This window comes from Falsiroseomonas stagni DSM 19981, assembly GCF_900114315.1.
GTDB lineage: Bacteria > Pseudomonadota > Alphaproteobacteria > Acetobacterales > Acetobacteraceae > Falsiroseomonas > Falsiroseomonas stagni.
This window is the reverse complement of sequence record NZ_FOSQ01000014.1, coordinates 107,959-156,668: the sequence shown is the minus strand read 5'-3', so window position 1 is coordinate 156,668 and position 48,710 is coordinate 107,959. Positions and strand designations below refer to the sequence as shown.

At 71.2% G+C, this 48,710-nt stretch carries 44 protein-coding genes and 1 pseudogene (1 of these 45 running past the window's edge); 28 read left to right on the top strand and 17 right to left on the bottom strand.

Annotation, left to right across the window (positions count from 1 at the left end):
- Positions 1 to 127 precede the first annotated feature (127 nt).
- The gene (locus BM041_RS25445; RefSeq protein ID WP_139226097.1) at positions 128 to 349 is read left to right on the top strand and encodes a hypothetical protein; all 222 of its coding nucleotides are present in this window, start codon (positions 128 to 130) and stop codon (positions 347 to 349) included.
- 55 nt (positions 350 to 404) lie between these two features.
- Here the strand turns inward: BM041_RS25445 and BM041_RS25440 are convergent, their stop codons facing one another.
- The 4 genes from BM041_RS25440 to arfB form a co-directional block, all read right to left on the bottom strand.
- Complete coding sequence (locus BM041_RS25440) at positions 405 to 1,370, bottom strand: Bug family tripartite tricarboxylate transporter substrate binding protein (RefSeq protein WP_092962722.1); 966 nt, start codon at positions 1,368 to 1,370, stop codon at positions 405 to 407.
- A gap of 35 nt (positions 1,371 to 1,405) precedes the next feature.
- A complete protein-coding gene (gene mdlC / locus BM041_RS25435) occupies positions 1,406 to 3,001 on the bottom strand; it encodes a benzoylformate decarboxylase (protein ID WP_092962721.1) in 1,596 nt (531 codons plus the stop codon).
- Positions 2,998 to 4,032: a phosphotriesterase family protein gene (locus BM041_RS25430; RefSeq protein ID WP_092962720.1), complete on the bottom strand. Its 1,035-nt coding sequence runs from the start codon at positions 4,030 to 4,032 to the stop codon at positions 2,998 to 3,000. Before BM041_RS25430 ends, mdlC begins: the two co-directional genes overlap by 4 nt.
- A 63-nt stretch (positions 4,033 to 4,095) precedes the next feature.
- Complete coding sequence (gene arfB / locus BM041_RS25425) at positions 4,096 to 4,488, bottom strand: alternative ribosome rescue aminoacyl-tRNA hydrolase ArfB (protein ID WP_092962719.1); 393 nt, start codon at positions 4,486 to 4,488, stop codon at positions 4,096 to 4,098.
- 267 nt (positions 4,489 to 4,755) lie between these two features.
- On the opposite strand from arfB, the gene BM041_RS25420 reads away from it, so the two are divergent.
- A complete protein-coding gene (locus BM041_RS25420) occupies positions 4,756 to 7,275 on the top strand; it encodes a vanadium-dependent haloperoxidase (protein ID WP_092962718.1) in 2,520 nt (839 codons plus the stop codon).
- 170 nt (positions 7,276 to 7,445) lie between these two features.
- Here BM041_RS25420 and BM041_RS25415 read toward each other — a convergent pair whose 3' ends face one another.
- Positions 7,446 to 8,414: a Bug family tripartite tricarboxylate transporter substrate binding protein gene (locus tag BM041_RS25415; protein ID WP_092962717.1), complete on the bottom strand. Its 969-nt coding sequence runs from the start codon at positions 8,412 to 8,414 to the stop codon at positions 7,446 to 7,448.
- Between the two features lie 98 nt (positions 8,415 to 8,512).
- Here BM041_RS25415 and BM041_RS25410 point away from each other — a divergent pair, with 98 nt between their 5' ends.
- From BM041_RS25410 to BM041_RS25400, 3 genes are read left to right on the top strand one after another with little or no spacing between them, the layout of a single operon-like run.
- On the top strand, positions 8,513 to 9,703 hold the full coding sequence (locus BM041_RS25410; RefSeq protein ID WP_092962716.1) for a sulfotransferase family protein: 1,191 nt from the start codon (positions 8,513 to 8,515) through the stop codon (positions 9,701 to 9,703).
- On the top strand, positions 9,700 to 11,223 hold the full coding sequence (locus BM041_RS25405; RefSeq protein WP_092962715.1) for a mandelate racemase/muconate lactonizing enzyme family protein: 1,524 nt from the start codon (positions 9,700 to 9,702) through the stop codon (positions 11,221 to 11,223). Before BM041_RS25410 ends, BM041_RS25405 begins: the two co-directional genes overlap by 4 nt.
- A 17-nt stretch (positions 11,224 to 11,240) precedes the next feature.
- Positions 11,241 to 12,860, top strand: coding sequence for a peptide chain release factor 3 (locus BM041_RS25400; RefSeq protein ID WP_092962714.1), 1,620 nt, complete (start codon positions 11,241 to 11,243; stop codon positions 12,858 to 12,860).
- An 80-nt stretch (positions 12,861 to 12,940) separates the two neighbouring features.
- Here the strand turns inward: BM041_RS25400 and BM041_RS25395 are convergent, their stop codons facing one another.
- The 7 genes from BM041_RS25395 to paaN are packed head-to-tail and all read right to left on the bottom strand — an operon-like array spanning position 12,941 to position 19,668.
- The gene (locus BM041_RS25395; protein ID WP_175534172.1) at positions 12,941 to 13,483 is read right to left on the bottom strand and encodes a putative glycolipid-binding domain-containing protein; all 543 of its coding nucleotides are present in this window, start codon (positions 13,481 to 13,483) and stop codon (positions 12,941 to 12,943) included.
- Between the two features lie 29 nt (positions 13,484 to 13,512).
- The gene (locus BM041_RS25390) at positions 13,513 to 14,214 is read right to left on the bottom strand and encodes an ABC transporter ATP-binding protein (protein ID WP_092962712.1); all 702 of its coding nucleotides are present in this window, start codon (positions 14,212 to 14,214) and stop codon (positions 13,513 to 13,515) included.
- Entirely contained in the window at positions 14,207 to 14,995 is a 789-nt protein-coding gene (locus BM041_RS25385; protein ID WP_092962711.1) for an ABC transporter ATP-binding protein, read from the bottom strand. Before BM041_RS25385 ends, BM041_RS25390 begins: the two co-directional genes overlap by 8 nt.
- Positions 14,992 to 15,924 carry a branched-chain amino acid ABC transporter permease gene (locus tag BM041_RS25380; protein ID WP_092962710.1) on the bottom strand — a complete coding sequence of 311 codons (933 nt, stop codon included), beginning with the start codon at positions 15,922 to 15,924 and terminating at the stop codon, positions 14,992 to 14,994. Before BM041_RS25380 ends, BM041_RS25385 begins: the two co-directional genes overlap by 4 nt.
- Positions 15,924 to 16,796, bottom strand: coding sequence for a branched-chain amino acid ABC transporter permease (locus tag BM041_RS25375; protein WP_092962709.1), 873 nt, complete (start codon positions 16,794 to 16,796; stop codon positions 15,924 to 15,926). Before BM041_RS25375 ends, BM041_RS25380 begins: the two co-directional genes overlap by 1 nt.
- 19 nt (positions 16,797 to 16,815) lie before the next feature.
- Positions 16,816 to 17,982 (bottom strand): ABC transporter substrate-binding protein, encoded by a 1,167-nt coding sequence (locus BM041_RS25370; protein ID WP_092962708.1) that lies wholly within the window; start codon positions 17,980 to 17,982, stop codon positions 16,816 to 16,818.
- Positions 17,983 to 18,027: 45 nt separating this feature from the next.
- Complete coding sequence (gene paaN, locus BM041_RS25365; RefSeq protein WP_092962707.1) at positions 18,028 to 19,668, bottom strand: phenylacetic acid degradation protein PaaN; 1,641 nt, start codon at positions 19,666 to 19,668, stop codon at positions 18,028 to 18,030.
- Between the two features lie 136 nt (positions 19,669 to 19,804).
- Between paaN and BM041_RS25360 the strand changes: the two genes are divergently transcribed.
- From BM041_RS25360 to gyrB, 8 genes are all read left to right on the top strand, one after another.
- Positions 19,805 to 20,602 carry an enoyl-CoA hydratase-related protein gene (locus BM041_RS25360; protein ID WP_092962706.1) on the top strand — a complete coding sequence of 266 codons (798 nt, stop codon included), beginning with the start codon at positions 19,805 to 19,807 and terminating at the stop codon, positions 20,600 to 20,602.
- Entirely contained in the window at positions 20,599 to 21,042 is a 444-nt protein-coding gene (gene paaI, locus BM041_RS25355) for a hydroxyphenylacetyl-CoA thioesterase PaaI (protein ID WP_092962705.1), read from the top strand. The genes BM041_RS25360 and paaI overlap by 4 nt, the downstream gene beginning before the upstream one ends.
- Positions 21,029 to 22,324, top strand: a complete 1,296-nt coding sequence (gene paaK, locus BM041_RS25350; protein WP_092962704.1) for a phenylacetate--CoA ligase PaaK — start codon at positions 21,029 to 21,031, stop codon at positions 22,322 to 22,324. The genes paaI and paaK overlap by 14 nt, the downstream gene beginning before the upstream one ends.
- Before the next feature lies 1 nt (position 22,325).
- Entirely contained in the window at positions 22,326 to 22,952 is a 627-nt protein-coding gene (locus BM041_RS25345; protein ID WP_092962703.1) for a TetR/AcrR family transcriptional regulator, read from the top strand.
- A 91-nt stretch (positions 22,953 to 23,043) separates the two neighbouring features.
- A complete protein-coding gene (locus BM041_RS25340) occupies positions 23,044 to 23,289 on the top strand; it encodes a hypothetical protein (protein WP_092962702.1) in 246 nt (81 codons plus the stop codon).
- 135 nt (positions 23,290 to 23,424) lie between these two features.
- Positions 23,425 to 25,476 carry a sensor histidine kinase gene (locus tag BM041_RS31970; protein ID WP_139226177.1) on the top strand — a complete coding sequence of 684 codons (2,052 nt, stop codon included), beginning with the start codon at positions 23,425 to 23,427 and terminating at the stop codon, positions 25,474 to 25,476.
- A gap of 115 nt (positions 25,477 to 25,591) precedes the next feature.
- Positions 25,592 to 26,764 (top strand): DNA replication/repair protein RecF, encoded by a 1,173-nt coding sequence (gene recF / locus BM041_RS25330; protein WP_245762268.1) that lies wholly within the window; start codon positions 25,592 to 25,594, stop codon positions 26,762 to 26,764.
- 89 nt (positions 26,765 to 26,853) lie between these two features.
- Entirely contained in the window at positions 26,854 to 29,343 is a 2,490-nt protein-coding gene (gene gyrB, locus BM041_RS25325; RefSeq protein ID WP_092962700.1) for a DNA topoisomerase (ATP-hydrolyzing) subunit B, read from the top strand.
- Positions 29,344 to 29,351: 8 nt separating this feature from the next.
- Here the strand turns inward: gyrB and BM041_RS25320 are convergent, their stop codons facing one another.
- Positions 29,352 to 29,777, bottom strand: coding sequence for a DUF2141 domain-containing protein (locus BM041_RS25320; RefSeq protein WP_092962699.1), 426 nt, complete (start codon positions 29,775 to 29,777; stop codon positions 29,352 to 29,354).
- A gap of 116 nt (positions 29,778 to 29,893) precedes the next feature.
- Between BM041_RS25320 and BM041_RS25315 the strand changes: the two genes are divergently transcribed.
- Positions 29,894 to 30,343 carry a GNAT family N-acetyltransferase gene (locus tag BM041_RS25315; protein ID WP_092962698.1) on the top strand — a complete coding sequence of 150 codons (450 nt, stop codon included), beginning with the start codon at positions 29,894 to 29,896 and terminating at the stop codon, positions 30,341 to 30,343.
- Here BM041_RS25315 and BM041_RS25310 read toward each other — a convergent pair.
- Positions 30,315 to 31,502 carry a LysR family transcriptional regulator gene (locus BM041_RS25310; RefSeq protein ID WP_092962697.1) on the bottom strand — a complete coding sequence of 396 codons (1,188 nt, stop codon included), beginning with the start codon at positions 31,500 to 31,502 and terminating at the stop codon, positions 30,315 to 30,317. The two genes, BM041_RS25315 and BM041_RS25310, sit on opposite strands and share 29 nt — an antisense overlap.
- 83 nt (positions 31,503 to 31,585) lie before the next feature.
- On the opposite strand from BM041_RS25310, the gene BM041_RS25305 reads away from it, so the two are divergent.
- From BM041_RS25305 to BM041_RS25285, 5 genes are all read left to right on the top strand, one after another.
- Positions 31,586 to 32,443, top strand: coding sequence for an amidohydrolase family protein (locus BM041_RS25305; RefSeq protein WP_092962696.1), 858 nt, complete (start codon positions 31,586 to 31,588; stop codon positions 32,441 to 32,443).
- A gap of 1 nt (position 32,444) precedes the next feature.
- A complete protein-coding gene (locus tag BM041_RS25300) occupies positions 32,445 to 33,308 on the top strand; it encodes a hypothetical protein (protein WP_092962695.1) in 864 nt (287 codons plus the stop codon).
- 23 nt (positions 33,309 to 33,331) lie between these two features.
- Positions 33,332 to 34,297, top strand: coding sequence for a Bug family tripartite tricarboxylate transporter substrate binding protein (locus tag BM041_RS25295; RefSeq protein ID WP_092962694.1), 966 nt, complete (start codon positions 33,332 to 33,334; stop codon positions 34,295 to 34,297).
- Positions 34,298 to 34,384: 87 nt separating this feature from the next.
- A complete protein-coding gene (locus BM041_RS25290; protein WP_175534171.1) occupies positions 34,385 to 35,965 on the top strand; it encodes an ABC transporter substrate-binding protein in 1,581 nt (526 codons plus the stop codon).
- Between the two features lie 18 nt (positions 35,966 to 35,983).
- Positions 35,984 to 37,228: an NAD(P)/FAD-dependent oxidoreductase gene (locus tag BM041_RS25285; RefSeq protein ID WP_092962692.1), complete on the top strand. Its 1,245-nt coding sequence runs from the start codon at positions 35,984 to 35,986 to the stop codon at positions 37,226 to 37,228.
- 1 nt (position 37,229) lies between these two features.
- Here the strand turns inward: BM041_RS25285 and BM041_RS25280 are convergent, their stop codons facing one another.
- A complete protein-coding gene (locus tag BM041_RS25280; RefSeq protein ID WP_092962691.1) occupies positions 37,230 to 38,444 on the bottom strand; it encodes a CaiB/BaiF CoA transferase family protein in 1,215 nt (404 codons plus the stop codon).
- 137 nt (positions 38,445 to 38,581) lie between these two features.
- Between BM041_RS25280 and abc-f the strand changes: the two genes are divergently transcribed.
- From abc-f to BM041_RS25235, 9 genes and pseudogenes are all read left to right on the top strand, one after another.
- Entirely contained in the window at positions 38,582 to 40,204 is a 1,623-nt protein-coding gene (gene abc-f / locus BM041_RS25275; protein ID WP_092962690.1) for a ribosomal protection-like ABC-F family protein, read from the top strand.
- A 112-nt stretch (positions 40,205 to 40,316) separates the two neighbouring features.
- Positions 40,317 to 41,333 (top strand): branched-chain amino acid ABC transporter permease, encoded by a 1,017-nt coding sequence (locus BM041_RS25270; RefSeq protein ID WP_245762267.1) that lies wholly within the window; start codon positions 40,317 to 40,319, stop codon positions 41,331 to 41,333.
- Position 41,334: 1 nt separating this feature from the next.
- Positions 41,335 to 42,180, top strand: coding sequence for a branched-chain amino acid ABC transporter permease (locus BM041_RS25265; protein WP_092962689.1), 846 nt, complete (start codon positions 41,335 to 41,337; stop codon positions 42,178 to 42,180).
- Positions 42,170 to 42,934 carry an ABC transporter ATP-binding protein gene (locus tag BM041_RS25260; RefSeq protein ID WP_217648842.1) on the top strand — a complete coding sequence of 255 codons (765 nt, stop codon included), beginning with the start codon at positions 42,170 to 42,172 and terminating at the stop codon, positions 42,932 to 42,934. Before BM041_RS25265 ends, BM041_RS25260 begins: the two co-directional genes overlap by 11 nt.
- Positions 42,861 to 43,397 (top strand): annotated as a pseudogene (locus BM041_RS25255) (ABC transporter ATP-binding protein); the annotation flags it as partial. The gene BM041_RS25260 and the pseudogene BM041_RS25255, both read left to right, overlap by 74 nt.
- Before the next feature lie 246 nt (positions 43,398 to 43,643).
- The gene (locus BM041_RS25250) at positions 43,644 to 44,840 is read left to right on the top strand and encodes an ABC transporter substrate-binding protein (RefSeq protein ID WP_175534169.1); all 1,197 of its coding nucleotides are present in this window, start codon (positions 43,644 to 43,646) and stop codon (positions 44,838 to 44,840) included.
- The gene (locus BM041_RS25245; RefSeq protein ID WP_092962686.1) at positions 44,837 to 45,568 is read left to right on the top strand and encodes an SDR family NAD(P)-dependent oxidoreductase; all 732 of its coding nucleotides are present in this window, start codon (positions 44,837 to 44,839) and stop codon (positions 45,566 to 45,568) included. Before BM041_RS25250 ends, BM041_RS25245 begins: the two co-directional genes overlap by 4 nt.
- On the top strand, positions 45,565 to 46,428 hold the full coding sequence (locus tag BM041_RS25240) for an MBL fold metallo-hydrolase (RefSeq protein ID WP_092962685.1): 864 nt from the start codon (positions 45,565 to 45,567) through the stop codon (positions 46,426 to 46,428). The genes BM041_RS25245 and BM041_RS25240 overlap by 4 nt, the downstream gene beginning before the upstream one ends.
- Positions 46,421 to 47,188 (top strand): SDR family NAD(P)-dependent oxidoreductase, encoded by a 768-nt coding sequence (locus tag BM041_RS25235; protein WP_175534168.1) that lies wholly within the window; start codon positions 46,421 to 46,423, stop codon positions 47,186 to 47,188. Before BM041_RS25240 ends, BM041_RS25235 begins: the two co-directional genes overlap by 8 nt.
- On the opposite strand, the gene BM041_RS25230 is transcribed toward BM041_RS25235, so the two are convergent.
- Complete coding sequence (locus BM041_RS25230; RefSeq protein WP_092962683.1) at positions 47,185 to 47,913, bottom strand: maleate cis-trans isomerase family protein; 729 nt, start codon at positions 47,911 to 47,913, stop codon at positions 47,185 to 47,187. The two genes, BM041_RS25235 and BM041_RS25230, sit on opposite strands and share 4 nt — an antisense overlap.
- An 11-nt stretch (positions 47,914 to 47,924) precedes the next feature.
- Positions 47,925 to 48,710: the 3' portion of a phosphoglycerate dehydrogenase gene (locus BM041_RS25225; RefSeq protein WP_245762266.1), read on the bottom strand. The gene runs 159 nt beyond the window's last position; 786 of the gene's 945 nt are visible here — the last part of the coding sequence; its start codon lies beyond the right edge, outside the window; its stop codon occupies positions 47,925 to 47,927.

The window sequence follows — 48,710 nt, the reverse complement described above, 5'->3', positions numbered from 1 at the left end:
CTCGCCTTCAAGCGATTGAAATCCCTGCTGCACATCGACCGATTGCCCACCCGCACCGAGCGTGGATCGCAGAGTTGGCTCTACGCCCACCTCGTCCTGGCCCTGCTCTGCGACGACCTCAGCCAGGATGTCCTGGAATCTTCCCCCTGAGGCGTTGCTCGACGACGCCTACACGCCCTCGCTCTGGGCCGTGCAGAAGATCGCGCTGATCGTCCTGCTCGGCACCGTCATCGGCACCGTCACCATCGCCGACATCCTGCATGCCAGCCCCAAGGCCCATCGCAGCCTCGCCAATGCGCCACGACGCCGAAAACCACACGTCAGCTACCCAGTCAGAAACCTATTTTAGCGCGTATGGGGGTCTCCCCCCTGGCATGGGGGTGTGGGGGAACAGCGTTCCCCCACTACTCCGCGCGTATGTTGGCCGCCCTGATCACCGGCTCCAGCACGGTTTTCTCCCGCGCAATCAGCGCCGCGAATTCCGCCGGCCCCCCGCCCCCCACGATCGCCCCCTGCTCGCTCAGCCTTCCCCCGATCATCGGGTCCCGCAGCGCGTCCCGCACCAGCGTGGCCACGCGGGTGATGATCGGCTCCGGCGTGCCGGCCGGTGCCACCAGCCCGAAGGCCGTGCCGAAGACGAAGTCGATCCCGCCTTCCGCCATGGTCGGCACGTTGGGCAGTTGCGGCAGGCGTTGCGGCGTCGCCACCGCCAGCGGCCGCACCTGGTTGCCGGTGATCTGGCCTAGGATGTTGGGGAGGTTGTCGATCACCAGGTCGATCTGCCCCGCGACCAGATCCGTCAATGCCGGTCCCGCGCCGCGATAGGGCACATGCTGGATATCCGTGCCCGTGGCGCGCTTGAAGAGTTCCAGCGCCAGGTGGAGGCTGGACCCCGCGCCGGCGGATCCCGCCGTCAGTCGCCCGGGCTCCGCCTTGGCCGCGGCCACCACATCCCCGACGCTGCGCCAGGGCCTGGCATTGGTCACGCACATCACCTTGGGCGTGCTGGCCAGAAGGGTGATGGGGGCGAAGGCGGTCTGCGTGTCGTAGGGCATGCTGCGGTAGATGAACTGGTTCACCGCGACCGGGCCCATGGAGGTCGCGAGCAGCACATGCCCGTCCGGCGCCGATTTCGCCGCCGCGTCGGCGCCGATGTTGCCGCCGGCGCCGACCCGGTTCTCCACCACCACGGGCTGGCCGAGCGCCGCCGACAGGGGCTGCGCGATGGATCGCGCCAGCACGTCCACCAGCCCGCCGGGGGGGAAGGGGACGATGATGCGGATGGGGCGCGACGGCCAGGTCTGCGCATAAGCCGGCAGGGCCAGCAGCGCGGGTGCCGCCAGCAAGGCACGGCGTGTCGTCTTCACCATGGCATTCCTCCCTGCGGGCTCTGATGGCCCCTCGTTCAGTGGCGATGATAGAGCGTCGGCACCGCCGCATCGACAACGACCTGCACCAGCATCGGCCCCGGATGCGCCATGGCCTGCGCCAGCGCGCCGTCCAGGTCATCCGGCTTCGTCACCAGCACCCCCGGGCAGCCCATGCCCCGCGCCAGAGACACGAAGTCGAGCCCCGGCAGGTCGATCCCCGGCACGTCGCGGACCTGCAGCACCTGGCTGAAGGACCGCATGGCGCCATAGCCGGCATTGTCGATGACGATGACGGCGAGCGGCAGCTTCTCCTGCACCGCGGTCCAGAGGGCCTGGGGCGAGTACATCATCGACCCGTCGCCGATCAGGCAGACCACGCGCGTGCCGGGCCGCGCGAGTGCGACGCCGACCGCGCCCGGCAGCCCGTAGCCGAGGCCGCCGCTCGCCATGGTGAAGAAGCCGCCCCAGTCGCGCATCGGCATCTGCGCGTGCATGGCGGGGCGGTGGGAGGGGGCTTCCTCCACCAGCACGGCATCGCGCGGCATGGCGGCGTGCAGGCGCGCCAGCAGCCAGGCCGCGGGGATGGGATCGGCGGGCGGCGGCGGCGCGGGGCGGATGCGCGGCGCGGGCGGCGCGCGGTCGCCCTTCGGCAGCAACGCATGCAGGGCGGGGATGGCGAGGCGGAGGCTGCCGAGGATCGAGAGGCCGGCGGGGGCGGAGGCCGCCGTTTCCGCATCGGTGGTGAGATGAATGATGGGCGGGCCGTCGCGGAAGATCGCGGCATCGCCCACGACATGGAAGGTGAAGACCGGCGCGCCCACCACCAGCACCAGATCATGCGGGGCCAGCGCCTCCGACACCGCCTGCGGCGCCGCGGCCAGGAAGCCGCCGAACAGGGGGTGGTCCTCCGGGAAGGCGATGCGGCTGGCGAAGGGGCTGGTCAGCACGCGGGCGCCGAGGTGTTCGGCCAGCGCCACCATCGCCGGCCCCGCGCCTTCCTGATCGACCTCCGGCCCCACCACCAGGACGGGGTTTTTCGACTCCGCCAGCTGCGCCGCGGCGCGGTCCAGCAGCGCGGGGTCGGGCGCGGAATCACCCGCCATCTCCCGCATCGGCACCGGCCAGCAGGGCGCGGCCCAGTCATCCGACGGGATGGAGACGAAGGTCGGGCCCCAGGGCTTGCGCATCGCGATGCGGTGCGCCTGCGCGATGGCGGCCGGCACATCCTCCGCTCGCGCGGGCTCGATCGCGAACTTCACATAGGGGCGCGGGAAGGCCGCGGCCTCCGTGGCGCCGAGGAAGGGCAGGTTCGGCAGCAGGGAGCGCGCCTGCTGCCCTGCCGTGATGACCATCGGCGCCTGGTTCTTGTAGGCGGTGAAGACATTGCCCAGCGCATGGCCCACGCCGGCCGCGGAATGCAAATTCACGAAGGCGCAGCGTCCGGCGGCGCGGGCATAGCCATCCGCCATGCCGATCACGCTGGCTTCCTGCAATCCGAGCACATACCGGAAGTCACTCGGCCAGCGGTCCAGGAAGGGCAGTTCCGTCGAACCGGGATTGCCGAAGACCGTGTCGATGCCCCGGTCCCGCAGCAGGTCGAAGACCGCCTGCCGCACCGTCGTCCTGCTCATCCCGCCTCTCCCCCGATCGTCAGCAGCCTGCGCGGCGTCTCCACCAGGATCGTGTCGATCTCGGCTTGCGAAAATCCCTTCTCCCGCATGAAGGGCACGACGTTGCGCAGGATGTGGCCATAGCCGTGCCCGCCATAGGCCAGCAGCCTGGTCAGCCGGCAGATGTCCTGGGAGATGGCGATCTGGCGGAGATGCCCGCGATCCACCAGCGCGCGGATCATGTCGATGCGCACGCCGTCATTCGGCATGGTGATGGGCGCGAAGGACCAATAGGCGTGTTCGTAGCCGAAGAGGTCGAATTCCATCACGCAGCCCGTATCGGCCAGGCGGAACAGGCGGTCATGGTCGAAGATGGTGCGGTCGATGTGGTCGATGATGGTGCGGGGGATGTCGCCGCCGCGCGCCTTCAGGAAATCGATGATCTCCATGGGCTGGTCGGGCACCGCGCCGGGATGGATGGTCAGCGCGGCCCCCGTCTCCTGCTGCGCGATGACGGCGCCGGCCATCACGCGCTGCTCCTGCGCGGTCCATTCCTCCGTGCAGCCGATCTCCCCGATGATGCCGGCGCGCACATCGGTGCCCCAGGCGCCGTGGCGAACGGCGTCGATCATCTCGGCCGCGAAGTCGTCCACGCCGCGCGTCGCGTTTTCCGGCGCGTGATAGGCCTGGACGTAGTGGCCGCAGCCCATCACCACCTGCACGCCCGTGCGGCGCGACACCTCGACCAGCCCCAGCGGATCGGGCGCCAGGCCCCCGATGGTGAGTTCCACGATCGCGTCGCCGCCATCCTCCCGGAAGGCCGCGACCTCCGCCACCGCCAGTTCGCGGTCCAGCAGCTTCGTCTTTTCCGTGTTGGGGCGGCGGCCGTAATCGATGTCGTAGCGGTTGCGGGGCGTGATCGGCACCGCCAGCTCCGGCCGCCCGCGCAGCGCGGGCGGCGTGATGTCGCAGAGCAGATGCTCATGCATCAGGGTGGTGCCGAGTGCCTCCGGCGCGATCGGCCCCAGGACCGTCGTGATGCTGCCCGCCATGCGCTGCCGTCCCCCTTGGAGACCGGAGCATCGCCCGCGTGGCGGGGCCGCGACAACCCGTCGCTATTCGTCGCGCGGCCGCCCGCGATCCTTCTTGATCTCGCCCCGGTGGCTCTTGCCCTCCAGCCGCCGCTTCTTGGAAGCGAGCGTCGGGCGCGTGGCGCGCCGTGGCGGGGGCGGGGGCTCGGCCGCCTTGGCCAGCAACTCGTCCAGCCTTTCGCGGGCATCGGTGCGGTTGCGGTCCTGGGTGCGGTGGCGCTGCGCCTGGATCACCAGCACGCCATCCCCCGTGATGCGGCGCCCCGCGAGGGTGCGCAGCCGCCGCGCCATCCCCTCCGGCAGGTCGATCCGCGAGAGGTCCAGCCGCAGCTCGACCGCCGTCTCCACCTTGTTGACGTTCTGGCCGCCGGGGCCGGAGGCGCGCAGGAACCGCTCCTCCAGCGCGTCATCGGGAATGGGGGGATGCGGGCCATGATGGGGCGCTTATAGCGCCGCGCGGGGCCGGACGGGAAAGAGGCCGCCCGGCCGGCCACGCCCGGGAAATGTTGCAAACAGGGGTTGAAACGAATGCGCAAAATGCGCTCAATTGCAACCATAAGGTGCCATTCCTGCCGGGCGGTAGCCAGCCGTGACGGGCTTCACCCGTCCTGGCGCGATCTGGTAACGTTTCGGGCTGCCGAAGATGGGTAGGATCGCGGCGCGACCCCTGGGAGGGACAAGGCCATGACGTCTGCGCTGGTTGTCGGGACTGCCAGGGGCGACCGGATCGTCGTGGATCAACGCCGAGGCCGATCGGCGGTGGAGGTCCTGGGCCTCGGGGGCGACGACACCATCATCGGCGGGCGGGAGAACGACACGCTGAATGGCGGCGGCGGCGATGACTGGATCATCGGCGTCCAGGGCCGGGACAGTCTGATCGGCGGCGGCGGGCATGACAGCCTGTTCGGCGGCGGCGGCGACGACATGCTGATGGGCGGCGGCGGGTTCGACCTGCTGCTGGGCGGCGGCGGGACCGACACGGCCCGCTACCTCGGCAATGCCGCGGACTACCAGGTCATCGACCTCGGCGGCGGCAGCTTCATCGTGAAGGGCATCGGCGGCGCCGGCCTGGCGGATGGCACGGACCTGCTGCTGGATGTGGAACGACTGGCCTTCGCGGATGGCACCGTCATCGCCGGCACCCCCGCCGCGCCCGTCATCACCGGCCTCGCGATCGATACCGGCCTGGCGGGGGATGGCATCACCGCCGATGCCACGCCGCTGGTCACCGGCACCGCCGCGGCGGGCCTGCGGGTGGAGGTGTTCCGCGACGGTGTCAGCATCGGCCGGACCCGCGCGGATGACGACGGGAATTGGAGCCTGGAGGACAAGCGCGGCGGCGGCCCCGGCGATGGGGAGTACAGCTACACCGCCGTCGCCATCGGCCGGTCGGGCCAGGAAAGCGCGGCTTCCGCTGCCTATGAGGTGACGGTGGATACCACCGCGCCGGGGCAGGCCAGCATCGGCCTGGCCAATTCATCCGATACCGGCGCGCTGGGCGATGGCGCGACGGGCCTTGCCTTCGTCACGCTGACCGGCACGGCGGAAGCCGGCGCCGTCATCCTGTTCGGCGATACGGCGGTGGATGTCGGCGCCGATGGCCGCTTCACCCTGGCGGACATCGCCCTCGATGCCGGGCTCAACAGCTTCACCTTCACCATCACCGATGCCGCCGGCAACAGCACGGCCCAGACCATTGACGTGGTGCGCGATGCCACGCCGATCGTGGACCCGGTGCTGTCCTGGAATTTCGCGACGCTGGAGGCCATCAAGGCGGCGGGGTCCATCACCGGCGTCGCGACGCGCGTGCTGGGCATGGAAAGTGCGGCGGTGCTGGACACGCTGGCGGGCATCGAGGGCACGCGCACCCTGATGGTGAACCTGGAGGCACCGGAGGATATCTCCGCCTACGCCGCCGTCGTTTCCGCCGCGCATCGCGTGCTCAGCACGCTCTACCCCGACCAGGCCGCGATCTTCGATGCGAAGCTGGCGGCGGATCTGGCCACGGTGCCGGACGGGCCGGCCAAGGAACAGGCCATCGACTACGGCCGCAGCGTCGCCGATGCCGTGCTGGCGATCCGCGCCGTCGATGGCGCGGACAAGGAATTCATCGAGCCCGGCGGCACCGGGATCGGGGAATGGCGCGTCCTGCCGCCCAATATCGGCGGCCTCAATCCGCAATGGGGCGATGTCACGCCCTGGGCGCTGGAACGGGGCGACCAGTTCCGGCCGGATGGCCCGCCCGACCTGACCAGCGCCGCATATGCCGCCGCCTTCAACGAGGTGAAGGAACTCGGCGCCATCAATTCCGCCACCCGCACGGCCGACCAGACGGAGATCGCCCGCTACTGGCGCGACCAGTCCGGCAGCTACACCCCCGCCGGCCGCTGGGCGCAGATCGCCGGGGAGGTCCTGGCCGATGGCGGCTACTCCACCTCCACCAATGCCTGGACGCTGGCGGTGCTGAACTTCGTGCAGGCCGATGGCGCGATCGCGGCGTGGGACGCGAAGTATCATTTCAATGCCTGGCGCCCGATCACGGCGATCCAGTTGGCGGACCAGGATGGCAACCCGCTGACGGAAGCGGACCCCAATTGGCGGCCGCTGCTGACCACGCCGAACCACCCGGACTACCTCTCCGGCCACGCCACCTGCTCCGCCGCCTCCGCCTATGCGCTGACGATGATGCTGGGGGAGATCGCCTTCTCCAACGAAAGCGTCGGCCTGCCGGGTGTAACGCGCAGCTTCGACAATTTCATCGATGCCGCGCTGGAAGCGGGCAAGAGCCGCATCTACGCCGGCATCCACTTCGAATTCGCCAATGTCGATGGCATCGAGACCGGGCGCCAGGTGGCGGAATTCGGCGTGGCGCGGCTGTCGGCGGAAGCCGATACCTTCGCCCCCGTGGTGCTGCTGGGCGCGCAGCCCGGCATGGCGGCCGCCGGCCCGCCGGTGCTGGAAGGCATGGCCTTCGACAACCGCGATGGGCTGGACTTCGTCATGGCCAGCCTCGATGGCGGCGCCACCCGCCAGGTCGCGATCGACGCCAAGGGCCGCTTCACCCTGGACCTCGAAGCGCTGTTCGGCCCGGTCGCCCCGGGCGCGCACAGCCTGGTGCTGACGGCGGAGGACGCGGCGGGGAATGATGCGACGCCGGTGGTGGTGGCCTTCAGCTATGTCGATGGGAACACGCTGATCGGATGAGCGGGCAGGCGGGAAAGGCTGGCAGGGGCGGCGCGTTCCTGGTATGTTCAATTTATCCCGGGGCCGCTGCCGCCTGCACCAGGGCCCGCGATTCAGCGACTAAAGGCCCATAATCGGCATAAACGGCTAAAGACACTAAAAACCAAGGAAAACAGCGGGATGGGCTGGCGCTACTGCGTCAGCGTCACCCCGCTTTCCCGCACCAGCGCGGCCCAGCGGCCGACCTCCGCCTGGTGGAAGCGGGCGAAGGCGGCGACGGGCATGGTCTCCACCCGGAAGCCCGCGGCCTCCAGCCGGCCGCGCACCACCGGGTCCGCCAGGGCGGCGACCGTCGCGGCGTTGATCGCCTCCAGCACCGGGGCGGGCGTGTTCAGGGGCGCGAAAAGGCCGAACCAGCTGTCGCCACTGAGGTAGTCATAGCCCTGTTCCCGCAGGGTCGGCACGGAAGGCAGGTCGGAGAAGCGTTCGTCCCCGCCCACGCCCAGCACCCGGATGCGCCCATCGGCCGCCAGGGCGGAGACGCTGGCCCAGGTGGCCATCATGAAGTCCACCACCCCCGCCACCAGATCCATCGCCGCCGGGGCGGCACCGCGGTAGGGCACATGCGTCGCGTTCATCCCGCTGCGCCGCGCGAAGGTCTCGCTCATGAGGTGGGAGGCAGAGCCGGCGGAGGAGGAGGCATAGGACAGCCCCCGCGGGGATTGCCGCCCCATGGCGACCAGGTCGGCCACGCTGCGGGCGGGGGAGGATGCCGGCACCACCAGCGCATGGGGCGCCTTCGCCACCAGCGTGATGGCCGCGAAGCCGGCGGGGTCATAGGGCAGGCCCGGGATCAGCGCGCCATTGGTGCCATGGGTCTGGTTGTTGCCCAGCACGAGGGTCAGGCCATCGGGCGCCGCACGGAACACGGCTTCGGTGCCGATCACCCCGCCGCCGCCGCCGCGATTGTCCACCACCACCTGCTGGCCCCAGCCCTCCTGCCACTTCGCCGCGATGGCGCGGGCCAGGACATCGGTGGTGCCGCCGGGGGGGAAGGGGACGATGAGGCGCACCGGCCGCTGCGGCCAGCCGCCCTGGGCCCGGGCGGCCCCGGCGGCCATGCAAAGGGGCAGGGCGAGCAGCGCGCGGCGGGACGTCATGCGTTCAGGGCCTCTCTCGGGTGCGGGTCGCAGTGTTGCCGCGCCGGGCCGATTGCGGCAGAGGGAATCTCGACGCCAGGGGCAGCCAGAAGCAGCCGATGCCGCACCATGTCTTCCTGCACGTGCCGAAGACCGCCGGTTCATCCCTGCGCACCGTGCTGTCGCGCCAATATGGCGCGCGCCACGTCCTCTACTTCGACCTCGGCATCGGGGACTCCCGCCCGATGCCGGAGATCGCGAAGGCCGTGCGGGCGGGGATGGCCGGGCGGGATATCCGCCTGGTGACGGGGCACCAGTTCCTCGGCCTGCACCAGGCGCTGCGGGAGCCCTGCCACTACTTCACCCTGCTGCGGGACCCCGTCGAACGGGCGCTGTCCGAGTATTTCTATGCCTTCACCTACCCCCACCACGCGCAGCGGGACGCCATCACCAGCGGCGCGCTGTCGCCGATCGACTACCTGACGGCGCAGGGCCGGGGCGATGCGCAGGCCCGGCAGATCGCGGGGCGCACCACGCGGCCGGTGCTGGAAGCGGCGCTGGCCAACCTGGACAGCGCCGTGCTGGTGGCGGGAATCGCGGAGGAGTTCGACCGGTCCCTGCTGCTGATGGCGCGGCGCCTCGGCTGGGCGCCGCCGCTCTACATCGCGCGCAACGTCACCCGCCTGTCGCCGGACCAGGCGGCGCTGCGCGACCGGGCGCGGGCGGCTGCGGCGGCGCATCGCGACCGCTTCGCCACCGACATCGCGCTGCATGAGGCCGCCCGCGCGCGGTTCGAGGCCGACCGGGCGGCGGAAGGCCCGGCCTTCGAGGCCGCCTTCGCCGCCTACGCCCGCTGCCAGGCGGCGCTGGCGGAAGGCGCGGGGGACCGGGTCTTCGACCGCTACGAGTTCCAGCAGGATGACGTGTTGCCGCCCTTCGCGGCCACCATCCGGGACAGCGCGGACTATGCGGTGGTGGCGGAATTCCTGGCCTCCCCGGCCGTGGCCGCCGCGACGCCCCGCAACATCATGGGCCGCCTCGACCGGGTGGAGGACGGGGTCCTGCATGGCTGGGCGCTGGACCTGCTGGCCGCCCAGCCCGTCACCGTGGCGCTGATGGCCGGCGCGGCGCCGCTGGCCGCCACCCGCGCGCAGATGCTCCGCCCCGACCTGGCCGCGGCGGGCCTCGCCGACGGCCATTGCGCCTTCCGCCTGCGGATGCCGGCGGGTGCCGCCGGGCGCCCCGACCTCCGCCTGGTGGTGGAGGGCACCAACATCGCCCTGCCCGATCCGGAGAGACACCTGGGATGAACGCCGCGCCCCTGCTGGGACTGGACGAGGCCACCTGGCTTGGCGGCATCGCCGCGACGCCGCGCGCGATCGGCGCGGCGGCGCTGACGCAGGACCCCTTCGCCGCCTGCCTGGCGCGCGGCACCACGCTGGTGGTGGCGGATGCGGAGAGTGCCGGGGGGCTCGCGGGGCTGCGGGACCTGGCGGCCCTGGCCCGCGCGCTCGGCGTGACGCTGGCGGTGAAGCCCGGGGCGGGGGGGGTGGAGCGCGCCACCGCCCTGGCCGGTGCGCTGGACGCGGCGGTGGCCGCCGAGGGCCCGCTGCCGGCTCTGCCCCCGCAGCCCAGGGACAGCCCGACGCGGATCGTCTCGGTCACCGTCCAGCGGATCGCCCTGCCGCTGAAGCACCTCTATGTCAGCTCCATGTACTGCACGCCGAAGCAGGACCGGACGCTGGTCGCCATCCGGCTGGCGGATGGCACGGTGGGGTGGGGGGAGACCAACGGCACGCCGGATTGCGCGGCCCGGGTGGTCGCGATCGCCAAGGGCTGGATCGGCCGCGATGCGCTGCGGGACCGCGCTTCGCTGCGCCGCGCCTTCGCCAGGATCAGCTTCGACAACCGCCATGGCCGCAACGGGCTGGCGGCCTATGCGGGGCTCGACCTCGCGGCCTGGGACGCTTCCGCGAAGCATCTCAGCGTGCCGCTGGCCGCGCTGCTCGGGCAATCCGCGCCGCTGCGGCCGGTCGAGGTCGCCTGCCCGCTGCCCGCGGCCGTCCCCGGCCGGGCCATGGACCGCGCCGAGATCACCGCGCACATGGCCGACCTGTCCCTGGCGCCGCGCGTGGCGGAACTCGCGGCCGGGATCGCCGCGGCGCACGGCATCCGCGCCTTCAAGTACAAATCCGCCGCGACCGGCATCGAGTGGGACATCGCCGCCCTGACGGCGCTGCGGGCCACGCTGCCCCCGGGCACGCGGCTTCGCTGCGACCCCAATGGCGCCTACAGCCCGGAGGAGGCGCGCCGCCTGGTCGCCGGGACGGCGGCGCTGGAGCTGGAGTTCCATGAGGACCCGACCGACGCGCTGGAAGGCTTTTGCCGGTTGCGGGAGGCAGGGGCGGGGCGGCTGGCGTCCAACATGTGCCTGATCGAGCCGCCGGATTTGGTGGCCGCCCATCGCCTCGGGCTGACCGACCTCGTCGTGCTGGGGGACATCTTCTACTGGGGGGGCATCGCGGGGCTGCGGGATGCCTCCGCCGTCGCGGCCCGGCTCGGCCTGACGCCGTCGCTCCATTCCTTCTACGAGACGGCGGTGGCGACGGCGGCCAATTGGCAGATGGCGCAGGCACTCGGCCTCGATGCCGATCATCCCATGGATTGCGGCGTGACCTCGCTGGCCGAGGATATCGTGGCGCCGGGGATGCTGACGGTCCGGGACGGCGTCCTGACCGGGCCGGAGGGGCCTGGCATCGGCCTGGCGCCGGACCCCGCGCGCATCGCGGCGCTGGCCATCGCCGATCCGGTGGTGATCCCCGCCCCGTAAGGGGCTATAGGCCCCCCATGAGCGACACCCTGGCCCTCGAAGCGGTCGCGCGCGAAGCCGCGCGCCGCCGCACCTTCGCGATCATCGCCCACCCCGACGCCGGCAAGACCACGCTGACGGAGAAGCTGCTGCTGAAGGGCGGCGCCATCCAGCTGGCCGGGGCCGTGCGCGCCAAGGGCAATGCGCGGCGCACGCGGTCCGACTGGATGAAGATCGAGCAGGACCGCGGCATCTCCGTCGCCACCTCCGTCATGACCTTCGAGCGGGGGGGCGTGATCTTCAACCTGCTCGACACGCCGGGCCACGAAGACTTCTCCGAGGACACCTACCGGACGCTGACGGCCGTCGATGCGGCCGTGATGGTGCTCGACGCCGCCAAGGGCATCGAGAGCCAGACGCGCAAGCTGTTCGAGGTCTGCCGCCTGCGCGACATCCCCATCGTCACCTTCGTCAACAAGATGGACCGGGAGGCGCGCGATCCCTTCGAGCTGATCGACGAGATCGAGCAGACCCTGGCGCTGGACGCCGCCCCCGTCGCCTGGCCGATCGGCCGCGCCAGCACCTTCTGGGGCACCTACGACATCCTGGCGAAGCGCCTGATGCCGGTGGATGCGACGGAGGAGGAGGGCATCGCCGTCTCCGGCGCCGATGACCCGCGCATCGCGGAGCTGGTGGGGGAGGAACGCGCCACCCAGCTGTCGGAGGACATCCTGCTGGCCGAGGCGGGCCTCAAATCCTTTGACCTGGCGGCCTTCCGGGAAGGCACGCTGACGCCGGTCTATTTCGGCTCCGCGCTGCGGGATTTCGGCGTGGGGCACCTGCTGGACGGCATGTCCCGCTACGCGCCGCCGCCGGGCGCGCGGGCATCCGATGCGCGCGCGGTGGAGCCGGAGGAAGGCAAGCTGACCGGCTTCGTCTTCAAGGTACAGGCGAACATGGACCCGAACCACCGGGACCGCGTGGCCTTCGTGCGGCTGTGCAGCGGGCGGCTGACCAAGGGGATGCGGCTGCGCCAGGTGCGCACGGGCAAGCAGGTGCCGGTGAACGCGCCGCTGTTCTTCTTCGCGAAGGAACGGCAGGTGGCGGAGGAAGCCTGGCCCGGCGACGTGGTCGGCATCGCCAACCACGGCACGCTGCGCATCGGCGACACGCTGACGGAAGGGGAGGACATCAACTTCCGTGGCGTCCCCAGCTTCGCGCCGGAAATCCTGCGCCATGTGCGGCTGGAAGACCCGATGCTGGCCAAGAAGCTGCGCACCGCGCTGGACCAACTGGCGGAGGAAGGGGTGGTGCAGATCTTCCGCCCGCTCGACGGCTCCGCCCCCATCGTCGGCGTGGTGGGGGAGCTGCAGCTGGACGTGCTCGCCAGCCGGCTGAAGGTCGAATACACCGTGCCCGCGGGCTTCGACGCCACGCGCTGGTCCACCATGCGCTGGATCTCCTCCCCCAGCGGTGACCGCGCGGCCATCAACCGCTGGGCGGACCGCAACCGCAGCGACACGGCCGAGGACCATGATGGCGAATACGTCGCGCTGTTCGGGTCCGACTGGCGCCGCAAGCGGGCGGAGGAGGAATATCCCGAGCTTCGCTTCGACGCGGTGCGGGAACAGTCGGGCCTGGTCGCGATGGTGAGGTGAAGGGCGGGGGAACGCTGTTCCCCCGCACCCCCATGCCAGGGGCCTCGGGCCCCCTGGACCGCGAGGCTTTGGGGCTGGCCTCAGACGCGCTCGAACAGGCCGGGATAGCTGACGACCACACCGTCCTCATCGACCGTGATGTCGCGGGTGAAGTCGCCGTCGCGCGATTCGTAGCGCCACAGACGCTCCTCCAGCCGTGTGTAGCGCTGCGCGTCGCGGCTGACGGTCATCGACGGCAGGTTCACATAGGCTGTGTCGATATCGACGGACTTGCCTACCGCGGTGCGGAGCCGCCGGATCGGCAGGGTGTTGGTGAAGGGCGTGGCGCCGAGGTCCACATCCTGCACGCCGGCGAGGTCCGGCAGCTCCGCGCCCTCCGCATCCGTCCAGCCACCCTTGCCATCGGCCAGCAGCACCATCACCACGGGGTTGCCGAGCACGGCGACGGAAAGGCGCCGCGTGCGCCAGCGGCTGTCCATCAGCAGGCGGAACCGCGCGGCGAAGGGGGCCTCGCCACCCGCGACGATCATGCCCTCCGCGCTGATCTGCCCCGGGCTGCGATCCAGCACGAGGTGCTGCACGCCCTCGCCGGCGGCTTCCCGCCAGCGGTAGTGCTTTGCCATGATGGTCATCCTGTGCCGGGGGAATTCGGTCAAACGCCGAGATAGGCTTCCCTTACGGCGGGATCATGCAGCAGCGCCAGCCCTGTTCCCGAATGGGCGATGCGCCCCGTCTCGATGACATAGCCGCGATCGGCGATGGACAGCGCGGCGGAGGCGTTCTGTTCCACCAGCAGCACCGTGACGCCCTGCGCCTTCAGCGCCACCACCGCGGCCAGGATCTGGTCCACCAGGAGCGGCGCGAGCCCCATGGAGGGCTCGTCCAGCAGCAGCAACCGTGGGCCAGACATCAGCGCGCGGCCGATCGCCAGCATCTGCTGCTGCCCGCCGGACAGGCCCGCGGCCTGCAGGTGGCGCTTCGTCTTCAGGATGTCGAACATGCCATAGACGCGGTCGAGCCCCGCTTCCGTATCCGCGCGGCCGCGGCGGAAGGCGCCGAGGCGGAGATTGTCTTCCACGCTCAGCGGCCCGAAGACCTGGCGGCCTTCCGGCGATTGCGCGATGCCGGCGGCGACGCGGGCATGGGCGGGGAAGGCGGTGATCTCATCGCCGTGGAATGTCACCCGCCCCGACTTCACGGGATGCACGCCGGACAGGCAGCGCAGCAGCGTCGTCTTGCCCGCGCCATTGCCGCCGACGAGCGCCGTGATCTCCCCGGTTTCCACGCGCAGCGTGATGCCCTTCAGCGCCAGGATGCGGCCATAGGCGGCATGGAGGTCGGCGACATCAAGCAAGCGCGGCCTCCTTCGCGCCATGCAGGCCGAGATAGGCGGCGATGACCTCGGGGTTGTTCCGCACCTCCGCCGGCGTGCCGGCGGCCAGCAGGCGTCCCTGGTTCAGCACCACCACCTGGCGGCTGATGCGCATGACCATCTTCATGTCGTGCTCGATCAGCACCACGGCGATGCCGCGCGCGGCGACGGCGGCGATGAGGTGGTCGATCTCCGCGGTCTCCACCGGGTTGCAGCCGGCGGCGGGTTCATCGAGGAGCAGCACGCGCGGTTCGGTCGCCAGGGCGCGCGCGATTTCCAGCCGCTTCAGCGCGCCATAGGGCAGCGATCCCGCGGGGCGGTCGGCGTGCTCGGCCAGCCCGACCTCCGCCAGCAGCGCCATCGCGGCATCGCGGGAGGCGCGGTTGGCGCGGCGGGCGGCGGGCAGGCGCAGCAGGTCGGCCAGCAGCGACGACCGCTCCCGCAGGTGCCGCCCGGCCATGACATTCTCGGCCGCCGTCATGCGGAAGAAGACCTGGAGATTCTGGAAGGTGCGGGACAGGCCGAGCGCGGCCAGGCGGTGCGGCGGCGCCTGCGTCACATCCTGCCCCGCCAGCACGACGCGGCCGGTATCGGCGCGGTAGAGGCCGGAGACGATGTTGAACAGCGTGGTCTTGCCCGCGCCATTCGGGCCGATGATGGCCAGCACCTCGCCAGCCCGGGCCTCGAACCCCACGCCATCCAGCGCGCGCAGGCCGCCGAAGCCGATGCCGATGTTGTCCGCGGAGAGCAGGACCTCGCTCATGCCGGGCGCCGCCGCAGCAGCGTCGCGAGGCCGGGCACGATGCCGACCCTGAGAAAGATCATGAACAGCATGATGAGCAGGCCGAGCACCGCGTGTTCGTATTCATGAAACACGGTCAGCGCCTGCGGCAGCAGCACCAGAGCCGCGGCGCCGACGACGGCGCCGGGGACGGAGGCGAGGCCGCCGATGACCACCATCGTCACGTATTCCACGGATTGGAGAAAACCCGCGGCATCCGGCGTGACGAAGCCGTTCATCATCGCCATCAGCCCGCCCGCCACCGCGCCATAGACGGCGGCGATGACGAAGGCGCGGAGCTTGTGGCGGGCGACATCGATGCCGATGGTCCGCGCCGCGACCTCACTGTCATGCAGCGCGGCGAGGGCGCGGCCGGAGGGGCTGTGCTGGATGTTCAGCGCCAGCCAGACACCGATGAGCAGCGCGGCCCCGTTGATCCAGTACCAGGCCTCGCCCCCGCGCGGACGCCAGCCGAAGATCTCCGGGCGGGGGATGCGGATGCCGTCGGGGCCGCCGGTGATCGCGATCTCGCTGACCAGGACCAGGGCGACGAGGATGCCGAAGCCGAGCGTGGCCACGGCCAGGTAATGGCCCTTCAACCGCAGGATCGGCCGGCCGACGAGGAAGGCGATGAGGCCCGCCAGCACGGCGCCCAGCGGCAGGCAGGCCAGCACCGGCAGGCCCAGGTATTTCGGCCCCAGCGCCATGGCATAGGCCCCGATGCCGACGAAGCCGGCATGGCCGAGGCTGACCTGCCCCGCCTGGCCCATCAGCACCTGCAACCCGACGGCACCCAGCGCCGTGACCCAGACCAGCGCGGCCACGCGGAAGTAGTAGCCGGAGGGGAAGAACCACGGGATCACCGCGATGACGGCCGCCAGGATCAGCAGGGTTGCCCAGCGTGCGTTCATCACACGCGCTCCACGCTGCGATGCCCGAACAGTCCCTGCGGCATGGAGAAGAGCACCGCGAGGATGACCAGGAAGGCGACGGCATCCTTGTAGGCGGAGGAGACATAGCCCGCGCCCAGCGCCTCCAGCAGCCCGAGCACCAGCCCGCCGACCACGGCACCGAGCGGGCTGCCCATGCCGCCCAGCATGGCGGCGGCGAAGCCCTTCAGCGCCAGCAGCGTGCCGACATCGAAGGAGGTGAGCGTGATGGGGGTGATGAGGATGCCCGCCAGGGCGCCGATGGCGGCCGAGAGGCCAAAGGACAGCGCCAGGACGAAGCTGGTGTCCACGCCCACCAGCCGCGCCGCCAGCCGGTTCGCCGCGGTGGCCAGAACCGCCTTGCCCATCAGCGTGCGCTCCAGGAACAGGAACAGCCCGCAGAAGACGATCAGCGCGCCGCCCAGCACCCAGAAGCTCTGCGGCAGGATCGCCGCGCCCAGCACCATGATCGGATCGTTGCCGGAGAAGCCGGGCAATTGATGAAAGCGCTTGTCGAAGACGATCTGCGCGACGCCGCGCAGGAAGATGCTGGCGCCGATGGTGATGATGATGAGGGTGACGGCCGAGGCGCCGCGCGCGGGCTCGATCGCGAGGCGGTGCAGCGCGAGGCCCACCAGCACCGCGACCGCGATGGCGAGCAGGGCGGCCAGCGGCAGGGGGATGCCGGCGGCGGTGGCGAAGACCGTGACCATGCCGCCCAGCATGACGAATTCGCCCTGCGCGAAGTTCACGACATCGGAGGCGTTGTGGATCAGCGTGAAGCCCAGCGCCACCAGCGCATAGACCGCGCCGATGGTGAGGCCGGAGACGAGGAATTGCAGCAGTTCGGGCATCGTCTCCGGCCTTCCGCGTTCAGTTCCCGAGAAGCGCCCAGTCGCCGTTGCGGATCTCGACCATGCGGAAGGCGGAGAGGTCGAGGCCCATATGGTCGGTGGCGCTCATATTGACGATGCCGCCGGTGCCGACGAAGCCGCGCGTGGCGCGGATGGCGTCCCGCAGCCTGGTGCCGTCGGTGGAATTGGCGCGGCGCATCGCCTCCACCAGGATCATGAGGCCGTCATAGGCATGGCCGCCGAAGGTGGAGACGGGCTGGTTGAACTCCCGCTCGAAGGCCGCCTTGTAGTCCAGCACCACCTGGTGCTGCGGGTCGCTGGTGGGCAGCTGTTCGGCGATGAGCAGCGCGGCGGCGGGCAGGCGCACGCCCTCGGCCGCGGCGGGGGTGGCCAGGTTGATGAATTCCCGGCTGGCGACGCCGTGGGACTGATAGAGCGGCAGGCGGATGCCGAGCTGGTGGTAGCCGCGGGTCACGATGGCGGGGCCCTGGCCGAAGCCGGGATTCACCACCGCCTCGATGCCCTGCGCGTTGCGGAGCCGCGTGAGCTGCGGGGTCATGTCGCTATCGCGCGGGCCGTAGCTTTCCTCCGCCACGATGGTGATGCCGGCCGCACCGGCCACGCGCACGCATTGCCCGCGCATGGACTGCCCGAAGCCATCGGTGCCGGAGATCATGCCGACGCGCGTCAGGCCGCGCGCGCGGATATCGGCGAAGATCTTCTCGCAGGCCATGCGGTCGGTGTGGGGGGTCTTGAAGGTGAAGGGCTGGACGGGGTCGATGATCTCGATGCCGCCGGCCAGCGAGATGAAGGGGATGCGCGCATCCTCGAAGACCGGGCGCATGGCGAGCGTCGTGCCGGTGGTGGTGCCGCCGACCATGGCGACCACGCGGTCATCCTCCACCAGGCGGGTGGCGAAGGTGCGGGCGCGGTTGGCGTCGCCGGCATCGTCATAGATGATGAGCTGCAGCGGGCGGCCATTGACGCCGCCGGCCTGGTTGATGCGGTTGACGTAGAGGCGGAGCGTCTTGTCCTCGGGATCGCCGAGGAAGCTGGCGGGGCCCGTCACGGACAGCACCGCGCCGATGCGGATCGGCTCCGGCGCGCGCTGCGCGAGGGCGGGGGCGGCCAGAAGAAACGCCCCGGCGGCGATCACGCCCCGGCGCAGGATCATTCCCAGTGACATGCGTGCACTCCCTTGGACGTTGTTGTTCGTTCAGGCGTTTGTGCTTCAGGCGGGGGGACGTCGCACCATCGCGATGTGGAAGCGATTGGTGACGAAGGCGGCGTCGGTGAGGCAGGAGGTGCCGGCGGGGTTGGCGCCGGAGACGTGGTAGTCGCTGAAGGCGGCGGACTGGTTGACGAAGACGCCGCCGGTGAGGTTTTCGGACAGCGCCACGCCGGCCTTCGCGAAGGCGGCTTCGGCGCGGGCGAGGAAGGCGTCATCCGTGCTGTGCACCAGCGCGGTGATGGCGCCGCGGGCCTTGGTGGACTGGGCGGCCAGGCGCAGCGCGGCCTCCGCATCCGGGCAGCGGATCAGGAAGGCGATGGGGCCGAAGCGTTCCTCGCCCCAGGCTTCCTCGGCATCGGCGAGCACCTCCACCAGCAGCGGCGTGGCGGTGCGGGCCTCGCCAGGCAGGGGCGCGCTGTCGCGCAGCACGCGGCCGAGGCGGCGGGCGGCGGCGATGCGCGTGAGCGTCCCGGGATTCTGGATGGCGCCCAGCACGCCGGCGGCGCGGGCGGGGTCGGCAAGCAATTCATCCAGCGCGGCGACGATGGCGGCGGCGACCTCGTCGAAGCTCTTGCGGCCCTGGTCGGTGTCCATGCCGGTGGCACTGACAAAGATGTTCTGGGGGGCGGTGCACATCTGGCCGCTGTAGAGGGCGAGGGAGAAGGCGAGGTTGCGGCAGAGGCCGGCGAAATCCGCGGTGGAATGCAGCACCACGGGGTTGATGCCGGCTTCCTCTGTATGCAGGGGCTTGGTGCCCGCGATCAGCCCGCGCAGCCGCGCGCCGAAGACGGGGCCGCCGGTGAAATCGACGATGCCGATGGCGGGATGGGTCGCGAGCTGCTCGGCGATCGGGGCTTCCGGCGTATCGGGCGCGAGTTGCACGACATCCGGCGCGAAGCCCGCCTCCGCCATGACGGTGCGGGCCGTGCGAATGGTCAGCGCCAGCGGCAGGATGGCGGCGGGGTGCGGCTTGACGATGACGGCATTGCCGGTGGCGAGGCTGGCGAACAGGCCGGGATAGCCGTTCCAGGTGGGGAAGGTCGCGCAGCCGATGACGAGGCCGATGCCGCGCGGCACGGCGCGGAACCGCTTGTCCATGCGCAGCGTGTCGCGGCCCGCGGGCTTGTGCCAGGCTGCCGTGGTCGGCACGCGCGATAGCTCCTCCATCGCATAGGCCACGGCTTCCAGGCCGCGATCCTGCGCATGCGGCCCGCCGGCCTGGAAGGCCATGACGAAGGCCTGGCCGGTGGTGTGCATCACCGCATTCGCCATCAGGAAGCTGTCGCGGTTCAGCCGGTGCAGGATCTCCAGCAGCACGCCGGCGCGGGCGGCGGGATCGGCCTCCGCCCAGGCAGGCGCCGCGGCCTCGGCGCGGGCGACCAGGGTGGCGGGCGGAAGCGCGGGATAGGTGATGCCGAGCGCGGGGCCGAAGGGAGAGCGTTCGTCGCCGACCAGCGCCTCGCCCCCCTCGAAGGGCTTGCCCAGCAGGGCGGCGAAGGCGGCTTCCGCTTCGGCCTTGGCGGTCTCGCCATAGATCCTGCCCGAGGGCGCTTCCGGATAGGCCGAGAAATGCGCGCGCGAGCGGGCGGCGGCAATCGCCTGGTCCAGCAGCGCCTGGTGCCGCGCCGCGAACTCGGCCATGGCGATGGAGCCTCCCCGTTTGACTTGGTATTTCGGGCGAGAATAAGCTGACCGCGCGTTCAGTCAATAGAAAGGGGATCGTAGGTATATAAACCTACGATCCCCCATCTGTCAAGAAAAACGGGGAGGGCTTCGCATGTCGGGGACGGCGCCGGTGCTGCTGGTGGAGCAGCGGGACGGGTATCGCGTGCTGACGCTCAACCGCCCGCAGCGGTTGAACGCCTTCGATGCAGGGCTGCAGGCGGTGCTGCGCCAGGCGCTGGCGGAGGCGGGCAGCGATCCCGCCTGCCGGGCCGTGCTGCTAGCCGGTGCGGGGCGCGGTTTCTGCGCGGGGCAGGATCTGGCGGAGCCGGGGCTGACGGACCCCGATGTCGATCTCGGCGCGGTGCTGGATCGCGGGTGGAACGCGCTTGTCGCGGCGCTGCGCGGGCTGCCGAAGCCCGTGGTCTGCGCGGTGCAGGGCGTGGCGGCGGGGGCCGGCGCCTCCGTGGCGCTGGCCTGCGACATCACGCTGGCGGCGGAGGATGCGAAATTCTCCCAGGCTTTCATCCGTATCGGCCTGATCCCGGACAGCGGCGCCACCTGGATGTTGCCGCGCCTCGTCGGCCCCGCGCGGGCACGGGCGCTGGCGATGCTCGGCGATACGATCAGCGGCGCGGAGGCCGCGTCGATGGGCATGGTGTATCGCGCCGTGCCGGCGGCTTCGCTGATGGCGGAAGCGGAATCGCTCTGCGCCAGGCTCGCTCGCCTGCCGGCGGACGCGCTGGCCGCGACCAAGCGCGTGCTCGACGCCGCGGAGGGCAACACGCTCGAGGAGCAATTGGCGCTGGAGGCGGCGGTGCAGAGGGACCTCGGCCGCAGCGCCGACTACGCGGAGGGCGTGGCCGCCTTCCAGCAGAAGCGCCCCGCGCGCTTCGAAGGCGCCCCCGAATGACGCCGCAGGAGATCGCGGAAGCCTGCGCCCGCGCGATGTGGGCGGAGGACCAGGCCTCGGCCGGGCTCGGCATGGCGATCACGCGCGTGGCGCCGGGGGAGGCGGTGCTGGCCATGCGGATCGAGCCCCGCATGGTGAACGGGCACGGCATCGCGCATGGCGGCTTCATCTTCGCGCTGGCCGACAGCGCCTTCGCCTTCGCCTGCAACAGCTTCAACCGCCGTGCCGTCGCCCAGTCCAACACCATCACCTATCTCCGCCCCGCGAAGCTGGATGATGTGCTGACGGCCCATGCCGTGCAGACGCAATCCGCCGGGCGCAGCGGCATCACCGATGTGACGGTGACGGACCAGCAGGGCCGCGCCATCGCCGTCTTCCGCGGCCTCTCCCGCATCATCGATGGCCAGCTTGTGGAGGAAACAACCCATGGCAACGGATGACCGGCTCGATGAGGGCGAGCGTCTGTCGATCGGCGATCTGCGCGCGCTGCAGCTGGACCGCCTGCGGGCCACGCTCCGCCTCGCCTATGACAAGGTGCCGCATTACCGCCGGGCCTTCGATGCGGCGGGCGTGACGCCCGATGATCTTCACGCGCTGGAGGACCTCCGGCGCTTCCCCTTCACCACCAAGGCGGATCTGCGGGACAACTACCCCTTCGGCATGTTCGCCGTGCCGCGGGAGAAGCTCGCGCGTATCCACGCCTCCTCCGGCACCACGGGCAAGCCGACCGTCGTCGGCTACACGGCCGACGACATCGCCATGTGGGCGCAGGTGATGGCGCGATCGATCCGTGCCAGCGGCGGGCGGCCCGGGATGATGGTGCATATCGCCTATGGCTACGGGTTGTTCACCGGGGGGCTCGGCGCGCATTACGGGGCGGAGGCGCTGGGCTGCGCCGTGGTGCCGATGTCCGGCGGCATGACCGAACGCCAGGTGCAGCTCATCGAGGATTTTCGCCCCGACATCATCATGGTCACGCCCTCCTACATGCTGGCGCTGCTCGACGAGTTCCGCAGGCAGGGAAAGGATCCGCGCGGCACCAGCCTCAGGATCGGCATCTTCGGCGCGGAACCCTGGACGGAGGCGATGCGCGCGCAGATCGAGGATGCCTTCGGCATCCAGGCCGTGGACATCTACGGCCTGTCGGAGGTGATCGGCCCCGGTGTCGCCAATGAATGCGTGGAGACGAAGGACGGGCCGCATATCTGGGAGGATCACTTCTTCCCGGAGGTCGTGGACCCGAATACCGGCGCGCCGGTGCCGGAGGGCGAGCCGGGCGAGCTGGTCTTCACCAGCCTCACCAAGCAGGCCATGCCCATCATCCGCTATCGCACGCGGGATTTGACCCGCCTGATGCCCGGCACGGCGCGCCCGGCCTTCCGGCGGATGCAGAAGATCACCGGCCGCAGCGACGACATGATCATCCTGCGCGGGGTGAACCTGTTCCCGTCCCAGGTGGAGGAACAGATCCTCCGCGTGCCGGACCTGGCGCCGCACTACCAGCTGATCCTGACGCGCGACGGACCGCTGGATGCCATGACCATCGCGGTGGAGGCCGAGCCCGGCACGCTGCCGGAGGAGCGCGAGCGCGCGGCGAAGACCCTGGCGCATTACGTCAAGGCGATCATCGGCGTCACCGCCGCCATCGAGGTGCGCGACGCCGGCGCGATCGAGCGCAGCCTCGGCAAGGCGAAGCGCGTGGTGGACCGGAGGCCCCGCTGAGATGGCACGCCCCAGGGCCGCGGACCATGAGGAGAAGCGCCAGGCGATCCTGAAGCAGGCGGCGGAGCTTTTCGCCGCGCATGGCTATGACCGGGCGTCGCTGGCGATGCTCGCCAAGGCGGGCAACGTCTCCAAGACCCTGGTCTATCACTACTGGCCGGACAAGGCGGCGCTGCTGTTCGACGTGCTGGCGCAGCACCTGCAGCATCTGGTCGAGATCGCGCGCGGGGCTGCCACCATCACGGGCTCGCCACGTGCGCGGCTGGAGACTCTGGCCTTCCTGCTGCTGGATGCCTATCGCGACGCGGATGCGGTGCATCGCGTGCAGATCACCTGCCTGACCCTGCTGGCGCCCCCGCAGCAGGAAGCGCTGCGGTCCCTGGAACGCGCCCTGGTGGCGGAGGCCGCGGCGATGGTGGCGGACCTGCATCCGGGCCTGGCGGAGGACCGGCGGCTGCTGAAGCCGCTGACCATGAGCTTCTTCGCCATGCTGAACTGGCACCACCTCTGGCACCGGGAACAGGGGCCGCTGAGCCGGGAGGATTATGCCCGGATGGTCGCGGCGCTGATCGCGGAGGGCGGCGGCCCGGCGGCGCGGGCCCTGGGGCCGGGCGTTGATTCCGCTTGATTTTAGGAATACTATCCTTTAAGCCGATTAGGCCATTTATGCGCCTTTAGTCGCATTCCGCGCGGGGCATCGGGTGGCGGAGGGCTGATCGATGCGCGTCCTGCTGAAGATATCGCCGCAGAGCCAGATCACGCTGCGCAAGGACCTCCGGGCGGCGCTAGGACCATGTTCTCATGTCGAGGTCGAGGCCGTCAAGGGACGGCTCATCCTGCGCCCGGCCGCGGGGCTGACCCTGGATGAGGCGCGGGACGCCTATGGCAAGCACGGCATCACGGTGGAGGTGCTGAAGGAGGCGCTGACCATCGTGAAGCGGCGCCAAGGCGGGGCTTCCGAATGACGGGGCTTCCCCGTCACCGTCACGTGACAGGGCGCCGTGGCGGCGATGATTGCGCGCCCGGCGCGGGCGGGTGAGGCTGCGCCGCCCATCACAGGTGGTGGAAAAGGGGGGCGGTTGGAAGGCGCCGGGGCCGGGATGGCGGTGGCGGCCGGGCCGGATCGGCGGGCGCGGCGATGCGGTGGCGCGGCTTCCTCCTGGGCGCTGCCGGCGGCGGCGCTGCTGCTGCCGCTGGCGCTGCTGCTGGGCGGCGGGCTGCTGGCCTGGCGGAACACGCTGGCGGAGGCCGAGGCGGCGCTGCGGCAGAGCGCCGATACCGGCGCCGAATTCGGCACCCGCGTGCTGGCCGGCTATGTCGTCAGCGCCGGGCGGGTGAACGACCTGACCCGCGGCCTGTCGGATGCCGAGATCTCGGCGCGGGAGGAATCCCTGCACCGGCAACTGGCTGACCTGATCCCCGACGTGCCGGAGGCGGAAGCTGCCTATGTGATCGACCGGACGGGCACGGCGCTGCTGGCGGCGAACCTGTTCCCGGTGCCGCGGGACCGGCCGACGGCGGCGGACCGGGACTTCTTCGCGGCGCTGCGCGCGGATACCCCGCCGCGCTTCCACATCAGCCAGGTCTATGTCTCCCGCTTCGATGGCGTGCCCTTCTTCGCGGTCAGCCGCCGGCGCAGCGGGACGGCGAACGGGCTGGCACCGGACGCCTTTGATGGGGCGGTCAACCTCTCCGTCTATCCGCACCGGCTGCAGCCGGCGATGCGGCGCCTGCTGCGGCAGGATGGCGATGCCCTGGCGCTGATCCGGGATGACGGAGAGGCGCTGGCCAGCACCGCTATCGCCAGCCCGCAGGGGGTCTCGGCGCCCGGGCTGGCCGCCGCCGCCGCCCCGACCGGCCGCGCCTTGCGGCGGGAGGGCGGCATGATCCTTGCGGTGCAGAAGCTGGAGGGATTTCCCGTGCTGGCGGTGGCCAGCCGGCCGCTGGCCGCGGTGGCCGCGGATTGGCGGGCCACCATGGGCAACCACCTGCTGTTCGGCGTGCCCGCCACCCTGGCCCTGCTGCTGCTGAGCCTGCGGGAACGCCAGCAGCAGGCCCGGCTGGGGGCGGCGAACCAGGCGCTGGAGGAGGTGAATGCCGCGCTGGCCGCCGCGCTGCGCGCCAGCGAGGGCAATCTGAAGCGGGCGCAGGATGCGGCCGGGATCCTGGCCTTCGACATGGCGGCGGACGGGATGGTGGCGGGTGGCCGGGGGCTGCGGGAGCTGTTCGGCCTGGCGCCGGACGCGGTGCTGGACGAGGCCGCGCTGGTGGCCTGCCTGCATCCCGATGACCGGCCGGTGGCGCAGGCCGAGTTGCGGCGCCTGGCGCGGGATGGCGGGAAGCTGGCCGCGGAATACCGGGTGCTGCTGCCGGATGGCGGGCTGCGCTGGGTGATGCTGCGGGGGGAGGCCGCGGCCGGCTACGGCCCGGCCTCCCCCAGCGGCCTGGCGCTGCCGGGCCGTCTTTCCGGCGTCGCCATGGATGTCACGCCGCGCCGCCAGGCGGAGGAACGGACGGCGCTGCTGGCCTTCGAGGTGACGCACCGCGCCAAGAACACGCTGGCCGTGGTGCAGGCGGCGCTCCGGCTGACCAAGGCGCCGGACTACGCGAGCTATGTCCGCGCCGTCGAAGGGCGCGTCGCGGCGCTGGCGCGGGCGCAGACCATGCTGGCCGAAAGCCAGTGGCGGGAGGGCGATCTGCGCGCGCTGCTGGAGGCAGAGCTGCGTGCCTTCCAGGCCGCGCCACCCCCGGGCGAGGGCGCGGGGGAGCCGGTGGTGACGCTGTCCGGCCCGCCGGTGTCCCTGCCGGTCCGCGCCGTGCAGGCGCTGGCCATGGCGGTGCATGAACTGGCGACCAACGCGGTGAAATACGGCGCCCTGTCCAGCCCCGCCGGGCGCCTGCACATCACCTGGTGCCTGGATGCGGCCTGGCTCTATTTGGCCTGGCGGGAGAGCGGCGGGCCGCCGCTGGCGGCGGAACCGGCGCGGAAGGGCTTCGGGTCCCGCGTGATCGAACAGACCATCCGCTTCCAGCTCTCGGGACGGATGGAGAAGCGCTGGGAACCCGCCGGGCTGGAATGCGACATCGCGATCCCGCTGACGGAGGCGGGACCCGCGGTGGGCGGCGCCCCGCCGCCGGGGGGCGAGTCTTGACGTTCCGGCTTCGTTCGCCCTAATCCCGCCAGTCGCGTCCCTTCACCGGAACAGGTCCCTGGCCGCCCTTCCCGACCCGTCAGCCGGTCCCCTGGCCGAGGTGCCTCTGGCCGAGGTGCCTCTGGCCGAGGTGCCTCTGGCCGATGCGCCGCCGCTGCGCCTGCTGCGGCTGCGGCTGACCGATTTCCGGTCCTATCCGAGCTTCGAGGCCCGTTTCACCGGACGCATCGTCGCCATCGCCGGTCCCAACGGGGTGGGCAAGACCAACCTGCTGGAGGCGATCAGCCTGCTCGGCCCTGGCCGCGGGCTGCGGGGCGCGCGGGCCAGCGAGATCGGCCGGCGGCAGCCCGGCGCGGAGGCGCCGCGGCCCTGGGTGGCCTGGGGGTCCTTCGACGGGCCGGATGGCCCGGCCGAGATCGGCACCGGCACCACGGCCGAGGCCGGCGACGCGGCCCGGCGCAAATACACGCTGGATGGGGAGCCCGCGAAAAGCCAGGCGGAGCTGGCCCGGCGTGCCGGGGCCGTCTGGCTGACGCCGCAGATGGACCGGCTGTTCCAGGACGGTGCCAGCGGGCGAAGGCGCTTCCTGGACCGCCTGGTCTGGGCGCTGGAGCCCGGCCATGCGCGGGAAGTGGCCGCCCATGACACGGCGATGAGCGGGCGGAACCGGCTGCTGGCGGAAGGGCGGCGGGATGCCGCCTGGCTGGCGGCGCTGGAGGATGCGATGGCCCGCCATGCGGTGGCGGCGGTGGCGGCGCGGCGGGCATTGGCCAGCCGGCTGAACGCGCTGCTGGCGGCGGGCACCGCCACGGGCGCCTTCCCGGCTGCGCGGATCGACCTGGCCTGCCCGATCGCCGCCGCGCTGGCGGAAGCGCCGGCCCTGGCGGTGGAGGACCGGCTGCGGGCGGACCTCGCCGCCGGGCGGGGGCGGGATGCCGCGGCGGGGGGTGCCCAGCTGGGCGCGCACCGGACGGACATGACCCTGGTGCACCTGCCCAAGGGGCAGCCGGCGGCGCTGTGCTCGACCGGGGAGCAGAAGGCGCTGCTGGTCTCCACCGTCCTGGCCCATGCGGCGCTGATCGGCGCCGCGCGGGGCTTCGCGCCGCTGCTGCTGCTGGACGAGGTGGCGGCCCATCTGGACCAGGGGCGGCGGGAGGCGCTTTATGCCGCCCTGGCCAGCCTGCCGGCCCAGGTCTTCCTGACCGGCACGGAGCCGGATATTTTCGCCCCGCTCCAGGGCATCGCCGAGACGTTCAGGGCGACGCCCGAGGGCCTGGCCGCCGTCTGACGGCGACCGTGAATCACCCCGTGCCGAATCCCGCCGGAAAGCCTATACTGGCCGGGATTCCAAGCCGATTTCCAGGAGCCTCCGCCGGCATGTCCGACGCCGATGCGCGCGCCAACGACCCGAACAGCCCGAAGCCCGGGGACCCCAACCCGGGTGACCAGGCGGCCAATCCGGGGGCGGATGCCTATGACAGTGCCTCCATCACCGTGCTGCGGGGGCTGGAAGCCGTCCGCAAGCGGCCGGGCATGTATATCGGCGATACCGATGACGGCTCCGGCCTGCACCACATGGCCTTCGAGATCATCGACAATGCGGTGGACGAGGCCCAGGCCGGCTTCGCGACCACCTGCCATGTCGTGCTGAACGGCGATGGCAGCGTCACCGTCACCGATGACGGCCGCGGCATCCCGGTGGACATCCACCATGAGGAAGGCGTCTCCGCCGCCGAGGTGGTGCTGACCAGGCTGCATGCCGGCGGCAAGTTCAACCAGAACAGCTACAAGGTCTCCGGCGGCCTGCACGGCGTGGGGGCGGCGGTGGTGAACGCCCTGTCGGAGTGGATGGAAGTCCGCATCTGGCGCGACGGGCGGGAACACTTCATCCGCTTCGAGCATGGCGACACGGTGGTGCCGCTGAAGATCATCGGCCCGTCCGACCACCAGCACGGCACGGAAGTGACCTTCAAGCCGTCTTCGGGCACCTTCACCAAGGTCGAATACGAATTCGCCATCCTGGAACGGCGCCTGCGGGAACTGGCCTTCCTCAATTCGGGCCTCAAGATCTCCCTGCGCGATGACCGGCACGTGCCGGCGCAGGAAGTGGCCTTCGAGTTCAAGGGCGGGCTCGTCGCCTTCGTCGAATGGCTGGACCGCAGCAAGGAGCCGATCTTCAAGCCGCCGGTCAGCCTGATCAGCAAGGCGACGGAGGGCATCCGCGTCGAGCTCGCGATGTGGTGGAACACGTCGCCGCACGAAATGGCGCTCTGCTACACCAACAACATCCCGCAGCGCGATGGCGGCACGCACCAGGCGGGCTTCCGCCAGGCGCTGACGCGCGTGGTGATGAAGTATGCCGAGGATCTGGCGAAGAAGGAGAAGGTGGAGCTGATCGGCGACGACATGCGGGAGGGCCTGACCGCGGTCATCTCCGTGAAGGTGCCGGACCCCAAGTTCAGCTCCCAGACCAAGGACAAGCTGGTGTCGTCCGAGGTGCAGCCGGTGGTGCACATGGCCGTCGCCGACGCGCTGTCCCACTGGTTCGAGACGCATCCGAAGGAAGCCAAGCTCGTCATCGAGCAGGTGGTGCTTTCCGCCGCCGCGCGGAAGGCGGCGCAGCTGGCGCGGGACAAGGTGGGGCGCAAGAACGCGCTGGATATCTCCACCCTGCCGGGCAAGCTGGCGGATTGCCAGGAGAAGGATCCGGCGAAGTCGGAGATCTTCATTGTCGAGGGTGACAGCGCGGGTGGCTCCGCCAAGCAGGGGCGCGACCGGCGCTTCCAGGCGATCCTGCCGCTGAAGGGCAAGATCCTGAATGTCGAGCGCGCGCGGATGGACAAGATGCTGTCCAGCGCGGAGATCGGCACGCTGATCACGGCCCTCGGCACCGGGATCGGGCCGGGGCCGGAGGACAAGGGCGGATTCAGCGCCGACAAGCTGCGCTACCACCGCATCGTCATCATGACGGATGCCGATGTGGACGGCAGCCATATCCGCACGCTGCTGCTGACCTTCTTCTTCCGGCAGATGCCATCGCTGATCGAACGCGGGCATCTCTACATCGCGCAGCCGCCGCTCTATCGCGCCAAGCGCGGCAATGACGAGCGCTACCTGAAGGATGACCGGGCGCTCGAGGATTTCCTGATCGAGAAGGCGCTGAACGGCGCCAAGGTCCGCTTCGCCGACGGGCGCGAATTGCGCGGCGCGGAGCTGGCGGAGGAGGTGGAGCGGCTGCGCCAGGTGGCCGCGCGCATCCGGCGCCTGGCGACGCAGGTGCCGGCGGGCATCGTCGAACAGGCGGCGGTGGCGGGGGCGCTGACGCTCGACGCCGATCGCGCGCTGGCGGGCGCGGCGCTGCTGGCGCAGCGGCTGGATGCGCTGTCGCCGGAAAGCGAGCGCGGCTGGAAGGCCACGGCGGATGGCGCGGGGCTCGCGCTGTTCCGCGTGGTGCGCGGCGTGACGGAACGGCACCTGCTGGACCCCGCGGCGCTGCGGAGCGCGGAGGCCCGCTGGCTGGATGAGCGGCGTGAGGTCTTCGCGCGTGACTATGCCGCCGGGCCCGCGATGGTGTCCTTCGAAGGGCCGGAGAGCGCGCAGCACGGCCCGCTGCTGGCCTTCGAGCGCATCTTCGCGCAGGGCCGCCGCGGCCTGACCATCCAGCGCTTCAAGGGCCTCGGTGAGATGAACCCCGACCAGCTCTGGAAGACCACGCTCGACCCCGCCGTGCGCACGCTGCTGCGCGTGCGGGTGGAGGATGTGGAGGATGCGGAGCAGGTCTTCTCCACGCTGATGGGCGATGTGGTGGAACCGCGGCGCGAATTCATCGTGGGCAATGCGCTGAAGGTGGCGAACCTCGACGTGTGAGGGCCGCTTCAGCGGCCCAGCCGCACCTCGATGGTGCGGGGCGGGCCTTCCGTGACCTGGATCGCGGCCTCGTCGAAGCGGGGCGCGCGCATCCCGGGGCGGATGTTGTTGGAGACGCCCCAATCCTCGGTCGGGATGCCGAAGAAGTTGGTGTCGATGCGGCCGTTGTTGTTGGCGTCGTGGGAGACGGCGACCGCATAGGTGCCGGGGGCGATGCCGTCGAAGCGGCACCGCACGCCCGCGGGATTGGCCGGCGCGGATCGCAGCACGGCGCCGGCCGCATCCCCGGGGAAGCCGCCGCGGTCGGCGCTGTGCAGCGCGCAGCCGATGGTGCCGTCCGCGGAGCGGATATTGGCGACGTTCACGACGAGATCGGCCGCCAGGGCCGGGGCGTTGGCGAGGAACAGGCAGGCCAGCAGCAGCGGACGGTGCATCGGGGGAGGGCCTTCGCGGTGATCGTGCTGCGCCCGTGGCATGGGGCCGCCGGCGGCGTCAACGTGAAAGGGGCGCGCCATCCGGCGTCCGGCGCGGCGGCGGGGGAGAAGGGCGCATGACATCCCGGTATGGGCTTGAGATCCGGGCCGCGACGGCGGCGGATGCGCCGGGGCTCGCGGAATTGCTGACGGAGGCGGGCCAGGCCAGCGCGGGGCGCGTCATCGCCACGCGGCTGGAGGCGCTGCGCCAGGGCCCGGGCACGGTGCTGATCGCGCAGGAATGGGGGCCGCCGAGTGGCGTCATCGCGCTGCATTGGTACCCGTCGCTGCTGGAGGATCGGCCGGTGGCGCAGGTGACGCTGCTGCTGGTGGGGCAGGACAGCCGGCGGCGGGGCATCGGGCGGCTCCTGGTGAAGGCCGCCGCCCAGGCCGCGCGCAGCGCCGGCTGCGGGGCGCTGGAAATGGCGCTGGCGGAGGCCGGGGCGGCGATGCAGGGCTTCTGCGCCGCCACCGGCTTCGCGGAAAGCGGCGCCCGCTTCACGCGGAGTCTTCGCCGGCAGAGCTGAGGGCCGCGAAGGCCTGGCGCAGCGCGTCCAGCACCGCGCGCTGGCCGGGGGTGGGCAGCCAGTCCCGCCGTGTGGTCAGGCCGATGGCGCGGGGCGGGCCGAATGGGGCGACCGGCAGCGCCGCCAGCCCCGGCGCGGCGGCGATCTGGCGGCGGGACAGCAGCGCCAGCGCCCGGGTCCGGCGCAGCAGGGCGATGGTGGCGTGGGGGGAATTGGTCTCCATCGCCAGGCGGGGGCGCTGGGGCAGGGTGGCGAGGATCGCCTCCGCCGTCGCGCGCCGTGGCAGGCCGGGCTCCGGCAGCACCCAATCCTGGGCGGCCAGGGCCGCGGGGCTCGGGACCTCGCCCCGCGCCAGGGGATGGGTGGCGGCGGCGGCGATCACGAAGGGGTCGGGCGCCAGGACCTGCTCCTCCACCTCCTCGGCCGGGGCGGGGTTCCGCAGCGCGCCCAGGATGGCGTCCAGCGCGCCGTGGCGAAGCTGGTCCAGCAGCGCGGCATGGGTGCCGTCCCGCAGCGTGACGCGCAGCGCGGGCATGGGACCGAGCGTGGCGATGGCGGCGGCGAGTTCGTCCTGCGGCAGCATGGGCAGGGTGCCCAGGCGGAACCATTCCACCCGGCCGCTGGCCGCCAGCTCCGCCAGGCCCTGCTCCAGCTCCGCCGCCGCCAGGGCGAAGCGGCGGCCGAGTTCCACCCCGCCGGGCAGCGGCACCATGCCATCCGCGGCGCGGCGGTAGAGCGGCACGCCGAGCGCGGCTTCCAGCCCCCGCGCGGTGCGCGCCAGCGTCGGCAGGGAAACGCCGCGCAGCCTGGCGGCGGCGGAGAAGCTGCCGGCGCGGACGATGGCGCGATGCGTCTCGATGGCGGTGTCCGTCAGCAGGCCGGTGCGCGCCGTGCTGCGGCAGGCCGCGAGCCCCGCCTGCACCTGGCCCATCATGCGCCGGCAGCGCGCGAGGAAGCGGGCGCCGGGTTCCGCGGGAAAGCTGCCGCGGGGGCCGCGCCGCAGCAGCGTCTGCCCGACCGCCGCTTCCAGCCGGTCGATGGCCTGGCTGAGGGCGGGCTGGGAGAGGCCGAGGCGGCGGGCGGCGGCGCCGAGGCTGGCGCCCTCCGCCACCGCCATGAACGCCTCGATATCCCGGAGCCGGGGCGGGGTGGGGGTCATAGCCCGGAGCTTATGACCCGCAGCGACGATCTTGCGTAGCGGCGACGACAAGGGGCGGGCAGGCTGGGGCAAAGGGGAAACGCATGCCAGGCCTCATCATCGACACCCATACGCACGTCATCTCCACCGACCGGGTGCGCTACCCGACGGCGCCGCTCGGGGGCAAGCAGTCCGACTGGTCGGCGGAACGGCCGGTGGAGGTGGGGGGGTTGCTCGCCGCCATGGAGGCGGCGGGGGTCGCCAAGGCCGTGGTGGTGCAGGCCTCCACCGCCTATGGCCACGACAATTCCTGCGTCGCCGATTCCATCGCGCCGCATCGCGACCGCCTGGTGGGGGTGTTTTCCGTCGACATCCTGGCGGCGGATGCGGTGGAGCGCATCCATCACTGGCACGGGCTGGGTTTCGCCGGCCTGCGCCTGTTCACCACGGGCACGACCATGCCGGGCCAGGCCGGATGGATCGACGATCCGCGCGGCCATGCCGGCTGGGCGGCGGCGGAGGCACTCGGCCTGCCGATCGCCATGCAGATGACGGCCAAGGGCATTCCGGCGCTGCGCGCGATGATGGACCGCTTCCCCGGCGTGACGGTGCTGCTGGACCACCTGGCGCGGCCGGAACTGGCCGATGGCCCGCCCTATGCCAGGGCATCCGCCCTTTTCGACCTCGCCTCCTATCCGCAGGTGGTGCTGAAGCTGACGACGCGGGCGCTGGACCTGGCGCGGGAGGGCGCCTCCACCCCCGCCGCGCTGATGGCGGAATTGCTGGCGCGCTTCGGGGCGGGGCGGATCATGTGGGGGTCGAATTTCCCGGCCCATGCGGGCGGGCTGCCGCATCTGCTGGAACGCAGCCTGGCGGCGCTGGAAAGCCTGTCGGCGGCCGACCGGGACATGATCCTGGGCGGCACCGCGCAGCGCGTCTACCCCGCGCTCAAGGGGGCTTGAGATGGACGCCCTTCGCCTGGCCATCGCCGACAGCCGCCTGACCACGGGGCTGAAGGCCGCCGGCGCGCTGCCGGATGGCACGGCCCTGAGCTTCGAGGCGGTGAAGCCCATCCACCGCGCCTTCGCTCCCATGGCGCGGGAAGGCCGCTACGACGCCAGCGAGATGGCGATCGTCACCGCGTTGCAGGCCTTCGCCTACGACAAGCCGATCGTGCTGCTGCCGGTGACGCTGGCGGCGCGTTTCCAGCACCGCTGCATCATCCGCCTGGCCAGCCGGCCGGAGCTGACGCCGGCGGGCCTGGCGGGCAAGCGGGTCGGCGTGCGGGCCTATACCCAGACCACGGGGATGTGGGTGCGCGCCATCCTGGCCGAGGAATCCGGCCTGCCGACGCAGGCGATGCGCTGGGCGACGCAGGAAGGCGCGCATGTCGCGGAATACGCGGACCCTGATTTCGTGGAGCCGCTGCCGGAGGGCAGCCTGCCGGATCTGCTGCGGCGCGGTGACCTCGATGCCGCGATCCTCGGCAATGACCTGCCGGACGACCCGGTCTTCGCGCCGGTGATCACGGAGCCTGAGGAAGCGGCGAGGGCCTGGTTCGCGCGCCACGGCATCGTGCCCGTCAACCACATCCTCGTCGTGCGGCAGGATGTGGCGGCGGCGCGGCGGGCGGAGATCGCCGCGCTGATGGCGGCGCTGCGCGCGGCGAAGCCGGATGCCCGGCCCGACATGCTGCCGATGGGCGTGGAGGCGATGCAGGCGCCCATCGCGCACATCATCCGGACCTGCCTGGCGCAGGGGCTGCTGCCGCGGCCGGTGACGGCGGAGGAGGTCTTCGCGCCGGCGCGCGCGCTCGGCCTGGACTGACAAGAACGAGACCGGAGGAAACCATGATCAAGACGCGACGCGGGCTGCTGGCCGCCGGCGCGGCCCTGCTGGCAACGCCTGCGCTGGCGCAGTCCCAGCCCAATGGCCCCGTGACGCTGGTGGTGCCCGTCACGCCGAGCACGGCGCAGGATGTGCTGGCGCGGATGCTGGCGCCGACCCTGTCCGACCTGCTCGGCCAGCCCGTGGTGGTGGAGAACCGCACGGGGGCGAGCGGCGTCATCGGCACCGGCGCGGTGGCGCGCGCCGTGCCGGACGGGCGGATGCTGCTTATGCAGGGCGCGAATTTCGTGATGAGCCCGCCGCTGATGCCGAACCTGCCCTTCGACCCGGTGCGGCAGTTCATCCCCATCATCCGCATCGCCGATGGCAATTCCGTGCTGGCGGTGCGGCCCGATTTGCCGGCGCGGGACGTGGCGGAATTCGTGGCCCTCGCCAAGGCGCGGCCGGGGGACCTCGACTACGGATCGCCGGGGAATGGCACGGCGCCGCACATGTCCATGGCGCTGTTCATGCTGGCCGCGGGGATCGAGCTGAACCACATCCCCTATCGCGGCACCGCGCCCGCGCTGCAGGATTTGATGGGACGGCGCCTGGCGGCGATGGTGCTGCCGGTGGCCGTCGCCATGCCGCTCGCGCGGGCGGGCCAGCTGCGCCTGCTGGCGGTGACGGCCGATCCGCGCTGGCCCGACCTGCCGGAGGTGCCGACGCTGGCCGAAGCCGGCTATCCCCAGGCCACCAACACCATCATCTACGGCGTCTATGGCCCGGCCGGGCTGCCGGCGGAGATGGTGGCACGGATCAATGGCGGGCTGAACGAATGGCTGTCCCGCCCCGCCACGCGCCAGGCGATCCTGGCGCAGGGGCTGAGCCCGACCGGCGGGCCGCAGGACGCCTTCGCCGCCACGGTGCGATCCGAATTGCAACGCTGGGCCGATGTGGTGCGGGAGGGACGCATCCGCCCGGATTGAGTTGACGGGGTCGCCGGCAGCGTCGAAGGTTTTCGACAGCGGCCGGCGCTGGGCGTCATGCCTGGGCCGGCAGACCGGAGGCCACCCATGCCCAAGCTGACCACCATGCTGCGCCGCCTGATCGTGCTGGGCGCCATCGGCCTGCCGCAGGCCGCGCCCGCGCAGACCCTGACCATGGCGGTGCAGTCGACCTTCGGGATCGATCCGCACTTCTTCTTCAACGGCCCCAACATGGCGGCCGCGCGGCACATCTACGACACCGTCATCAGCCGCGACGAGAACAGCCGCCAGGTGCCGGGCGCCGTCGAAAGCTGGCGCGCGGTGGAGCCGCAGATCTGGGAGCTGAAGCTGCGCCCCGGCGTCGTGTTCCATGACGGTACGCCCTTCACGGCGGACGACATCGCCTTCTCCATCGCCCGCATCCCGGACGTGCCGGGCAACATCGGGCCCTACACCATCAACCTGCGCACGATCAGCCGGGTGGAGGTGGTGGACCCGCTGACGGTCAGGCTGCACACCAGCGAACCCAACCCGGTGATCCCGGGGCAGATGACGAATGTCTTCATCGTCTCCGCCCGCGCCGCCGCGCAGGCCAGCACGCAGGATTTCAACGCGGGGCGCGCGGCGATCGGCACCGGCCCCTACCGGGTGGTCGGCGGCGGCGTCACGCCATCCGGCATGCAGCTGGAACGCTTCCCCGGCTATCACGGCACGCAGCCGGCCTGGAGCCAGGTGAATGTCCGGGTGGTGGCGAATGACGCAGCGCGGCTCGCGGGGCTGCTCGCCGGCGATTTCGACCTGATCGAGGATGTGCCGCTGGGCGATGTGGCGCGGCTGCGGCGGGAGGGGCGCGTGAACATCGCGGCGCGGCCGACCGACCGGATCATGTATCTCTCGCTCAATGTGGCGCGGGACCCGCTGCCGCTGGCGGTGGATGGCGCGGGACAGCCGCTGCCGGTGAACCCGCTGTCGGATGTGCGGGTGCGCCAGGCTCTCTCGCTCGCCATCGATCGCGCGGCGCTGGTGGACCGCGTGATGGAAGGGCAGGCCGTGGCCTCCGGCCAGCTGACGCCGGAGGGCTTCGGCGGCTACGACCCGGCGGCGCGCGTGCCCGCGGGCGATGCCGCGGCGGCGCGGCGCCTGCTGGCGGAGGCGGGCTATCCCGATGGCTTCGGGCTGACCATCGCCTGCAGCAATGACCGCTACGTCAATGATTCCCGCATCTGCCAGGCGGTGGGGCAGATGCTGTCCCGTGCCGGGCTGAAGATGAATGTGGACGTGACGCCGAGCACGGTCTTCTTCCCGCGCATCCGCCCCGCGCGCGTGACCCTGCCGATGCACTTCGTCGGCCGCTCCTTCTCCTCCGGCGATGCCTCCTATGTGCTCTCCACCTCCTTCCATACGCGGGAGCCGACGGGGCTTCTGGGCGGCGCCAACCGCGCGGGGTTCAGCGACCCCGCGCTGGATGCGCGGATCCGGGAGGTGATGGTGCGGATGGATGCGGGGCGGGAGGCGGCGCTGCGGGCGATGATGCAGGATGTCGAGGCGATGCAGGTGCAGATCCCCCTCTATGTGCAGATGACGGTGATCGGGACGCGCCGCAGCATCACCTACACCCCGCGGATGGATGAGCAGGTGGTGGCGGTACACGCACGCCCCGCCCGCTGAGGCGATGGGTCCCCGGCGATGAGTTCATCGGTCCTGGTGCTGGGCGCCGGCATGGTCGGTGTCTCCGTCGCGCTGCACCTGGCGCGGCGCGGGCGGGATGTGGTGCTGGTGGATCGGCAGGGGCCGGGGGAGGGGGCCTCCTTCGGCAATGGCGGGCTGATCCAGCGGGAGGCCGTGTTCCCGCACGCCTTCCCGCGGGAGGCGCGGGAGATCCTGCGCATCGCCGGCAACCGCGCGATCGAGGCCCGCTACCACTGGCGCGCACTGCCGGGCTTCGCATCGCCCCTGCTGCAGTACTGGTGGCATTCGGAGCCCGCGCGCTACGAAAGGGCGGCGGCGGCCCATGCGGCGCTGATCGAGACCTGCCTCGATGAGCATCTGGCGCTCGCGCGCGACACGCCGGCGATGGCGCTGCTGCGGCCGATCGGCTGGATGCGGCTGTATGGCGACGATTCGGGGATGGAGGCGGCGCTGCGCCAGGCGGAGCGCGCGCGGGCGGAGCATGGCGTGAACTGCGTCGCGCTGGATCGCCAGGGCCTGGCGGCGGCGGAGCCGCATCTGATGGTCGGGCGCGCGGGCGCGATCCACTGGACCGATCCGCTCTCGGTCAGCGATCCGCAGGCGCTGGTGCTGGCCTATGCCGCCCGCTTCGCGGAGGCTGGCGGGCGCTTCGTGAACGGCGATGCGATGACGCTGGAACGCGCGGGCGCGGGCTGGCGGGTGATGACGGCGGAAGGGGTGGTGGAGGCGGCGGAGGTCGTCATCGCGCTCGGCGCTTCCGCCACGATGGTCACGCGGAAGTTGGGCTATGCGCCGCCGCTGTTCGGCAAGCGCGGCTACCACATGCACTATCGGATGCGCGGCAATGCGGTGCTGCACCGCCCCATCCTGGATACGCCGAGCGGCTTCCTGCTGGCGCCCATGCGGGCCGGCATCCGGCTGACCACGGGCGCGGAATTCGCCGCCCCCGACGCGCCGCCGACGCCGGTGCAGCTGGACCAGGCGGAGCCCGTCGCGCGGGGCCTGCTGCCGCTGGCCGATCGCGTGGAGGCGACGCCCTGGATGGGCACGCGGCCCTGCATGCCGGACATGCTGCCGGTCATCGGCGCGCTGCCGGGCCAGCCGGGCGCCTGGTGCGCCTTCGGCCATGCGCATCAGGGGCTGACGCTGGGGCCGACCACGGGGCGGCTGCTGGCGGAAATGATGACCGGCGACGCGACCTTCCTCCCGCCGGAGCCCTATCGCGCGGAACGCTTTCTCTGAGTCACACGACCCCGTCGTCGCGCATCGCGGCGATGGCGGCGGCGTCATAGCCCAGGCGCCGCAGCCATTCCTCCGTCTGCGCGGAAAGCGTCGGCGCCGGGCCGGCGGGGGCCGGGTTGGCATCGCCGAAGCGGAAGCCGCAGCGGGTCAGGCGCTGGGGGCCCTCCGGGGCGTCGATCTCCGTCACGAAGCCGCGGTCCCGGACATGGGCGTGGTTGATGATGGCCGGCACGCTGAGGACCTGGCCGGCGGGGACACCGGCGGCGACCAGCAGATCCTCCCAGGTCGCGGCATCCTTCGCGGCCAGGCCGGATTCGATCTCCACCGTCAGCGCCTGGCGGTTCGCCTTGCGGGCGTGGCGGTCGCTGAAGCGGGGATCTGTCAGCAGGTCCGGCCGGCCGATCTGGTCGCAGAGCGCGGCATATTGCTTGTCCTCATTGGCCGCGATGTTGATCAGGCCATCGCCGGTGCGGAAGGCGCCGGAGGGGGCGGCGCTGAAATTGTCATTGCCCATGGGCTTCGGCACGACACCGGCATTGAGGAAGTTGGACACGATCCAGCCCATCGTCGCCAGCGTCGATTCCAGCATGGAGACATCGAGGTAGCGGCCCTGGCCCGTGGCGCGCGCGCCCACCAGCGCGGAGGCGACGGCGAAGGCGGCGGTCAGCCCGCCGACGGTGTCGGAGACGGGGAAGCCGACGCGCAGCGGCGCGCTGGCCGCATCCCCGGTGATGCTCATCACCCCCGCCATGCCCTGCACGATCTGGTCATAGGCCGGGCGCTTGGCCAGCGGCCCATCCGCGCCGAAGCCGGAGATGGCGCAGAAGATCAGGCTCGGGCGGATGGCGGAGAGGGCTTCCCAGCCGAGGCCGAGGCGATCCATCACGCCGGGGCGGAAATTCTCCACCACCACATCGGCCTCCGCCACCAGGCGCTTGAAGACCTCCTTCCCCCGGGGGTGCTTGAGGTCGAGCGTGACCGACTGCTTGCCGGCATTCACCGCGACGAAGGAGGCGCCCATGTTGCGCTTCGCGGCTTCCGGATCCGCGCCCAGGCGGCGGGCCAGGTCGCCGCGGATGGGCTGCTCGATCTTGATGACCTCGGCGCCCATCAAGGCGAGCTGGTAGGTGGCGAAGGGGCCGGCCAGGACATTGGTCAGGTCCAGGACGCGAATGCCGGCGAGGGGGAGGGGCTGGGCGGCGGCCGGGGGCGTCATCGGGCGGTTCCTTGCGGGGCGGTCGCCGCAAGGCTTATGGCGGATGGGGGGTGCCGCCAAGCCGACAGCCTCTGGCGGGCCTGTCGCGGGGGGCGGGCGGCGTGGCATAAGCCCGCCGAAACCGCACCGGGCCCCCCATGATCCGCCTCGACAACATCAGCAAGCAGAACGGCGTCCAGCTTCTGTTCATCGAAGCCTCCGCCGCCTTGCAGCGGGGGGAGAAGATCGGCCTGGTCGGCCCCAATGGCGCGGGCAAGACCACGCTGTTCCGCATGATCACCGGCCAGGAACCGCCGGATGAGGGGCTGGTCCTGGTGGATCGCGGCGTCTCCATCGGCTTCTTCAGCCAGGATGTGGGGGAGATGGCCGGGCGGTCCGCGGTGGCGGAGGTGATGGATGGCGCCGGCGATGTATCGACCGTGGCGGCGGAGATGCGGGCGCTGGAAGCGGATTTGGCCGATCCCGACAAGGCGGATGAGCTGGATGCGCTGATCGAGCGGTTCGGCGAGGTGCAGGCGCGCTTCGACGACCTGGGCGGCTATGCGCTGGAAGGCAAGGCGCGGGAGGTGCTGGCCGGGCTGAGTTTCAGCCAGGAGATGATGGATGGCGATGTCGGCGCGCTGTCCGGCGGCTGGAAGATGCGCGTGGCGCTGGCCCGCATCCTGCTGATGCGGCCCGATGTGATGCTGCTGGACGAGCCTTCGAACCACCTCGACCTCGAAAGCCTGATCTGGCTGGAGAATTTCCTGCGGGGCTATGACGGCGCGCTGCTGATGACGTCGCACGACCGGGAATTCATGAACCGCATCATCAACAAGATCATCGAGATCGATGGCGGGTCGCTGACCAGCTATTCCGGCGACTACGAATTCTACGAACAGCAGCGCGCCATGGCGGAGAAGCAGCAGCAGGCGCAGTTCGAACGCCAGCAGGCGATGCTGGCGAAGGAGATCAAGTTCATCGAGCGCTTCAAGGCCCGCGCCTCCCACGCCGCGCAGGTGCAGAGCCGCGTCAAGAAGCTCGACAAGATCGAGCGGGTGGAGCCGCCGAAGCGGCGGCAGACCGTGACCTTCGAATTCATGCCGGCGCCGCGGTCGGGCGACGACGTGGTGCAGATCCGCGGCGTGCACAAAAGCTACGGCAGCCGCGTGATCTATGAGGGGCTGGACCTGCTGCTGCGGCGGCGAGAGCGGTGCTGCGTGCTCGGCGTGAACGGCGCCGGGAAATCCACCCTGCTGAAGCTGGTGACGCAGACGACGGAGCCGGATGCCGGCAGCGTGACGATCGGCGGCAGCGTGAAGATGGCCTATTTCGCGCAGCATGCGATGGAATTGCTGGACGGGGACCGCACCGTCTTCGAATCGCTGGAGGATGAATTCCCGCGTGCCAACCAGGGGCAGTTGCGGTCGCTGGCGGGCTGCTTCGGCTTTTCGGGCGATGAGGTGGAGAAGCGCGTCCGCGTGCTGTCGGGCGGTGAGAAGGCGCGGCTGGTGATGGCGCGGATGCTGTTCGACCCGCCCAATTTCCTGGTGCTGGACGAGCCGACCAACCACCTGGACATGGCGACGAAGGAGATGCTGATCACGGCACTCTCCAACTACGAGGGCACGATGCTCTTCGTCAGCCATGACCGGCACTTCCTGTCGGCGCTGTCCAACCGCGTGCTGGAGCTGACGCCGGAGGGGGTGCACCTCTATGGCGGGGGCTATACCGAATACGTGGCGCGGACGGGGCAGGAGGCACCGGGGCTGCACGCCTGATGCGTTAATCGGGCTTGCGCGCGGCGGCGAATCTGGGCCCCATTGGTCCGGACAAATCGCAGGAGTTGCCCTTGCCGCGCCGCATGGATTCCCGCCTGGTGGAACTTCCCGCATGAGCGACGCGGCCGGTGTGCGGGGCATGCATCCGCTGGTGATCTCGGCGGGGGTGGCGGCGGGCTGTGTCGCGGCGATTGCGGGGCTGGCGGCGCTGCCCGGGGGCGCCACGCTGGCGCAGCAGGTGGTCTCCGGCCTCATGCTGGGGGGCATCTATGTCGCGGTGGCGGTGGCCTTCACCCTGACCATCGGCGTGCTGAACTTCCTCAACTTCACCATCCCGACGATGTTCATGCTGACGGGCATGGTGGCCTGGGGCCTGGCGCGGCACGGGCTGCCCTTCACCGATGCCTGGCACTGGGCGCTGGCGCTGCCGGCGGGCATCGCGGTGGCGATCGTCGCCTCCCTCATCGTGGAGCGTTTCACCTTCCGCTACCTCAAGACGCGGCATGGCGATGCGACGGAGCATGCGATCCCGCTGGTCTCCTCGCTCGGCTTCCTGCTGATCTTCGAACATCTGGTGCTGATCGTCCTCGGGTCGGAGGCGCAGAGCTTCCCGGTGCGCTTCCGGCTGGACTGGCAGGTGGGGCCGCTGGTGGTGGGGCTGCCGCAGATGGCGTCGCTGCTGCTCTCGCTCGGCATCGTCTTCTGGCTGTCCTGGCTGCTGGCGCGCACGCGCACGGGGCGCGCGCTGCGCAGCATCGCGGAAAGCCCGGATACGGCGACGCTGCTGGGGGTGGAGGTCACGCGCATCGTGCCCGTGGTGTTCCTGCTGAGCGGGCTGTTGTGCGGCGTCGCGGGCGCGCTGTTCGTCGTGAACTACAGCGATGTCTCCCCCTTCATGGGCGACCATGTCGGCACCAAGGCCATCGCGGCGATGGTGCTGGGCGGGCTCGGTTCGATCTGGGGCGCCATCGCGGGCGGGCTGCTGGTGGGGCTGATGGAGACGCTCGGCATCCACTTCTTCGGCGGTGATGCGGCGCAGGTGGTGGTGTGGACGGCGCTGCTGGCGGCGATCGTGCTGCGGCCGCAGGGGCTGTTCGGGGGCACGCGCATCGGCAAGGGGAAGCTCTGACATGTCCGGCTACTGGTCCGGCATCCTGGCGATCCTCGCCATCAACATCATCTTCGCCTACGGCATCTTCGTCACCGCCACGGCGGGGCAGCTGAACCTGGGCGGCGCGGGCTTCATGGCGATCGGTGCCTATGGGGCGGCGATGCTCGGCGAACAGCTGGGCTGGACGCCGGCCTGGACCGTGCCGGCGGCGACCTTGCTGACGGCGCTGATCGGGATGGGCATCGCCTTTCCCGTGCTGCGCACGCGCGGCGTCTACATGGTGCTGGCGACCTTCGCCTTTGCCCAGGTGGTCACGGGCATCATCCTGACGCAGCCCGCGCTCGGCGGTGCGATGGGGCTGGTGGTGACGGAGTATGTGGACCTGCCGGTGCTGCTGTCCTGCGCCGCCGCGGTGACGCTGCTGGTCTTCTGGCTGACGGCGACCCGGCTCGGCCTCGCGATGCGGGCGCTGCATGATGATGAACTGGTGGCGACGCTGATGGGCGTACCGGCGCGGGCGGTGCAGGTGGCGGGCTTCGCCATCGGTGGCGGGCTGGCGGGCCTGGCGGGCGCGCTCTACGCGCATCACTTCTCCTTCGTGGAGGCGCAGTACTTCTCGCCGCTGCTGTCGATCTACGTGCTGCTGTTTGTCCTGATCGGCGGCACGCAGACGGCCTGGGGGCCGCTGGTGGGGGCGACCTTCTTCACCATCGTGCCGGAACTGCTGCGCATCGGCGGGTCCTGGCGCTACGTGGTCTTCGGCGTGATGATCGTGGCGATGATGATGTTCCGGCCGGAGGGCATGGTGACGCGCACGCTGCTGGCGCGGCTGACGGGACGGCGGAGGCATGCCGATGCCGGATGAGGCACTGCTGACCGTCGCGGGCATCGGCAAGGCCTTCGGCGGCCTCAGCGTGGTGGATGATGTGTCCTTCACCGTGCCGCGGGGCGGCAGGCTCGGCCTGATCGGGCCGAATGGCGCGGGGAAGACGACGGTCTTCAACCTCATCTCCGGCGTCTATCCGCTGGATGCCGGCACGATCACGCTGGATGGCCAGGCCATCGGCACGCTGCCGCCGCGGGATCGCGTGCTGGCGGGCATGGCGCGGTCCTTCCAGAACATCCGGCTGATGCCGCATCTTTCCGCTGTCGAGAATGTGATGCTGGGGCAGCATGCGCGTGCCTCCGGCCTCGGCGCGCTGCTGACGCCGATCGGCTGGATGCCGCGCGGGCGCTGGCGGCGGGAGGCCGAGGCGCTGCTGGCGGAGGCGGGGCTGGATATCGATCCCGGCGATGTCGTGTCGTCGCTGCCCTACGGCATCCGCAAGAAGATCGAGGTGGTGCGCGCGCTGGCCAGCCGCCCGAAGCTGCTGCTGCTGGATGAGCCGGCGGCGGGGCTCAACCCCGCGGAGACGGCGGAACTCGCGCGCTTCCTGCGCCGGATTGCCGATGGCGGGACGGCGCTGCTGGTGGTGGAGCACGATATGGGCTTCGTGGACGAGGTCTGCGACCGCGTCGTCGTGCTGAATTTCGGCAAGCGGATCTATGAGGGCAGCATGGCCGGCGCGCGCGCCGATGCGCTGGTGCGGGAGGCCTATCTCGGTGCCGATGCTGCTTGAGGTGGAGGGCCTCGACGTCCGCTACGGCCGCACCCAGGCGGTACGCGGCGTGTCGCTGGACGTGGCGGGCGCCGAGGTGGTGACGGTGCTGGGCGCCAATGGCGCGGGCAAGTCGAGCCTGCTGAAGGCCGTCGCCGGCGCGGTGAAGCCCGCGGGCGGCCGCGTGGTGTTCGATGGCGCCGACATCACGGCGCTGAGCGCGCCGGAGCGCGTGAGGCGCGGCCTGGTGCTGGTGCCGGAGGGGCGGCAGATCCTGGTCAGCCTGACGGTGCATGAGAATCTGCTGATGGGCGCCTATGGCAGGCGGGATGGCGATGTCGCGCGCGACATCGACGGCATCTATGCCCGCTTCTCCAATCTGGCGGCGCGGCGGGACATGCTGGCTTCGGTGCTGTCGGGCGGCGAGCAGCAGATGCTGGCGATCAGCCGCGCGCTGCTGGCGCGGCCGCGGCTGATGATGCTGGACGAGCCCTCGCTCGGCCTGTCGCCGCTGCTGGTGGGTCGGCTGTTCGACCTGATCCGGGAGCTGAACCGCGACGGGCTCGCGATCCTGCTGGTGGAGCAGAATACCCGCATGGCGCTGCGCACGGCGTCGCGGGGCTATGTGATGGAACTGGGCCGCATCGTGCTGGATGGTCCGGCGGATCGGCTGGCCGATAATGAGGCGCTGGCGGCGGCGTATCTCGGATCGCATTGAGGGATGGGACAGATGATGAAGCGCAGGACCCTGCTGGCTGCCTCGGGCGGCCTTCTCGCGATGCCGGCCCTTGGGCCGGCCATCGGCCAGACGCGGGAGATCGTGATCGGCCTGACGATGGTGAAGTCCGGGCCCTTGAAGACGCCGGGCGAGGCGACGGAGACCTGCGTCGATATCGCGGTCAGCGAGATCAACGCCGCCGGCGGCATCAATGGCCGCCCGATCCGGATCGAGAAGTTCGACACGGGTTCGGACCCCCGCCAGGCCGCGACGGCGGCCCAGAAATTCGCGCGCGACGACAATGCGCTGGCGATCATCGGGCCCTTCTCCTCCGGCGAATCGGCGGTGGCCTTCCCGGTCGGCGAAAGGCTCGGGATCGTGCAGATCTCCAACTCCGCCTCCCAGCCCGGGCTCACCGGCAATTTCAGCTATGCCTGGCGGCTGACGGAGGATGAGGGCAAGCAGTTCGGGCGGCTGCTCACCTCGCTCAGCCGGAAGGGCGTGCCGGCGAGCCGCGCGGAGATCATGTTCATCTCCGATGAGCGCATCTCCAACATCACGGCGACGCAATTCTATCCGGGCCTGCTGCGCGCACGGAACATCAGCTTCGGGGAGCCGGTGAGCTTCCAGTACCGCACCTTCGACGTGGCGCCGCAGGTCACGCAGGTGATGCAGCGGAACCCCGAAGTGGTGGCGCTGGCGGCGACGCCGGATGGCGCGGGCAAGGTGCTGCGCGAATTGCGGCGGCAGGGCTTCCGGGGCCGCGTGATCGGCAGCCAGATCTTCGCCGATCCGAACTCGGTCGAGCTGTTCGGGCCGGAGGGCGAGGGCATGCTGATCGTCGCCGGCTTCTGGTGGGACCGCAACGACGCCACGCGCGCCTTCACCCGCAAATACGCGGAGGAGAATGCGCGGCGCGGCCTGACGAGCAAGCGCATCCCGCACCACAGCGACGCGCAGGCCTATGACATCGTCTACCTGATGAAGCAGGCGGGTGAGCGTGCGCGGGTGACGGGCGAGGCGTCCCGCATCGCCGCCGAACGCACCGCCTTCCGCGACGCGCTGCGCGGCATCAGCTTCACCGGCGTGACCGGCGAGAACACCTGCTTCGACGCGGCGCGGGATGCGGAACTGCCGGGCTTCATCATCGAGATCAAGAACCAGGCCTGGTCGCTCTTCGACAGTTTTGCGGCTGATACCTGCGCATGAGGCGCCTCGCGGTCCTCGGCGGCGCCGGCGGCATCGGGCGCGCGCTGGTGGCGCGCGCGGTGGCGGAGGGGTGGCGGGTTTCGGTGCTGGACCTGCCGGCCTCGCTGGAGCGTCACCCGGTGCCGGAGGGCGTGCGGGCCATCGCGCTGGATGCGACGGATGCGGCTTCCGTCGGCGCCGCCTTCGCGCAGCTGGAAGACGGGATCGACGGTTTCGTGAACCTGGCGGGGTTCCTGCTGGGGATGCGGAAGCTGGAGAGCGTGGAGCCCGAATTCTGGGACGAGGTCGTCGCGGGCAATCTTCGCGCGGCCTTCCTGACGGCGCGGGCGGCACTGCCGCTGCTGGCCAAGGGCGACAATCCCGCGATGGTGCAGATGGTGTCGGGCCTGGCCGCGCATACGCGGCCGGGCTACGGGCCCTACGCCGCCTGCAAGGCCGCGATGGTGTCGATGACCAAGACGATGGCGCTGGAAGCGGCGCCGCTGATCCGCGTGAATGCGGTGGGGCCGGGGGCGGTGGATACCGCCTTCCTCCGCGGTGGTACGGGACGGTCGGATGAATCCGGGCAGACCAACGTCGATATCCCCGCCTACAGCGCGATGATGCCGCTGAAGCGCATTGCGGTGCCGTCGGATGTGGTGGGGCCGGTGATGTTCCTGCTCGGTCCCGACAGCGCCTACATGACGGGCCAGGTGCTCTGGGTGAATGGCGGGGCCTATATGCCATGAGCGACTGGTCGCTCGACCTCGGCGGCATGGTGCTGCGCGGGGTGGCGGATGAGGATCCCTTCCGCCTGCCGCGTGAACTGCTGTTCCCGCGCACCGATCCCTCGCTGCTCGCACGCGCGGCGGCGCTGGATCCGCTGGGCGTGGAGCCGGAGACGGACAGCATCCTGCTGCGCGTGCAGGTCTTCGTGATCGAAAGCGCGGGCCGCACCATCGTCGTGGATGGCGGCGTGGGGGATGGAAAGGAGAGGCCGGCGCGGTCGTCCTGGCATCGGCGGCGGACGGATTTTCTCGAAAGGCTCAGCGTGGCGCCGGATGACGTGGATGCGATGCTGTTCACGCATCTGCATGCCGACCATGTGGGCTGGGCGACGCGCTGGCGCGACGATCGCTGGGTGCCGACCTTCCCGAAGGCCCGCTACATCGTGGCCGAACGGGAATTCGCGCATTGGGCGGCGCTGGATGCGGTGGCGCCGGTGGGGCATGGGAGCTTCCGGGACAGCGTGCTGCCGGTGGCGGAGGAAGGGTTGCTTGACCAGGTGCCGGATGACCACGCACCCTTCCCCGGCATCCGCTTCCGCCCGCTGCCGGGGCATACGCCGGGGCAGGTCGGCATCACGCTGACGGGCACAAGGCGCACCGTGCTGATCGCCGCCGATGTCGTGCACCACCCCGCGCAATTGCTGCTGCCGCAGGTGGTGTCGCGATTCTGCAGCGATGCGGAGCAGGCGGTGGCGACGCGGATGGCGCTGCTGGCGGAAGCGGCGGATGAGGGGCTGGCGCTGGTGCCCCATCATGCGCGCGGGCGGGTGGTGTGGAATGTCCGGCGCGACGGGGATGTGTTCGGGCTGCGCGATGAATGACGCGCTGCTGATCACGGGCTGCGCCCATGGCATCGGTCGCGCCGCGGCGGTGATGGCGGCGGCGCGGGGCGTGAAGCTCGCGCTGCTGGACCTGGATGGCGCGGCGCTGGGGGCGCTGGCCGACGAATTGCGGGCGGCGCATCCGGGGCTGGCCATCGTCACGGCCATCGTCGATGTGACGCAGGCGGAGGCGCTGGCGGCGGCGATGCGCGGGGCTGCGGAGACGCTCGGCGGCTTCCGCGCGGTGATCGCGAATGCCGGTGGCGTCAGCAGCCTCGTCGTGGCCGGCATGCTGCCTGGCGCCTTCAGCCCCTTCACCGACAGCCGGCCGGCGGAATGGCGGCGGATCATCGACCTGAACCTGTTCGGCGTGCTGAACACGGCCCATGCGGCGGTGCCGATGCTGTTGGAGGCGGGCAGCGGAAGGCTGGTGCTGGTGGCCTCCGTCGCGGGGCTGGTGGGCGCGCCAGGGCTCGGCGTCTATGCAGCGTCCAAGGGTGCGGTGATCGCCTTCGGCAAGTCGCTGGCGAAGGAACTGGCGCCGCGGGGCATCAGCGTGAACACCGTGGCGCCGGGCGGTGTCGCCACCCGCGCCTTCCCGCCGGGATCGCCCGGCGCGGCGAAGCGGGCGGAACGCATCCCGATGGGCCGGCTCGCGGCGCCGGAGGAGGTGGCGAATACGTTGCTGTATTTCGCCCTCGACGCGCCGGATTATGTGACGGGGGAGGTGCTGTCCGTCTCCGGTGGGCCGCCGGCCTAGACGTCGAAGAGGCGGCCGAGTTTCAGGCGATCCGTGATGCCGGCGCGGCGGAGCGCGGACCAGAGCAGCGCCTGGTTGCTGCTGATGACGGGGCGGCCGATCTCCGCTTCCAGCGCCTCGATGATCGGGAAGGTGACGAGGTTGGTGCCGCTCAGCATCACCGCATCGGCCTCCGCGACCGGCAGGGGGGCGAGGGCGGCGCGGATCTCCTCAGGCCCGATCAGGTGGATGCCGAGCTTGCGGCCGGGCGCATAGGTCTGGTGGCCGAGGGAGGCGATGGCGATGACCTCGATTCCCTCGCCGGCCAGGAAGGCGGCCTCGTGCTTCGTGACGTTCTCCGAGAAGGGGGAGAGCAGGACGATGCGGCGGCCGCCGACGGCAATCAGCGCATCGGCCATGGCGGCGCCGGCGGTGGCGCCGGGGCGGCCGGCGGCTTCCTCCATCATCGCCTCCATCTCCCGCCGCGGGTTGACGGCGGAGGGCGCGGTGCAGCCGAAGGCAACGACGTCGACGCTGGCTTCTGCCACCAGCGCGGCGGCATCGCGCAGATCGGCGCGGAGCTTCGCCATCTCCTCCGGCGCGCGGGCGAGCGGGTTGAGGCGCATGCGCGTGGTGTGGAGCGAGACGCCGGGCGGCAGGGCCGATTGCCACTCGGCCTCGTTCACCGTGTTGTTGGGCGGCACGATGAGCCCGAGCTTCGCGCGGGTGCTGAGATTGTGGTGCATGCGGCGTCCGGTCAGGGTTCGGGCAGGGCGTTGCGGGTAATGCCCTCGATCGCGATGCGGCCCATGGCGAGGCGCGCTTCCTCCGCGCTGCCGCCGATATGGGGCGTGCCGAAGAAATTCGGCAGGTCGATCAGCGCCTGGTTGATGGCGGGCTCGCCGGCGAAGACATCGGCGCAGGCGGCGGCCAGGCGGCCGTCGCGCAGGCGCGCGATGAGGGCGGCTTCGTCCACGATCTCGCCCCGCGCGGTGTTGATGAGGACGCAGTCGGGGCGCAGCCGCGCGAGCATCGCATCACCGTAGAGGCCGCGCGTCTCGGGCGTGAGGGGGATGTGCAGGGACAGGACCTCCGACCGCGCCAGCAACTCATCGAGGCTGACGGCGGTGACGCCATGCGCGGCGTAGAAGGCCTGGCGATCGGCGATGTCATGCGCCAGTACGGTGCAGCCGAAGGGGGCGAGCAGGCGCACGACATGCTGGCCGATATGGCCGCAGCCATGCAGCCCGACGACGCGGCCGCTCAGCAGGCGCCCCATGCGCTGGGGCGGGCGTTCGCCGGCACGCAGCGCGGCGTTCAGCGCGCCCATGTGGCGCAGCCCCAGCAGGGCGAAAGCGATGACGAGTTCGGCGATGGACAGGGCGTTGGCGCCGGGCGCCCAGCCCAGGCGGATGCCGCGGGCGCGCATCGCGGCCAGGTCCAGCATGTCCGTTCCCGTGCCGAGCTTGCTGACCACGCGCAGATCAGGCAGCGCATCCATCATCGCCGCCGTCAGATGTTCCAGGCCGAGCACCGCGACCTC

Excerpts from the sequence above, each read along its gene's own strand:
- paaI (WP_092962705.1), top strand. The coding sequence starts at position 20,599 with ATGACGCCGCAGGAGATCGCGGAAGCCTGCGCCCGCGCGATGTGGGCG.
- BM041_RS25245 (WP_092962686.1), top strand. The coding sequence starts at position 44,837 with ATGAGGCGCCTCGCGGTCCTCGGCGGCGCCGGCGGCATCGGGCGCGCG.
- BM041_RS25305 (WP_092962696.1), top strand. The coding sequence starts at position 31,586 with ATGCCAGGCCTCATCATCGACACCCATACGCACGTCATCTCCACCGAC.
- BM041_RS25445 (WP_139226097.1), top strand. The coding sequence starts at position 128 with ATGTCCTGGAATCTTCCCCCTGAGGCGTTGCTCGACGACGCCTACACG.
- BM041_RS25265 (WP_092962689.1), top strand. The coding sequence starts at position 41,335 with ATGTCCGGCTACTGGTCCGGCATCCTGGCGATCCTCGCCATCAACATC.
- BM041_RS25230 (WP_092962683.1), bottom strand. The coding sequence starts at position 47,913 with ATGCACCACAATCTCAGCACCCGCGCGAAGCTCGGGCTCATCGTGCCG.
- BM041_RS25240 (WP_092962685.1), top strand. The coding sequence starts at position 45,565 with ATGAGCGACTGGTCGCTCGACCTCGGCGGCATGGTGCTGCGCGGGGTG.
- BM041_RS25250 (WP_175534169.1), top strand. The coding sequence starts at position 43,644 with ATGATGAAGCGCAGGACCCTGCTGGCTGCCTCGGGCGGCCTTCTCGCG.
- BM041_RS25415 (WP_092962717.1), bottom strand. The coding sequence starts at position 8,414 with ATGACGTCCCGCCGCGCGCTGCTCGCCCTGCCCCTTTGCATGGCCGCC.
- BM041_RS25370 (WP_092962708.1), bottom strand. The coding sequence starts at position 17,982 with ATGTCACTGGGAATGATCCTGCGCCGGGGCGTGATCGCCGCCGGGGCG.
- paaK (WP_092962704.1), top strand. The coding sequence starts at position 21,029 with ATGGCAACGGATGACCGGCTCGATGAGGGCGAGCGTCTGTCGATCGGC.
- BM041_RS25285 (WP_092962692.1), top strand. The coding sequence starts at position 35,984 with ATGAGTTCATCGGTCCTGGTGCTGGGCGCCGGCATGGTCGGTGTCTCC.
- BM041_RS25395 (WP_175534172.1), bottom strand. The coding sequence starts at position 13,483 with ATGGCAAAGCACTACCGCTGGCGGGAAGCCGCCGGCGAGGGCGTGCAG.
- BM041_RS25340 (WP_092962702.1), top strand. The coding sequence starts at position 23,044 with ATGCGCGTCCTGCTGAAGATATCGCCGCAGAGCCAGATCACGCTGCGC.
- BM041_RS25295 (WP_092962694.1), top strand. The coding sequence starts at position 33,332 with ATGATCAAGACGCGACGCGGGCTGCTGGCCGCCGGCGCGGCCCTGCTG.
- BM041_RS25360 (WP_092962706.1), top strand. The coding sequence starts at position 19,805 with ATGTCGGGGACGGCGCCGGTGCTGCTGGTGGAGCAGCGGGACGGGTAT.
- BM041_RS25345 (WP_092962703.1), top strand. The coding sequence starts at position 22,326 with ATGGCACGCCCCAGGGCCGCGGACCATGAGGAGAAGCGCCAGGCGATC.
- BM041_RS25400 (WP_092962714.1), top strand. The coding sequence starts at position 11,241 with ATGAGCGACACCCTGGCCCTCGAAGCGGTCGCGCGCGAAGCCGCGCGC.
- BM041_RS25410 (WP_092962716.1), top strand. The coding sequence starts at position 8,513 with ATGCCGCACCATGTCTTCCTGCACGTGCCGAAGACCGCCGGTTCATCC.
- BM041_RS31970 (WP_139226177.1), top strand. The coding sequence starts at position 23,425 with ATGGCGGTGGCGGCCGGGCCGGATCGGCGGGCGCGGCGATGCGGTGGC.
- BM041_RS25235 (WP_175534168.1), top strand. The coding sequence starts at position 46,421 with ATGAATGACGCGCTGCTGATCACGGGCTGCGCCCATGGCATCGGTCGC.
- paaN (WP_092962707.1), bottom strand. The coding sequence starts at position 19,668 with ATGGCCGAGTTCGCGGCGCGGCACCAGGCGCTGCTGGACCAGGCGATT.
- BM041_RS25430 (WP_092962720.1), bottom strand. The coding sequence starts at position 4,032 with ATGGCGGGCAGCATCACGACGGTCCTGGGGCCGATCGCGCCGGAGGCA.
- abc-f (WP_092962690.1), top strand. The coding sequence starts at position 38,582 with ATGATCCGCCTCGACAACATCAGCAAGCAGAACGGCGTCCAGCTTCTG.
- BM041_RS25375 (WP_092962709.1), bottom strand. The coding sequence starts at position 16,796 with ATGCCCGAACTGCTGCAATTCCTCGTCTCCGGCCTCACCATCGGCGCG.
- BM041_RS25290 (WP_175534171.1), top strand. The coding sequence starts at position 34,385 with ATGCCCAAGCTGACCACCATGCTGCGCCGCCTGATCGTGCTGGGCGCC.
- BM041_RS25280 (WP_092962691.1), bottom strand. The coding sequence starts at position 38,444 with ATGACGCCCCCGGCCGCCGCCCAGCCCCTCCCCCTCGCCGGCATTCGC.
- BM041_RS25320 (WP_092962699.1), bottom strand. The coding sequence starts at position 29,777 with ATGCACCGTCCGCTGCTGCTGGCCTGCCTGTTCCTCGCCAACGCCCCG.
- mdlC (WP_092962721.1), bottom strand. The coding sequence starts at position 3,001 with ATGAGCAGGACGACGGTGCGGCAGGCGGTCTTCGACCTGCTGCGGGAC.
- BM041_RS25385 (WP_092962711.1), bottom strand. The coding sequence starts at position 14,995 with ATGAGCGAGGTCCTGCTCTCCGCGGACAACATCGGCATCGGCTTCGGC.
- BM041_RS25380 (WP_092962710.1), bottom strand. The coding sequence starts at position 15,924 with ATGAACGCACGCTGGGCAACCCTGCTGATCCTGGCGGCCGTCATCGCG.
- BM041_RS25310 (WP_092962697.1), bottom strand. The coding sequence starts at position 31,502 with ATGACCCCCACCCCGCCCCGGCTCCGGGATATCGAGGCGTTCATGGCG.
- BM041_RS25315 (WP_092962698.1), top strand. The coding sequence starts at position 29,894 with ATGACATCCCGGTATGGGCTTGAGATCCGGGCCGCGACGGCGGCGGAT.
- BM041_RS25440 (WP_092962722.1), bottom strand. The coding sequence starts at position 1,370 with ATGGTGAAGACGACACGCCGTGCCTTGCTGGCGGCACCCGCGCTGCTG.
- BM041_RS25300 (WP_092962695.1), top strand. The coding sequence starts at position 32,445 with ATGGACGCCCTTCGCCTGGCCATCGCCGACAGCCGCCTGACCACGGGG.
- gyrB (WP_092962700.1), top strand. The coding sequence starts at position 26,854 with ATGTCCGACGCCGATGCGCGCGCCAACGACCCGAACAGCCCGAAGCCC.
- BM041_RS25260 (WP_217648842.1), top strand. The coding sequence starts at position 42,170 with ATGCCGGATGAGGCACTGCTGACCGTCGCGGGCATCGGCAAGGCCTTC.
- BM041_RS25420 (WP_092962718.1), top strand. The coding sequence starts at position 4,756 with ATGACGTCTGCGCTGGTTGTCGGGACTGCCAGGGGCGACCGGATCGTC.
- BM041_RS25405 (WP_092962715.1), top strand. The coding sequence starts at position 9,700 with ATGAACGCCGCGCCCCTGCTGGGACTGGACGAGGCCACCTGGCTTGGC.
- BM041_RS25270 (WP_245762267.1), top strand. The coding sequence starts at position 40,317 with ATGAGCGACGCGGCCGGTGTGCGGGGCATGCATCCGCTGGTGATCTCG.